Annotated in this window: 51 protein-coding genes (2 of these 51 running past the window's edge); 26 read left to right on the top strand and 25 right to left on the bottom strand. The window is 58.2% G+C overall.

Annotation, left to right across the window (positions count from 1 at the left end):
- Nucleotides 1-1,410: the 5' portion of a gamma-glutamyltransferase gene (gene ggt / locus BTN45_RS18615; RefSeq protein ID WP_207590470.1), read on the bottom strand. 348 nt of this gene lie to the left of the window's left edge; only the first 1,410 of its 1,758 coding nucleotides appear in the window; the start codon lies at nucleotides 1,408-1,410; its stop codon lies beyond the left edge, outside the window.
- A 362-nt stretch (nucleotides 1,411-1,772) separates the two neighbouring features.
- Nucleotides 1,773-2,696: a LysR family transcriptional regulator gene (locus BTN45_RS18610; protein WP_207590469.1), complete on the bottom strand. Its 924-nt coding sequence runs from the start codon at nucleotides 2,694-2,696 to the stop codon at nucleotides 1,773-1,775.
- A gap of 134 nt (nucleotides 2,697-2,830) precedes the next feature.
- Between BTN45_RS18610 and BTN45_RS18605 the strand changes: the two genes are divergently transcribed.
- From BTN45_RS18605 to BTN45_RS18590, 3 genes are all read left to right on the top strand, one after another.
- A complete protein-coding gene (locus BTN45_RS18605) occupies nucleotides 2,831-3,604 on the top strand; it encodes an SDR family oxidoreductase (protein WP_035208649.1) in 774 nt (257 codons plus the stop codon).
- Nucleotides 3,605-3,664: 60 nt separating this feature from the next.
- Nucleotides 3,665-3,934, top strand: a complete 270-nt coding sequence (locus BTN45_RS18600) for a hypothetical protein (RefSeq protein WP_137069582.1) — start codon at nucleotides 3,665-3,667, stop codon at nucleotides 3,932-3,934.
- A gap of 1,090 nt (nucleotides 3,935-5,024) precedes the next feature.
- Entirely contained in the window at nucleotides 5,025-6,854 is a 1,830-nt protein-coding gene (locus BTN45_RS18590; RefSeq protein ID WP_207590468.1) for a PAS domain S-box protein, read from the top strand.
- Nucleotides 6,855-6,932: 78 nt separating this feature from the next.
- Here the strand turns inward: BTN45_RS18590 and BTN45_RS18585 are convergent, their stop codons facing one another.
- On the bottom strand, nucleotides 6,933-8,015 hold the full coding sequence (locus BTN45_RS18585) for a hypothetical protein (RefSeq protein ID WP_112765444.1): 1,083 nt from the start codon (nucleotides 8,013-8,015) through the stop codon (nucleotides 6,933-6,935).
- 433 nt (nucleotides 8,016-8,448) lie between these two features.
- Here BTN45_RS18585 and BTN45_RS18580 point away from each other — a divergent pair, with 433 nt between their 5' ends.
- The gene (locus BTN45_RS18580; RefSeq protein WP_077985823.1) at nucleotides 8,449-8,865 is read left to right on the top strand and encodes a hypothetical protein; all 417 of its coding nucleotides are present in this window, start codon (nucleotides 8,449-8,451) and stop codon (nucleotides 8,863-8,865) included.
- 156 nt (nucleotides 8,866-9,021) lie between these two features.
- On the opposite strand, the gene BTN45_RS18575 is transcribed toward BTN45_RS18580, so the two are convergent.
- From BTN45_RS18575 to BTN45_RS18545, 7 genes are all read right to left on the bottom strand, one after another.
- A complete protein-coding gene (locus BTN45_RS18575) occupies nucleotides 9,022-9,732 on the bottom strand; it encodes an anti-sigma factor (RefSeq protein ID WP_004445932.1) in 711 nt (236 codons plus the stop codon).
- The gene (locus tag BTN45_RS18570; protein ID WP_077985927.1) at nucleotides 9,729-10,271 is read right to left on the bottom strand and encodes a sigma-70 family RNA polymerase sigma factor; all 543 of its coding nucleotides are present in this window, start codon (nucleotides 10,269-10,271) and stop codon (nucleotides 9,729-9,731) included. Before BTN45_RS18570 ends, BTN45_RS18575 begins: the two co-directional genes overlap by 4 nt.
- 125 nt (nucleotides 10,272-10,396) lie before the next feature.
- Nucleotides 10,397-10,828: a DUF2177 family protein gene (locus BTN45_RS18565; RefSeq protein WP_004445929.1), complete on the bottom strand. Its 432-nt coding sequence runs from the start codon at nucleotides 10,826-10,828 to the stop codon at nucleotides 10,397-10,399.
- 73 nt (nucleotides 10,829-10,901) lie between these two features.
- Complete coding sequence (locus tag BTN45_RS18560; protein WP_004445928.1) at nucleotides 10,902-11,279, bottom strand: DUF2147 domain-containing protein; 378 nt, start codon at nucleotides 11,277-11,279, stop codon at nucleotides 10,902-10,904.
- A 27-nt stretch (nucleotides 11,280-11,306) separates the two neighbouring features.
- On the bottom strand, nucleotides 11,307-12,539 hold the full coding sequence (locus BTN45_RS18555) for a cyclopropane-fatty-acyl-phospholipid synthase family protein (RefSeq protein WP_077985822.1): 1,233 nt from the start codon (nucleotides 12,537-12,539) through the stop codon (nucleotides 11,307-11,309).
- Complete coding sequence (locus BTN45_RS18550; protein WP_077985821.1) at nucleotides 12,526-13,344, bottom strand: DUF1365 domain-containing protein; 819 nt, start codon at nucleotides 13,342-13,344, stop codon at nucleotides 12,526-12,528. Before BTN45_RS18550 ends, BTN45_RS18555 begins: the two co-directional genes overlap by 14 nt.
- Nucleotides 13,341-14,714, bottom strand: coding sequence for an NAD(P)/FAD-dependent oxidoreductase (locus tag BTN45_RS18545; RefSeq protein ID WP_207590467.1), 1,374 nt, complete (start codon nucleotides 14,712-14,714; stop codon nucleotides 13,341-13,343). Before BTN45_RS18545 ends, BTN45_RS18550 begins: the two co-directional genes overlap by 4 nt.
- Before the next feature lie 188 nt (nucleotides 14,715-14,902).
- On the opposite strand from BTN45_RS18545, the gene BTN45_RS18540 reads away from it, so the two are divergent.
- The 5 genes from BTN45_RS18540 to BTN45_RS18520 all read left to right on the top strand — a co-directional run bounded on the left by BTN45_RS18540 (nucleotide 14,903) and on the right by BTN45_RS18520 (nucleotide 20,512).
- On the top strand, nucleotides 14,903-15,691 hold the full coding sequence (locus BTN45_RS18540) for a DUF1295 domain-containing protein (protein WP_207590466.1): 789 nt from the start codon (nucleotides 14,903-14,905) through the stop codon (nucleotides 15,689-15,691).
- A complete protein-coding gene (locus tag BTN45_RS18535; protein ID WP_207590465.1) occupies nucleotides 15,688-16,728 on the top strand; it encodes a cyclopropane-fatty-acyl-phospholipid synthase family protein in 1,041 nt (346 codons plus the stop codon). The genes BTN45_RS18540 and BTN45_RS18535 overlap by 4 nt, the downstream gene beginning before the upstream one ends.
- A gap of 119 nt (nucleotides 16,729-16,847) precedes the next feature.
- A complete protein-coding gene (locus tag BTN45_RS18530) occupies nucleotides 16,848-19,058 on the top strand; it encodes an ATP-binding protein (protein ID WP_207590463.1) in 2,211 nt (736 codons plus the stop codon).
- Entirely contained in the window at nucleotides 19,051-19,506 is a 456-nt protein-coding gene (locus BTN45_RS18525; RefSeq protein WP_207591675.1) for a response regulator, read from the top strand. The genes BTN45_RS18530 and BTN45_RS18525 overlap by 8 nt, the downstream gene beginning before the upstream one ends.
- 13 nt (nucleotides 19,507-19,519) lie before the next feature.
- The gene (locus tag BTN45_RS18520) at nucleotides 19,520-20,512 is read left to right on the top strand and encodes an HWE histidine kinase domain-containing protein (protein ID WP_207590455.1); all 993 of its coding nucleotides are present in this window, start codon (nucleotides 19,520-19,522) and stop codon (nucleotides 20,510-20,512) included.
- Between the two features lie 44 nt (nucleotides 20,513-20,556).
- On the opposite strand, the gene BTN45_RS18515 is transcribed toward BTN45_RS18520, so the two are convergent.
- Nucleotides 20,557-20,931, bottom strand: coding sequence for a response regulator (locus BTN45_RS18515; protein ID WP_006699868.1), 375 nt, complete (start codon nucleotides 20,929-20,931; stop codon nucleotides 20,557-20,559).
- 210 nt (nucleotides 20,932-21,141) lie between these two features.
- On the opposite strand from BTN45_RS18515, the gene BTN45_RS18510 reads away from it, so the two are divergent.
- From BTN45_RS18510 to BTN45_RS18485, 6 genes are all read left to right on the top strand, one after another.
- The gene (locus BTN45_RS18510; RefSeq protein ID WP_037092065.1) at nucleotides 21,142-22,596 is read left to right on the top strand and encodes a CHASE3 domain-containing protein; all 1,455 of its coding nucleotides are present in this window, start codon (nucleotides 21,142-21,144) and stop codon (nucleotides 22,594-22,596) included.
- Complete coding sequence (locus BTN45_RS18505; protein WP_004445914.1) at nucleotides 22,593-23,030, top strand: response regulator; 438 nt, start codon at nucleotides 22,593-22,595, stop codon at nucleotides 23,028-23,030. The genes BTN45_RS18510 and BTN45_RS18505 overlap by 4 nt, the downstream gene beginning before the upstream one ends.
- 4 nt (nucleotides 23,031-23,034) lie before the next feature.
- On the top strand, nucleotides 23,035-24,072 hold the full coding sequence (locus tag BTN45_RS18500; RefSeq protein ID WP_042935498.1) for a response regulator: 1,038 nt from the start codon (nucleotides 23,035-23,037) through the stop codon (nucleotides 24,070-24,072).
- A 500-nt stretch (nucleotides 24,073-24,572) separates the two neighbouring features.
- Nucleotides 24,573-26,027 (top strand): HlyD family efflux transporter periplasmic adaptor subunit, encoded by a 1,455-nt coding sequence (locus BTN45_RS18495; protein WP_207590454.1) that lies wholly within the window; start codon nucleotides 24,573-24,575, stop codon nucleotides 26,025-26,027.
- 148 nt (nucleotides 26,028-26,175) lie between these two features.
- A complete protein-coding gene (locus BTN45_RS18490; protein WP_022563103.1) occupies nucleotides 26,176-28,140 on the top strand; it encodes a cellulose synthase catalytic subunit in 1,965 nt (654 codons plus the stop codon).
- Nucleotides 28,141-28,235: 95 nt separating this feature from the next.
- The gene (locus BTN45_RS18485) at nucleotides 28,236-29,534 is read left to right on the top strand and encodes a hypothetical protein (RefSeq protein ID WP_207590453.1); all 1,299 of its coding nucleotides are present in this window, start codon (nucleotides 28,236-28,238) and stop codon (nucleotides 29,532-29,534) included.
- Nucleotides 29,535-29,618: 84 nt separating this feature from the next.
- Here BTN45_RS18485 and BTN45_RS18480 read toward each other — a convergent pair whose 3' ends face one another.
- The 5 genes from BTN45_RS18480 to BTN45_RS18460 all read right to left on the bottom strand — a co-directional run bounded on the left by BTN45_RS18480 (nucleotide 29,619) and on the right by BTN45_RS18460 (nucleotide 34,610).
- A complete protein-coding gene (locus BTN45_RS18480) occupies nucleotides 29,619-30,500 on the bottom strand; it encodes a carbohydrate ABC transporter permease (RefSeq protein WP_082055394.1) in 882 nt (293 codons plus the stop codon).
- A complete protein-coding gene (locus tag BTN45_RS18475) occupies nucleotides 30,497-31,585 on the bottom strand; it encodes a sugar ABC transporter permease (RefSeq protein WP_207590452.1) in 1,089 nt (362 codons plus the stop codon). The genes BTN45_RS18480 and BTN45_RS18475 overlap by 4 nt, the downstream gene beginning before the upstream one ends.
- 11 nt (nucleotides 31,586-31,596) lie before the next feature.
- The gene (locus BTN45_RS18470; protein WP_207590451.1) at nucleotides 31,597-32,865 is read right to left on the bottom strand and encodes an extracellular solute-binding protein; all 1,269 of its coding nucleotides are present in this window, start codon (nucleotides 32,863-32,865) and stop codon (nucleotides 31,597-31,599) included.
- A gap of 152 nt (nucleotides 32,866-33,017) precedes the next feature.
- Complete coding sequence (locus BTN45_RS18465; RefSeq protein WP_207590450.1) at nucleotides 33,018-33,983, bottom strand: MYG1 family protein; 966 nt, start codon at nucleotides 33,981-33,983, stop codon at nucleotides 33,018-33,020.
- A gap of 159 nt (nucleotides 33,984-34,142) precedes the next feature.
- Complete coding sequence (locus BTN45_RS18460) at nucleotides 34,143-34,610, bottom strand: Lrp/AsnC family transcriptional regulator (RefSeq protein ID WP_006697222.1); 468 nt, start codon at nucleotides 34,608-34,610, stop codon at nucleotides 34,143-34,145.
- 123 nt (nucleotides 34,611-34,733) lie between these two features.
- Between BTN45_RS18460 and BTN45_RS18455 the strand changes: the two genes are divergently transcribed.
- Entirely contained in the window at nucleotides 34,734-36,017 is a 1,284-nt protein-coding gene (locus BTN45_RS18455) for a cystathionine gamma-synthase family protein (RefSeq protein WP_207590448.1), read from the top strand.
- Nucleotides 36,018-36,101: 84 nt separating this feature from the next.
- Nucleotides 36,102-36,812 carry a DUF2161 domain-containing phosphodiesterase gene (locus tag BTN45_RS18450; RefSeq protein WP_207590446.1) on the top strand — a complete coding sequence of 237 codons (711 nt, stop codon included), beginning with the start codon at nucleotides 36,102-36,104 and terminating at the stop codon, nucleotides 36,810-36,812.
- Nucleotides 36,813-36,890: 78 nt separating this feature from the next.
- Here the strand turns inward: BTN45_RS18450 and BTN45_RS18445 are convergent, their stop codons facing one another.
- On the bottom strand, nucleotides 36,891-37,787 hold the full coding sequence (locus BTN45_RS18445) for a LysR family transcriptional regulator (RefSeq protein ID WP_004445891.1): 897 nt from the start codon (nucleotides 37,785-37,787) through the stop codon (nucleotides 36,891-36,893).
- 105 nt (nucleotides 37,788-37,892) lie between these two features.
- Here BTN45_RS18445 and BTN45_RS18440 point away from each other — a divergent pair, with 105 nt between their 5' ends.
- The 4 genes from BTN45_RS18440 to BTN45_RS18425 all read left to right on the top strand — a co-directional run bounded on the left by BTN45_RS18440 (nucleotide 37,893) and on the right by BTN45_RS18425 (nucleotide 41,617).
- Entirely contained in the window at nucleotides 37,893-38,975 is a 1,083-nt protein-coding gene (locus BTN45_RS18440) for a 4-oxalomesaconate tautomerase (protein WP_207590444.1), read from the top strand.
- A 46-nt stretch (nucleotides 38,976-39,021) separates the two neighbouring features.
- Nucleotides 39,022-40,023, top strand: coding sequence for an ABC transporter substrate-binding protein (locus tag BTN45_RS18435; RefSeq protein ID WP_022563095.1), 1,002 nt, complete (start codon nucleotides 39,022-39,024; stop codon nucleotides 40,021-40,023).
- Nucleotides 40,024-40,086: 63 nt separating this feature from the next.
- Complete coding sequence (locus tag BTN45_RS18430; protein ID WP_060942253.1) at nucleotides 40,087-40,854, top strand: ABC transporter ATP-binding protein; 768 nt, start codon at nucleotides 40,087-40,089, stop codon at nucleotides 40,852-40,854.
- Nucleotides 40,841-41,617 carry an ABC transporter permease gene (locus BTN45_RS18425; RefSeq protein WP_004445883.1) on the top strand — a complete coding sequence of 259 codons (777 nt, stop codon included), beginning with the start codon at nucleotides 40,841-40,843 and terminating at the stop codon, nucleotides 41,615-41,617. The genes BTN45_RS18430 and BTN45_RS18425 overlap by 14 nt, the downstream gene beginning before the upstream one ends.
- 182 nt (nucleotides 41,618-41,799) lie before the next feature.
- Here the strand turns inward: BTN45_RS18425 and BTN45_RS18420 are convergent, their stop codons facing one another.
- The 6 genes from BTN45_RS18420 to BTN45_RS18395 form a co-directional block, all read right to left on the bottom strand.
- Nucleotides 41,800-42,876, bottom strand: a complete 1,077-nt coding sequence (locus tag BTN45_RS18420) for an ABC transporter ATP-binding protein (RefSeq protein WP_207590442.1) — start codon at nucleotides 42,874-42,876, stop codon at nucleotides 41,800-41,802.
- Nucleotides 42,873-43,700, bottom strand: a complete 828-nt coding sequence (locus tag BTN45_RS18415) for a carbohydrate ABC transporter permease (protein WP_004445880.1) — start codon at nucleotides 43,698-43,700, stop codon at nucleotides 42,873-42,875. Before BTN45_RS18415 ends, BTN45_RS18420 begins: the two co-directional genes overlap by 4 nt.
- Entirely contained in the window at nucleotides 43,697-44,599 is a 903-nt protein-coding gene (locus BTN45_RS18410) for a sugar ABC transporter permease (RefSeq protein ID WP_006697215.1), read from the bottom strand. The genes BTN45_RS18415 and BTN45_RS18410 overlap by 4 nt, the downstream gene beginning before the upstream one ends.
- A gap of 108 nt (nucleotides 44,600-44,707) precedes the next feature.
- A complete protein-coding gene (locus tag BTN45_RS18405) occupies nucleotides 44,708-45,940 on the bottom strand; it encodes a sugar ABC transporter substrate-binding protein (RefSeq protein WP_113381468.1) in 1,233 nt (410 codons plus the stop codon).
- 61 nt (nucleotides 45,941-46,001) lie between these two features.
- Complete coding sequence (locus BTN45_RS18400; protein ID WP_137069565.1) at nucleotides 46,002-46,904, bottom strand: sugar phosphate isomerase/epimerase; 903 nt, start codon at nucleotides 46,902-46,904, stop codon at nucleotides 46,002-46,004.
- 12 nt (nucleotides 46,905-46,916) lie between these two features.
- The gene (locus tag BTN45_RS18395; RefSeq protein ID WP_207590440.1) at nucleotides 46,917-47,951 is read right to left on the bottom strand and encodes a Gfo/Idh/MocA family oxidoreductase; all 1,035 of its coding nucleotides are present in this window, start codon (nucleotides 47,949-47,951) and stop codon (nucleotides 46,917-46,919) included.
- Nucleotides 47,952-48,091: 140 nt separating this feature from the next.
- On the opposite strand from BTN45_RS18395, the gene BTN45_RS18390 reads away from it, so the two are divergent.
- The gene (locus BTN45_RS18390) at nucleotides 48,092-49,126 is read left to right on the top strand and encodes a LacI family DNA-binding transcriptional regulator (RefSeq protein ID WP_035208607.1); all 1,035 of its coding nucleotides are present in this window, start codon (nucleotides 48,092-48,094) and stop codon (nucleotides 49,124-49,126) included.
- Nucleotides 49,127-49,179: 53 nt separating this feature from the next.
- Here the strand turns inward: BTN45_RS18390 and BTN45_RS18385 are convergent, their stop codons facing one another.
- The gene (locus BTN45_RS18385) at nucleotides 49,180-49,794 is read right to left on the bottom strand and encodes a TetR/AcrR family transcriptional regulator (protein WP_207590438.1); all 615 of its coding nucleotides are present in this window, start codon (nucleotides 49,792-49,794) and stop codon (nucleotides 49,180-49,182) included.
- A gap of 298 nt (nucleotides 49,795-50,092) precedes the next feature.
- Here BTN45_RS18385 and BTN45_RS18380 point away from each other — a divergent pair, with 298 nt between their 5' ends.
- From BTN45_RS18380 to BTN45_RS18365, 4 genes are all read left to right on the top strand, one after another.
- Complete coding sequence (locus tag BTN45_RS18380) at nucleotides 50,093-51,169, top strand: efflux RND transporter periplasmic adaptor subunit (RefSeq protein WP_006697210.1); 1,077 nt, start codon at nucleotides 50,093-50,095, stop codon at nucleotides 51,167-51,169.
- Nucleotides 51,169-52,254 carry an efflux RND transporter periplasmic adaptor subunit gene (locus BTN45_RS18375; RefSeq protein WP_207590437.1) on the top strand — a complete coding sequence of 362 codons (1,086 nt, stop codon included), beginning with the start codon at nucleotides 51,169-51,171 and terminating at the stop codon, nucleotides 52,252-52,254. Before BTN45_RS18380 ends, BTN45_RS18375 begins: the two co-directional genes overlap by 1 nt.
- Nucleotides 52,251-55,322, top strand: a complete 3,072-nt coding sequence (locus BTN45_RS18370) for an efflux RND transporter permease subunit (RefSeq protein ID WP_207590436.1) — start codon at nucleotides 52,251-52,253, stop codon at nucleotides 55,320-55,322. Before BTN45_RS18375 ends, BTN45_RS18370 begins: the two co-directional genes overlap by 4 nt.
- Before the next feature lie 188 nt (nucleotides 55,323-55,510).
- Nucleotides 55,511-56,227 (top strand): FadR/GntR family transcriptional regulator, encoded by a 717-nt coding sequence (locus BTN45_RS18365; protein WP_022563084.1) that lies wholly within the window; start codon nucleotides 55,511-55,513, stop codon nucleotides 56,225-56,227.
- On the opposite strand, the gene BTN45_RS18360 is transcribed toward BTN45_RS18365, so the two are convergent.
- Nucleotides 56,196-56,794: the final stretch of an aspartate ammonia-lyase gene (locus tag BTN45_RS18360; RefSeq protein ID WP_246751706.1), read on the bottom strand. 829 nt of this gene lie beyond the right edge of the window; 599 of the gene's 1,428 nt are visible here — the last part of the coding sequence; its start codon lies beyond the right edge, outside the window; it ends in the stop codon at nucleotides 56,196-56,198. The two genes, BTN45_RS18365 and BTN45_RS18360, sit on opposite strands and share 32 nt — an antisense overlap.

Raw genomic sequence — 56,794 nt, 5'->3', positions numbered from 1 at the left:
CGAGCGCGGCCGTTTACCGGGCTCAACGCGGTTGGCGACCGGCAGGCCGCCGTCGTGAGTCTTGAACGAGAAGTCTGTCAACTCGTTATTGAGCAGGAAACCATTCGTCATCAGACGCGAGCCGAAGCCGTTTTCGATTGTCGTCGTCATAGAGACCACATTGCCGTCCTTGTCGGCAATGACAAAATGGCTCGTGGAGGGCAACTCGAGCGCCGCATCCCGGCCCCAAAGGAGCGCGTGGTCCCATTCAGGCTCGCCGGCCTTGACGGCATCCTTGGCCAACGCCTTGTCGCCATCGAGCAGCTTTGCCCTTTCGCTTAGGTAGCTCTTGTCCAGCAGGCCCTTGATCGGCAGGGGGACGAAATCGGCGTCAGCGACATAACGCTCGCGGTCGGCAAAGGCGAGGCGTTGCGCATCGCCGATAATGCGCCAGCTTTCGACATTCTTCGGCCCTAGGCTCTTCAGGTCGAAATTCTCCGACAGGCCGAGTATTTGACCGATGGCGACGGCACCCGAAGACGGCGGTCCCATCCCGCACACATCAAGAGCGCGATAATTGAAGCAGACCGGTGCGCGCTCGATCACACGATAGTTGGACAGGTCGGTCAGCGACAAGACGCCCGGATTGTCGGCGGCTTCGCGCACGGTCTTGACGATCGCCTCGGCGATTGTCCCCTTGTAAAAAGCGTCGGCGCCGCCTTTGGCAAGCACGGCAAGCGTTTCGGCATAGGCCGGGTTCTTCAACACGGCACCGGTTTGCAGGGCGGCCCCTGAGGCGTCGAAGAAATATGACCGGGCTTCTGTATATTTCTTCAGCCGGTCGCCCTCCGAAGCGATGAGGGAGGCAAGACGCGGTGATACTTTGAACCCCTCGGTCGCCAGCTTTTCGGCGGGCTTCAGAAGGCTCGCCCATTCCGCTTTTCCATACCGTTTATGGGCTTCCTCCAGAAGTCGCACCGTTCCCGGCGTGCCAACGGAACGGCCGCCAATGACTGCGTCCAGGAATTTAAGCGGCTGACCTTTATCATCCAGGAAGAGCTTAGGCGTAGCTTCCCGGGGCGCCGTCTCGCGGCCGTCCAACGTCGTCAACTTGCCGGTTTTTGCATGGTAATAAACCAGGAAGGCACCGCCGCCGAGACCGGAACTCTGCGGTTCGACAAGGCCCAGCACGGTCTGCACCGCCACCATCGCATCTATGGCGTTTCCGCCCGTTGCGATCACCTCGCGTCCCGCCTCAGCCGCGAGCGGATTGGCCGCGGCGACCATGAAGCTCTTTGACTCGACACGTCTGGCAGTTGCAGCTCCCGTCGCATTTTCGGGCGCGACAGTGTCAGAGGCCTGCTGAGCGGAGGCAATTGCGGTGGAGAGCACCAAAGCGAGGACAGTCCCACCGAGAAATCTCGTTTTCATTCGCCTTGTCCTCCAGCGCGGCGCACCGCGTTAACATGAGAAGAGCATCCAGCTGAGCCGGCAGGCCAGTGAATCCCATAATGGCCGAGGCAGGGATGGTTGCCCGAACTTTCTCTTCGCTCTCGGAAGAGCCGGCCTCTGCCCGTGACGCCATTCAGTGACGGACCGTAGCGTCGCTCTATTGCTGCACTATGATGACTGTTTCGGCCCGTGTCCATCATGCCGGAAGGTGACACATGCGTTGAGGGCGCGTCATGGAGCCTTCGCCGCCAGCATTATCGCGGTGGTGATTTGCCTGAGTGTCAGTTGTCTTGCGTGATCGGTCCGCTGCCGGACAATCTCATTCTGGTCTCGGCCCCAGGTCAATCCTCAAGAAGAATGGCGTCGCTCAGGAGCTCCCGCTTAAGCAGTGCCTCCAACCAGTCTATGAAGACCTGCAAACGATGGGAGAGGTGCTGCCTGTGTGGATAGAGCAGCGCCATGGGCAGGGATTGGGCCCTGTAATCCGGCATCACCTCGATCAGGGCGCCGTTTTGCAAGTGATCTCGGACGTCGTAGGCAGGTATCTGAATAAGACCCATTCCTGCCAGACAACATGCAATATAGGCCTCTGCACTGTTGACCGTCACGCGGGCACGCATAGACATCGAGCGAACGGTGTCGTTTTCCAGCCATTCCCAGCTTTCAATTCTCCCCGTGGAAGGAGATGCGTAGTTAATTGCCCAATGTTGCGACAGATCGTCCGGGGCGAAAGGTGTGCCATGCGCGGCAAAATAGGCTGGGCTGCCGACGTTGATGAGTGGCAGCCTGCCTATCTGTCGCGCGATCAAACCGGAGTCGGTCAATGCACCGACCCGCAAAACGCAATCCACACTCTCTTCAATGAGATTGACTGCGCGGTCGGTAACCCCCAGCTCGATATCGATCAAAGGGAATCGATGAAGGAAATCCGGCAAGGCGGGCGCGATTATCAACCGGCCGATCCGGCCCGGAACGTCGATCCTCAGCCTGCCCGATGGCCGTGAGATGGTTTGTCGGAAGATGTTCTCGGTGTCCTCGACATCCGAGACAATGCGCTGGCACCTCTCGTAAAAAGCCAACCCATCCTGCGTCGCTGAAACCTTGCGGGTGGTCTGGTGAAGCAGGCGGGCGCCGACCCGCGCCTCGAGTTCCAGAACGGCAGCCGAAACCGTAGACCGTGGCAGGCCGAGTGTGTCTGCCGCACGTGTAAAGCTTGAGCACTCCACAACGCGGGCGAACACACGAAAGAGGTCGATGCGATCCACAAGAGCCTCAGATTGTGCGGGGTTTCAAACAAGTGAAACCAGAATGGATGACTTTATCACGAAAATCCAGACGATACTCTGGCTGGCGACGGCGGGCGCAGATGCGGCTGCCCATCTGCAAAAGGAGGCCATCCATGACCGATCACAGCATCAAGGGTAAAACCGTCATCATCGCCGGGGGCGCCAAGAATTTGGGCGGGCTGATAGCGCGCGATCTCGCCTCACACGGCGCAAAAGCAATCGCGATCCATTATAACAGCGCTGCCACCAAAGGGGAGGCGGATGCAACAGTAGCCGCAGTCAAGGCGGCCGGTGCCGAGGCAGTGGCATTGCAAGCCGACCTGACAACGGCGGGCGCCGTCGAAAAGCTGTACGCCGAGGCTGTGGCTGCCATCGGCCGGCCTGACATTGCAATCAACACGGTGGGTAAGGTCCTCAAAAAGCCAATTCTGGAGATATCTGAAGCCGAATATGATGAAATGAGTGCCGTCAACGCGAAAACCGCATTCTTCTTCATCAAGGAAGCCGGCAGGCACCTTAATGACAACGGCAAGCTGGTAACGCTGGTGACCTCATTGCTCGGCGCGTTCACACCTTTCTATGCGAGCTACGCCGGCACCAAGGCGCCGGTCGAGCATTTCACCCGCGCAGCCTCGAAGGAGTTCGGTCAGCGCGGCATCTCGGTCACGGCGATCGGGCCCGGCCCGATGGACACCCCGTTTTTCTATCCCGCCGAGGGAGCGGATGCCGTCGCCTACCACAAGACCGCGGCGGCGCTCTCCGGTTTCTCCAAGACGGGACTTACCGACATCGAGGACATCGTCCCCTACATCCGTTTTATGGTCTCGGATGGTTGGTGGATGACGGGCCAAACCATTCTCGTCAACGGCGGCTATACGACCAAGTAACGACCGGGGGAACGGGCTTTAGCGCCCGTTCTCGCCTGCGAGGCATGAAAGGTTGGCATCATGCATATGATGTTGGTGATTCTGGGCGGCATTGCCCTGTTCGGTGTATTCTGCCTGTTCGGTTGGCTGTGGGGCGAGGATTCGGCAAGTGTGGCTGTCGCCGCGAAAGCTTTCATTCCCCTCTGGCTTGCGATGGCGCTGGTTAATATGTGGGTGGGCGTGACCAAAGCGGGTTACACGGTGATGCAGGAACTGCCCATCTTCGTGATTGTTGTCACAATACCGGCTGCAATAGCTGCGATCGCTGTATGGCAAATCGCAAGGGCCTGATACGTAGCGGCACGTGGCTGCCGGTTCGGCGCACGATTCCTTATCTTGCGTATGGTTGGCGCGGGCGACAACAACGCCATTCCATTCGGTCGGCGGAACCTGATCGATAGCTGCAAGCGGCATCCAGGCAGCAGTCCAAAGGTGAGGATCGGGAGAAACTGATACTGGATTGGGGCCGTTTGACCGTTGACTGCGCAACGTGCGCAGAAACCAGCGTGCACGTTCAACGGTCACCTGTGCGGGGTTCACGGTAAAATTTGCTGTCTCTCGAAAGCCGAAAGTCTTGCATATTCATCCGCCAGAAAGTCCAGAAGCGCGCGCACGGATGGCAGCAGCCCGCGCCGTGAAGGGAAGGCGGCATGGATGATGCCGCTTCGTAGCGCCTACAGGCGCGGCGCGATGATAAATCTGCCGAGAGTGCCGAAGCAAGATTCAACAGCAACTTCCAATGACTGCAAAGATAAATGATGCGATAATTCTTCTTGGGCGCCTTTCGATCAGCGCGCTCTTCCTGCAGGCCGGTGTCGGCAAGCTCTTCGAAATTTCCGGCTTTGCGGCTTCTTTTGCCGCAAAGGGCGTGGAAGAGCGCGCTCTGCCCAGCAGGGGCAATTCTTCAAGAATCTGGCGATCGTTGGGGCCCTGTTTTTGTATTTCGTGACGGGGCCCGGCAGGTATCGTTCGCGGTTCGGGGCGAAGTAGCCAATCCTAATACGGTTTGGCAGCACGCCGGTGCCGCACGGAGGTTTATTTAAAAGGCAGCGCGGTTATCGCTGACGTGATGCGTATCGTTCTTAAGCCGGGCCAAATAGCTTGCAAGCAGTTTCATCTCGTTCCTTTATGCGTGTATTCATGCAGGGCAGGGAGACGGTCCAGTGACACACCGAAAAGGACTCTGGATTGCAAGAGTCAGGCGGAGGTGATCGGGGGTGGGCCGCTCGGATTGAGATATATGGGGCTTTGATTGAGATACGATCGGCCATGATGACTTTCGGCTGATATCGACGGTCAGACACAGGAAACATGCCGCAACCGTGACAGACACTTTGCTCGCACCCGAAAGTTCTATAGGCTAACTTCTATAAATCCTCAGGTGGAGATCGTCGTCCTGGACAAGGTTAACACGCTCGCAGTTCCCGTATCCAGCCTCCTCGACACAGTGGACTGGGCATCAGGCCCACTTGGTCCGAAATCGGAATGGCCTGCCTGTCTGCATGCCGCCATCGGCATCATGCTTCCCTCACAGGCGCAGATCGTGATGTTCTGGGGACCGGAGTTTGTCGCATTCTACAACGACGCCTACGCGCCAACCATAGGCAATAAGCACCCACACGCATTCGGCAGACCCGCCCGAGAATACTGGAACGAACTCTGGGATGACCTCGAGCCGCTGCTGCAGCGCGTCCTCGCGAAGGGAGAAACGGTCGCCGCAAAAGACAGGCCATTTTATATCGAAAGACACGGTTACCCCGAAACGGTGTACTTCGACATTTCGTATTCTCCGGTCGCGGATCAGGATGGCACCGTGCGTGGTGTGTTCTGCATCGTCAACGAAACGACCGAGCGGGTGAAGGCGGATGCGGCCTTGCGAGAGAGCGAGGAGCGTCTAAGGGCCATCTTCGCGCAGTCAGCCGCTGGCATAGCCCTCGGCGATCTGACCGGAAAACTCCTCAGCGTGAACGATCATTTCTGTCGGATCGTCGGTCGGCCGAGGGACGAGCTGATCGGCAGCCGCATGCAGGAGATTACGTTTGCCGACGATCTTCCCGAAAACCAGCGCCTGTTCCAGCACATGGTTCAGACCGGTGAAAGCTTCGAGATAGAAAAGCGCTACGTCCGTGGTGACGGAAGTCTGGTGTGGGTCGCGAACTCGGTCTCCGCAATCCGCGATGACGGGGGAAACATGTCGCAAGCTGTCGCCATTTCGGTCGATATCGGCGAGAGACGACACGCTCAGGAGATCGAGAAACACCTCGCGTCGATGATCGCCTCTTCCAACGACGCGATTATGGGCATCGATCTCGATATGAAGATCACCAGCTGGAACGCAGCTGCGGAAAAGCTCTATGGTTATTCGCAGGATGAAGTCGTCGGCCGGTCGGTGCTGATGTTGGTGCCGGATGGGAGGCAGGAAGAGGAGCCGAGGATCCTCACGGAGGTCAGGGCAGGCCGTTTCGTTGAACCCTACGAGACGCAGCGTCGTCGAAAGGACGGGCGGCTTGTCGAGGTGCTTCTCAGCGTGTCGCCGATCCGCGACGCCAACGCACGTGTTATAGGCGCCTCCAAGACGGCGCACGACATCACCGCCCGCAAGGATGCAGAGCGGCTGAAATCCATTCTCGTCAATGAACTCCATCATCGCGTCAAGAACGTCCTTGCGACTGTGACGGCAATTGCGAGACAAACGCTTGGTCGCGACAAGGCAAACCACGAGGAGGTGGAAGCCTTCACCAGCAGATTGGCGTCGCTGAGCAGAGCGCAGGACCTGCTGGTGCACGCCGATTGGCAGCACGCAGATCTCAAGGCCGTCATGCAGCAGGCCTTGTCACCTTATCCCGTCGACGCCTTTCAGATTGGCGGGCCTAGCGTTCCCTTGCCCCCGAGAGCGGTCGTGTCACTTTCCCTTGCTCTCCACGAACTGGCGACCAACGCGGCAAAATACGGTGCACTGTCCGCGCCTGGCGGCCAGGTATCCATCTCGTGGCAATTCGAGCCTCTTGCAGACAACCGCCTGCGGATTGTGTGGGAGGAACGAGGGGGGCCGGAGGTTGCTCCGCCCCGGCGCAGGGGTTTCGGTTCGACCCTCATCGAGCGGCTTCTGTCCGCCGAATTGAAGGGCGAGACGAAATTCGTCTACGCGAAGAGCGGCGTGATCTGCGTCATTGAGGCGGAAATGTCGAAGAATGATGATGGCGCGGCGTAATGAGGCCGAAGAGCGCGGATTGGCTTATGCTCGGGGCCCCGCCCGAGACGGGCGGGACTCCTTTGCAGATATGAAGGGCTATCTCCTGTAGGCGAGGCCGCCCCAGATTCTTCCTTCATCCCTATGTCGACCACCGTGAACAGCGCCGATGTAAGCTGCTGCAGAGGACACGATTGCTGAAGCCGCCAATAAAAACGCGGTCAGAATGCCGGTGATTCGTGCTTTCTCCGCAATGTCAGCCGCCTGCCTCTTGGCATCCTCCAGCGCTTTCTCTGCCTGCGCCTTCATTTCGTCGACGCGCTTTTGGGCCTCATCGACTTTTTGCTGCGCTTCCGTCCGTACGGCCTGCACCCGCTCCACCGTCTGATTGACCCTGTTCTGGGCATCGGTCTGGCTGATGCCGGTACGCGTAGCAATCTGTGTCGTGAGCCAGTTTCTGTCAGCGTCGGAAATTTCGCCTGTCGACAGCAGATTTCCCAGGATGCCGCTTATTTGCCGCTGGTAGTCACCGACGGTTTGATCGGCCTGCGGCGACGCTGCCTGTCCATCCGTTCGCAACAGCGTATCAGTAAAATAATCGAGCGGATTGGCCCTGAGGCCCTGCGGAAGCATCTGCTCGATGCTGGGCGCTGCTGCCTGCCCGGCCCCTTGCGCGATACCGCCAGCGGCACTCCCGGCTCCTGAAACGATTCCCCCGGCGACCTGTCCGACGCCTTGCGCCGCTCCACCAACCGCCGTCCCGGTTGCCTCAATTGCTGTCTGGGCGGCGCTTCCAACAGCTCTTGCACCACCTGAAAGAACGCCCAGGGCCAGGAATGCCGAGACGACCGTTCCAATCCCCCAAACCACCAGCCCATTCAGGCCGTCACGAACGGTCAATTCGTTTCGGTCCGCCTGCCCTGCGGGTCTGCGCATCCGGCCGGTGATGTAACCGCCCAGCATGTAAGAGCCGACCATGGAAACGACCACGAAGAGGCCGGTTATGATCAGCCAGACTGAACTGATCTCACCGCCATTGTCCGCCGAGATTGAACTCAGTCCCAATCCGCTGGCAAACGCGGTGAGAACCGCCATTGCCCCGGAGGCAATAAACGCTCCGGCAAAAATGGCAGGCCAGTCGACATAGCTCCGATTGGCGTCAGTAACGATTGGATCAACCATTAGCGTAACCCCAACAGTGAGAGAATGAACAGGACGACCACGACCAGCCCGACTAGGTAAATGATAGAGTTCACGGTATCTCCTCCGAAAGGGGGCAGATTCTCCGCATGGCGGATGACTGCATGCTGTGGGAAATGCGAGCTTCATTGCTCGTGAACCAAACTCGTCGCGCTCAAAAAAGTTTCACCCCCGATCGCCATCGCTTGCAAATCCGGATTCAAGACCGATTCCCTGTCTGCGATGTGTCTTATCTCGCGTCGCCGGCCTCTAAAGAACCTTCGACAGTTAGACCCATTGACGGCGGCGTCTGACGAGGCGCCGTCCCGGTGCTGTGCGATAGCTGAGGCAAGTGTTCGCAAGACCCACCGGCCAAGGCTTTCCGCGACGCAAAGCAATCATTCTTGCTGGAACATCCGAGAGAGGCGCGGGTTAGATGCTGATCAAGGAGGCTTCGATGATCCAAAATACCTTTCAACAACATGGCAGTTCTGTTCCCGCGGCATCAGAGGGCAACGGACAGCCGAGCCCCGCGGGTGTCCAGCCGCAAATCTCCGACGCTCCCCTCGTTGACGCGGCGCTTGCAGAGGTAGCGGAGCGCAATGACAGCCTTGCAGCGCAATTGAGCGACGAGATAAACGCACTGCGCGCCGAGATCGACAGTTTGAAAGTCCGTGCTGGCGAAACCGCTTCACGGGCTTTGGTGTCTGTAAATGCGGTTGCCCGGATCAATCGCCGCGCCGCACGTAGCGCTATCGGTAGAAGTCCTTGGGCTTCACTTTGCCTGGCCGCGGGTGTGGGTTACGTGTTGGGCTGCAGCACGTTGCGAAAAGACGGATGGCGGTGGCGGTAAAATTGAGAACGACCGCAGCAGCGCGGCGTTTCGCTTCAGATCCGGCGGATCACCCTTGCCAGTCCTGGATTTTGCGCCATGCTGGACATGGAATTGCGTCGTTCTTTTCCGGCGGCAGCATGACAATACCACGGCTGCAGACGGCCCAGCGGGGCATCAACCCCACCGGGCGGTGCCGACAGCAATGACCGGACCGGTTGCCTGACCGGTCGGTGAACCACCGAATGGTTCGACACTGATCGCGAAAGTCGTACCTTCCTTTATATTGCCACGCATGTCGGCGGGAATGACGAGGTCGCCATTCGTGCCGGGCTGGAAAACGCCGAGCGAGCGTGTCTTGCCGCCGTCCATGACGAGCCACAGTTCCAGTGACTTTTCGTCCGTCTTTCCGGTCGCCACGGGAACGATACGCATTCGGCCCGATTCCGCGTCGTAGGACGCGAGGAGATTGACCTGGCTGTCGGTTGTCGCAAGCTCGGCCACAAGCGGGCTTGTGCCGTCCCGTTGTTCCGGGAACGCGGCATAAACGACGGCAGCCACGGCGGTTGCGCTGGTGGCCACAGATATCCAGCGCCAGAAAGATGCGGAGTTCCACAAGGTGCCATTCGTGTTGACCGCTCTGCTGCCGAACAGACGCTCTTGAATACGGGCAAGAATAGCGGCGCTGGGCGTCTCTTCCTGGTAATCGGCGTTAAAGTCTGAAAACTCGGTCTCCCAGCGCTGCACCAGTTGCGCGAAGACCCTGTCCTCCTGGATACGCTGTTCCACTTCGCGGCGCTTTTCAAGCGGCAGGACACCAAGCACATATTCGCCTGCGAGTATTTCATCGCGCGAGTGCATTCCGCCGCTGTGGTCGCCCGTCGTCATCGCTGCATGCACTCTCTGAGTTTGATAAGACTGCGCCGCAGCCAGGTTCTAACCGTATTCAGTGGCACCCGTAATTCGTCGGCGAGTTCGAGATAGCTCAGACCCTCGACATAGGCCCGGCGTATTGCCTGTGCGTGCACAGTCTCAAGTTCGCGCATGCAGTCGTCGATCCTGCGGCCTTCATCCGCCAGAACAACATGCTGTTCAGGATCGCGAACGCTTTCGTCGACGAGGTCATATACCTCGTCAATGTCATCGCCAGCAGGTCTGCGGGCGCGAATCGTGTCTATGGCGTGGTTGCGCGCGATGGTGGCGAGCCATGTCGCCGGTTTGCCGGCACTGGCGGCAAATGTGCGGGCGCGCTGCCACACCTTGATATAAATTTCCTGCAGCGCCTCCTCGGCGTCCGTTCTGTCCCGCAGGATTTTCAGGCAGATCGCAAAAAGCTTCGGGCTTGTTGCCTGGTAAAGCGAGACGAATGCTGAACGATCACCCATGCCGACGCGGTGGATAAGGCTTGCGATCTCTGTGCCCTGCATTCGAACCTTCCTTGCTATTCTTCCTTTATAGGATCGTCTTTCGAAGGAAGACAAGAGATGCTTGGGAAGTTCGTTCCGGACACGCCCTGTGATCATCGGGCGCAGGCTGGAGGAGGCGACGGTCATCATGGCCAGCCTGCCGAGTTTTCCAACGGGCCAATGATGCGTACCGTGACAAGAAAGCCGATGACGGCCGCTGCCGCGGAGACGAAGGTGCCCCACAGAAGATCGGCAACGGTCAGGGTCGTCGACCAGCTTTTCAGCGTCGCCTGATTGGTCAGATCATATGTGGCATAAGCCATGAAGCCCACGGCAGCGCCGTAAAGCAGCGCCGTGCTCCATTGTCCCGAAATAAGTGCCGGACGCACGGCGAGAAAAGTAAGGCCGGCGGCGTAGATGAGATAAAAGATGATCGCCGGAGCGAGACGGAAATTTTCCGCCAGAAGATCGCCGATGGCCGGTCGATAAAGTCGTGACGCCATGGTGCTCAACCAGATGAAATCGATCACCAGAAAGGCAACCAGGGTGAAGAAATAGGCGGCAAGATACGTCTTCATCGATTTTTTCCTTTGCCATTGATCAGGCGACTTTTTGGTCTGGTTGACGAGAGAGGGAGGATCTGGGACGTGGCTAGTCGATCCTGGTCCAGCTTATGCCCTTGCACAGCAGACCGGCGATGATGCAGCCTTTCGTAGTCATGTTGTTGCCTGCCACCGTCACCGTTATCTTGTAGGATTTATCCCGCTGCGGGTCGAAGGCCGTGCCGGTGTAATTGCCCGTCTCGCCCGGCCTTATGTCCATGATCAGGCGGTCGCCGGTCTTTTCTTTCTGGGTGCCGGGTTTGATCCATGTGTTTGTCGCACATATTTTCTCGCCGCAGGGAGCGATCAGCACTTTCGCCTTGCCGTCGCCCCGCGCCCAGTTGCCGTTGATATCGGCCGCGGTCGCACTGGTCCCTGCCAGCAACGGAGACAGGGCGGATGCAATTGCCAATCCAAGGATCTTCATCGTGGTTCTCCGTTTTTTAGTCCCGCCTCATCCGTGTTCTATTGTGTACAGGCCGACATCAATGGTTCCCTCGGCAAAACCTGCTTCGCAATAGCAGAGGTAATAGTCCCACATCCGCCGAAAGCGCTCGTCGAAGCCGAGTAGGGAAATAGTCTGCCACCGGGCATGGAAACGCTGGCGCCATTCCGCCAGTGTGAGCGCATAGGACTGGCCGAAAAGCTCCTTTTCCGTGAGTTTGAGGCCGGCTTGCCCCACGGCTTTTTCCAGAGCTGAATCGGAGGGCAGGAAGCCGCCAGGAAACACGTATTTCTGAATGAAATCGGCCTTGCGCCGATACGTATCGAAGCGGTTTTCTTCAATGGATATGATTTGCAGCACCGCCCGACCGCCGGGTTTCAGGCAGCGCTTCAGCGTCCCGAAATAGCTTGGCCAATAGGCTTCGCCGACGGCTTCAAACATTTCCACGGAGACGATGTTGTCGAATTGACCTTTGACGTCGCGGTAGTCCTGCAGCTTCAGTTTGATCCGGTCAGCCTTTTCTGCTTTTTCCGCAGCATTTTCCGCCCAGCGCAACTGGGAGGGCGACAGGGTGATGCCGGTCACGTTGGCATTGTGCTGCGTGGCGAGGTGAATGGCGAGCGCGCCCCAGCCGCAGCCGATTTCCAGCACATCCTTGTTGCCGGTCAACTGCAACTTTTCCGCAATACGCTCGAGTTTCCTCTGCTGCGCTGCCTCAAGGGTTGGTGTCATCAGGTCGAAAATCGCCGAGGAGTAAAGCATCGAGGGATCGAGCCATTGCCGGTAAAACTCGTTGCCGAGATCGTAATGCGCCTCGATGTTGCGTCGGCTGCCACGTCTGGTATTGGCGTTCAGCCCGTGCGCAAGCCGGTTGATGAGGCGCATGGGCAGGCTGCCGCGCATTGATTTCGTGAAAGCATCGCGATTTTGCGCGGCGAAACGGATAAGCGCGGTCAGGTCCGGTGTGGACCAGTCGTTCTCAATGAAGCCTTCCGCAAAGCCAATATCACCATTGACGAACAGACGGCGGATTGCCCGCCAGTTATGCAGAACGAGAATGGCGTCGATGCCTTCCGATGTCCCCGATTTTTCGATGGTTCCGCCGCCGGGGAGGGTGATGCGAAGCCGGCCGCGGTGAATATTGTTCAGCAGCCGGGTGATGAGCCAAGTGCCGAGGCCCATACGGCCGCTGACGCGGGTGTTCTGCACCGGTAATTCCGAGAGATTGTCAAACGGGGTCATGAATTCTGGCCTCGATTTGCGACGATGAAGGGTGAACGAAGGATATTGGCTGTGCGGGTGGCGGCGGGCGCTTTCTCAGCGCCACCCCCTTCAGCCAGATTTTCAGCGCTTCCCAGTGAATGCCGAGAACGACTTTCAGGGTCAGGAAAGGAATGGTGACAAAGGCTCTCAGCAAGGCTCGATCGGTCAGTTCGACCCTTCGGGCAAGATGCCGGGCGGTCAGGACGGCGCCATCATCGTCGAATGTTTCAATGACGATCTTCAGCCTCTCCCCAGGCGGGATGACGCGGAAAACATAGTGAAGGTTCATGTCCATGAAGGGCGAGACATAGAAAGCCTTGTCACAGCGCTGTACGATCTCCGCGCCCATGCCGGCCTCTACGGGGATCAGATAGGAATGCCGTTGGCCGAAAGTGTTGTCCACTTCCCAGAGGATGGCTTTGAGTTCCATGTCGCGGCCATGGCAGAAGAACACGCTGAGCGGATTAAAGGCCCAGCCAAGCAAACGCGGCATGGTAAGCAGGCGCACCGGCCCTCCATCCGCTGTCATGCCTGCCGCCGTCATTGCCGCATCTATCTGCTGGCGCAGCCCGAGCCCGCTGCCGTTGCCTCGGTCCTTGCGATGAAATGAAAACAGGTTGAACCGGTCCACCGAGAAAAACCGCAATTTCCGGTCCAGCGTATCCAACTCATCGAGATCGAGAAACAGCGAATAGATCCGATAGTCCAGTTTGTGGGTTTTCGGCTTGAACCGGGCGTGGGTAACATGGCCAGGGAAAAGCGCAGAGACGAGGGGAGGCTTCATGCCGTCGCCTCCATGGATCGCGTGTCCGTGGCGATCGTCTCCAAATCGAGGCGGATGATCCGGCCGCTGTCGTCCGCCACCTTCCATGGGCGGGACAGGCCACCGAGATCTTCAGCGACGGCAAGCCCAGCCTGGAGGCCGTCTTCATGAAAACCGGAACCGAAATAGGCGCCGCAGAACCAGGTGTTTCGCAAGCCCTGCAAGGCCCATAGTTCCTGGCGCATCTGTTCGGTTCCGGCGTCAAAGACGGGGTGGTGATAGGTCTCTTCGGCGATGATCTTTCCTTGATGCGGTTCCCGCGCCGGGTTCAAGGTCACGAAAATATCCTCGGCTTCGCCGAGCGGCTGGAGCCGGTTCATCCAGTATGTGATGCTGGGCTGGCCCGCTTCGGTGCGCGTGTCGGCCACATAATTCCAGCTTGACCAAGCCGCGCGGCGGCGCGGCATGAAGGTGTTGTCAGTGTGAAGCACGGCCCGGTTTCGAGTATAACCAAAGGCACCGAGAATGCGTTTTTCGACACGTGTCGCATCGGCCAGCAAGTCCAGCGCCTGATCCGCATGCGTCGCGATGACCACGTCATCGAAGCGGGCAATTTCGCCCTGCGCAGTTGTAATTTCGACACCGTGCGGGAGGCGGCGAATACGCATCACTGGCGTTGACAGGCGAATTCTGTCTGCAAACGGTGCCGTGAGGCGTTTTACATATTCGCGCGAGCCACCAACGACGGTGCGCCAGACCGGCCGGTTGCGCAGCAACAGCAAACCGTGATTGCGGCAGAACTTGATGAAATGCGCCGCCGGATAACGGCCTACTTCCATGGCCGGTGTGGACCATATGGCTGCAGCCATCGGGTAGAGATGATCGTCGCGGAACGCAGCGCCATAGCGATTACGCGTCAGATAATCGTCGAGGGACATGTCAGCCATCGAGTGCAGGTCACGCGGGGCGTTGCGATAAAATCGCAGGAGGTCCGCAAGCATCGACCAGAAGCGGGGTTTTAGAGCATTTCTCTTCTGTGCGAGCAGGCCAAATCCGTTTCCGCCGGAATATTCAAAGCCGCCATTATCAAGGGAAACAGCGAACGACATGTTCGAGGCTGCGGTCGGCACGTTCAGCTTTCGAAAAAGCGCGGTCAGATTGGGGTATGTCCAGTCGTTATAGACAATAAAACCCGTATCGACATGGATCGGGCCATTCTTCGTATCGACTGTCACCGTGTTGCTGTGGCCTCCGACGCGGTCTGCCGCCTCGAAGACCGTGACATCGTGCCTTTGCGACAAGAGCCAGGCTGCTGACAGACCGGAAATTCCCGTTCCCACTATCGCGATGCGGCGCCGGTTGTCTCGTCGCATTGTTTCGGTGTCGGTCATCGATCCTCGCTATCGCATTGTAGAAATTGTCTTTGGACATCGCAGATACGAAGCAGCCGTCTGATAAGTTTCAGCGGCAGGCGGTTTTTCGAATTTTTTTCGAACCCTGAAACTCTTTTGCTGGTTAAGCCGTATTTGCCATCACGAAACCCGGCCTCGATTGATTAAAAGTGGTGAGAGAAGTAGTGATGTTTTCCGTGATCCTGACGCTTGCCATTCTGATGTCGCTGCTGATGGCAGGAGCCTGGGCATTACAAAGATCGACCGGCTCGAGCGGCTGGATCGACACCGTCTGGTCGGCAAGCGTCGGGCTCGGCGGCATCTTGGCTGTGTTGCTGGCGGAGGGCGATGGCGGGCGGCGCAGTATCGTATTCTGTCTCGTTGTCGTATGGTCCCTGCGGCTTGCTGGACACATAGGCCTGCGCACGCGGGGTGGCGGGGAAGATCCGCGTTATGCAAAACTCATGGAGCAATGGGGCGAAACCGGTCCCCGGCGGCTTTTCTTCTTCCTGCAAATACAGGCGGTTGCCGCCTTCGTGCTTGTTTTGGCTGTTTATCTAGCCGCCAGCAACGACCGGATTTTCCCGCGTACCATAGATCTTCTCGCCACCATGGTTGCGCTTGTTGCACTGGCGGGTGAAGCGCTCTCGGACGCCCAGCTGTCGAAATTCAGGAAAACCCCCGAAGCGAAAACCGGTATATGTGAAACCGGTCTCTGGCGTTATTCACGCCATCCCAATTATTTCTTCGAATGGCTTTTCTGGTGCAGCTTGCCGCTGCTGGCCCTTCAGGCGCACGGCTTGTCCTGGGCGTCGCTTGCCGCGCCCGTCATGATGTACTGGCTGCTCGTCCATGTCTCCGGCATTCCGCCGCTTGAAGAGCACATGCTGAAATCGCGCGGAGAAAAATTCCGTGCCCTGCAACGCCGCGTCAACGCCTTCTTTCCGGGGCCGCGCAAAAACGAGGAAACGCCATGAATATGCTCGCCTTTGCCATCAATGCCGCAGAACGCGCGGCGCTCAACGACAGCGTTACACTCGCCGGAATAGATATGCTCTGCGCAAGAACGAAACGGCGGCTCGCAAAAATACCGCCGGATGCCGAGGCGGCTTTTGCGGCGGATATGGCGAAATTCCCCGTCGCCAGCCATACCGACGAGGCGAACAGGCAACACTATGAAGTCCCCGCTGAATTTTTCGCACTGGTTCTCGGAGCCCAGCGGAAATATTCCTGCTGCTATTATCCCGATAACCAGACAAGCCTTGATGAAGCGGAGACAGCTGCTCTCGCCGAGACGGTAGACCATGCCGAGTTGGAGGACGGCATGGACATTCTCGAACTCGGCTGCGGCTGGGGTTCGCTGTCGCTTTATATGGCAGCGCGTTTTCCCAATGCGCGGATCACGTCTGTCTCCAATTCCGCGTCGCAACGGGAATCCATCGTTGGCCGCGCGCGTGAGCGCGGTCTGTCCAATCTTTCCGTGGTGACCGCGGACATGAACGATTTTGCGACCGGCGATCACTTTGATCGTGTCGTATCGGTCGAAATGTTCGAACATATGTCGAATTGGCAGGTGCTCTTCGAACGCGTTCGTGCCTGGCTGAAACCAGATGGCAAGTTTTTCCTCCATGTCTTCAACCACCGCAGCCGATCCTATCGTTTCGACCACAACAACCCCGCCGACTGGATTGCCCGGCATTTTTTCACCGGCGGCATCATGCCCGCTTTTGATCTTCCCCATCGCTTCAGCAGGGTTCTCACCGTCGAAAGGGAATGGAACTGGCCGGGATCGCATTACCGCCGCACGGCTCTCGCCTGGCTTGAGAATTTCGATCGGGAAATCGGCCACATAAGGCCGATCCTGCAGCGTGTTTATGGCGCTGACGCGCGGTTATGGGAACGCCGCTGGCGTCTGTTTTTTCTCGCAACGGCCGGGCTGTTTGGTCACGAGGACGGTAACGTCTGGGGTGTGGGTCATTATCTCATGAAGCCCGCTGTTGTTGCCGAAACCTGAGAGGGACGTGGCCGACGGCGAAACAATTTCGCGTAAGCAAACGTTTACATCCGTAGAATAATGGCTAGGCTGGCCGCGTTTTGAGCAGGCCGTCGATCACAGAGCGGCTGGAGAAAGTCATGAGTTCAGTCACGCCGAAGCTGGATAGTTGCGGCGCCGAGCCCATCCACATTCCCGGCGCTATCCAGCAACATGGCGCACTTTTCGTGCTGTCCGCGCGTCAGATGGCCGTCGTGCAGGCGAGCGATAACCTGCAGGATTTTCTAGATGCGCCTCTATCGATCGGGGTGATTCCAGACCGGGGAACATTGCCTTTTATCGAGGCGTTACCGGCTTGGTATTCCGGTGACGACAGCAGCTTCAGATATGTCTGGACCGAAAAAAAACTCGATGTCTCGGCGCATCGGTCGGGAAGCGTGATCATCGTCGAGCTTGAGAGAACAGGCCCGGGCGACTCCGCCGAAGCGCTGATGAGCGAGTTAACAGGCCTCGCCCAATATCTCAACAGCACGCCGTCGCTGAGCGACGCACTGTCTCGAGTTGCACAGCTTGTTTCCTCGATCAGCGGTTATGACCGGACCCTCATTTATGACTTCGGTCCCGACTGGAGCGGTCATGTCGTGGCGGAAGCCGGCAGCGGGGCGTTGCCTTCATATATCGGGCTTCGCTTCCCGGCTGGCGACATCCCGCCGCAGGCGCGCAAGCTTTATACGGTCAACCGTCTGCGTATGATCCCGGACGTCGATTACAGGCCCGTGCCTGTCATGCCGCAGGTCAACTCGGAAACGGGCGCAGTGCTCGATATGAGCCTTTCACAGCTTCGCAGCGTTTCGCCCGTTCATCTGGAATACATGCGTAACATGGCAACGGCGGCCTCGATGTCGGTGTCAATCATCGTCAATGGCAAGTTGTGGGGCCTGATCGCATGCCATCACGCCGCCCCCCACTCCGTCTCGCTCGCCGTGCGGGAAGCCTGCGATTTCGCCGCCCAGCTCCTTTCGATGCGGATCGCAATGGAGCAAAGTTCTCAGGATGCTTCGCGCCGGCTGGAACTTGGTCATGTCCAGGCTCGCCTGCTCAAGCGGATGGCGGCGGCACAAAGATGGGTAGACGGCCTTCTGGGCGGGGAGAGCGAAAAGGACGATCTGCTGGAGCAGGTGGGGGCTGAGGGAGCGGCACTCCTTTTTGGCGATGAGTACCATCTCGTGGGCAAGACTCCCTCGCAGGAGCAGGTCGAAGGATTGATCCGCTGGCTCGGCGAACGCGAGGTTGCAGACCTGTTTGCCACAGACAATCTTGCCGGCGATTATCCCGCTGCTGCGGCATTTGCGTCCGTGGCGAGCGGGATCATCGCGATGCGGGTTTCGGAATTGCACGGAAGCTGGCTGATCTGGTTTCGGCCGGAAGTCGTAAAGACGGTGCGCTGGGGCGGGGATCCGCACAAGACAGTGCATGAGAGCGGGCGCATTCATCCGCGCAAATCGTTCGAAACCTGGAAAGAGCAGGTGCGCAACACAGCCTCACCGTGGTCAGCCCCCGAGCTTGCAGCGGCGCGGGAGTTGCGTGGCGCGATCATCGGCATCGTCCTGCGCAAGGCGGAGGAAATGGCGGATCTGACGAAAGAATTGCAGAGGACCAACAAGGAGCTGGAGGCATTTTCCTACTCGGTTTCGCATGATCTCCGCGCGCCCTTCCGTCATATTGTCGGTTTCGCCCAGCTCTTGCGCGAACGCAGCAACGCCCTGGATGAAAAATCGCTCCACTATCTGCAGATGATCTCCGAAGCGGCACTCGGCGCAGGCAGGCTCGTGGATGATCTTCTGAATTTCTCGCAACTCGGCCGCACGCAAATCACAATGGTGCCGGTAGACATGGAGAAAGTCGTGAACGAGGTTCGCCGGTCCCTCGCTCATTCCATCGCGGATCGGCAGATCGAATGGCATATCGGCAATCTGCCCGTATCGCTCGGAGATCCGACCCTGCTTCGGCAGGTGTGGTACAATCTCGTTGACAACGCGATCAAATATTCCCGCCAGAAACCCGTTTCGATTATCACCATTTCCGCGGCAGAAACCGAAGGTGGCGTGACCTACTCGGTCGAGGATAACGGTGTTGGCTTTGACATGGCCTATTACAGCAAGCTTTTTGGTGTGTTCCAGAGATTGCAGCGGGTAGAGGATTTTGAGGGAACGGGAATTGGACTTGCGCTGGTAAGACGAATTGTTGAACGCCACTACGGTTCGGTCAGCGCTAAGGGAACTGTCGGAGAGGGAGCCACGTTCTCCTTCACATTGCCGGTTACGAAAGTTGAAGAGGAAAAAATTGCCTGAACTCAGACCTATTCTTCTCGTGGAGGATAATCCACGCGATCTGGAATTGACGCTAACTGCGCTGGAAAAATGTCAACTGGCGAACGAGGTCGTCATTGCGCGTGATGGTGCCGAAGCGCTTGATTATCTCAATGCCTCGGGTAGCTTCCAAAACCGGCCTGCCGGCGATCCGACCGTGGTTCTTCTTGATCTCAAGCTGCCGAAAGTTGACGGGCTCGAGGTCCTCCAAACCGTTAAGGGCAGCGATCACCTCAAGCATATTCCGGTCGTCATGCTGACCTCCTCCCGTGAAGAACAGGATCTCGTAAAGAGCTACGAACTCGGCGTGAACGCCTTTGTGGTGAAGCCAGTGGAGTTCAATCAGTTTTTTAAGGCGATACAGGATCTTGGCGTGTTCTGGGCCCTGCTGAACGAACCGCCGCCGGGCGCGCGCCGCAATGGTGCGTGAGGCGATGCCGCAGATGGAGCAAAGCAAGCTTCTTCTTCTCGAAGACAGCTCGGTCGATGCCGAACTGATCGAGGATCAGCTCTCACGGATCTCTCCGCCCCCTGTCGTAACCAGGGCGGTGGGTAAAAATTCCTTCATCGAGGCGCTGGAAAATCAGCAGTTCGATATCATTCTCGCAGATTTTTCCCTGCCGGACTTTGACGGCATGGCTGCGCTTGATGTCGTCATGCAAACGAGACCAGACACGCCCTTCATTTTCGTTTCCGGTGTTCTCGGCGAAGACGCGGCGATCGATGCCTTCAGGCGCGGCGCAACTGATTATGTCCTGAAGCAGCGACTGGCGAGGCTGCCCTCCGCAGTGGGTCGCGCTCTCGCGGAAGCACGGGAAAAGGAGGAGCGGAGACGGGCGGAAATGCACAAGGAGCTGCTCGTCCGCGAACTCAGCCATCGTGTCAAGAACACAATGGCGATGGTCATTTCCATCATTCGTCGCACTGCAAAAGGCAGTTCATCCGTAGAGGATTATCAAGAGAGGCTCGTGGCCCGCGTGAGTGCGCTCGCCGAAAGTCATGCCCTGCTTTTCCAGAGCAACTGGGGACAAACCGATCTCAAGGATGTCGTGAAGCGGGCAATTGAACCCCATAACACTTTTGCCAGCCGCGTCGAGCTCGACGGTCCGGACGGGGTTAGCGTATCGCCTAAATCCGCATTGGCGCTTGGCATGATTTTACATGAACTGGTGACGAATGCGCAGAAGTACGGCTCGCTTTCAGAAGCGACCGGGAAGGTGCAGGTCTTCTGGAAAAGGCTTCGTAACGATGAAGGCCGGGACCTTATCGAGCTGCGCTGGCATGAAAGCGGTGGCCCGCCCATTTCTGTTCCGCTGGAGACCGGTTTCGGAACGACCCTTGTTACGCGGGGAGCCCAGTACGAGCTGCAGGGCGACAGTGAAATCCGCTATGATCGCAACGGCCTGAAATATCGGGTGATTTTCCCTCTGGACTGAAGTGTCGCATATCAGCGTTACCGGACGTTGCGGGTATTTTCCCGCTAGCCGGTGTGCGCGAATTCGGTCGCCAGAACATTCGGGAGATTATCAAAATCGCACGGCTTGGAAATGATCGTCAGCCCTGTCAATTGCGTGCGAATACCGGGTATCTCGGCATATCCGCTGCAGATGACGAAAGGTATGCTCTCGGCCCTCAGTCGTTCGATCACGGGAAAGGATAATTCGCCCTTGAGATTGAGGTCGATGACCGCTCCATCCAGATCGGTTGCGCTTATTTTCTCCAGCGCTGCGGCTATATCGGAAACCGGCCCGATGACGTCGACACCGAGGTCGGACAGAAAGTCCTCCATATCCATCGCCAGAAGGGCGTCGTCTTCCAGAACGAGGATATGCTTTCCCTGAAAATCATATTGCATAGCTTACCGCATTCACATGGTCGCAGGCGCGCCCGGACATTTTACCAACAGCGCTGAACGCCTGAAGATCGAGGTGGTTCCACCCTTGTGTAAAAAGAAATCATTCGCATCCGTCGCTTGCGTACTCTAGTTTGTGCCGCGAACTAACTGCCTACCGGGAATGTTACTGCTGTGACTGGTTTTTCACCGTTTGCCCAGCGAAGCCTTTTGATGCTTGCTGTTGGCGTTGCAATTTTGATTGGCATGGTCTCCACATCTTTGTGGCTGGTGCAGGTGAATAATCTCTATTCCCAGGAAACGGCGGAACTGCGCCGTGTCCGTGCCGCAATTCTGGATGTGCTGACGACGATGCAGGACGTCGAAACCGGCCAGCGGGGATATCTGCTTACCAACAATCGCGAATATCTGGGGCCTTACGAAGAGGCCCTTCAGGGCTTGCCCGAACGCCAGGCGCGACTTCTCGATCTTCTGAAAGGGGAAGAGCGATATAAGCAACCTCTCGCTGGCTTGAAGCAGGCGATCGACGCAAAGCTCTCCGAGACACGCGAAACCATCGATTTGCAGCGCGCGGGTCGCATTACCGAGGCGGCCGAGGTCGTTCGAAATAACGACGGCAAACGCTTCATGAATGAGATCAGGAGTGTTCTGTCGGACCTTCAGTCGGATACCGACGATCGCCTGCGCGTCATCGTTGCGGATCAACTGGGCGCCGCCAATACACTTCGTTGGGTAACGATTGGCGGTGCCGTTGCAATTCTCATCGTGGTCGGCGGGTCGATACTGCTCGTCTTTACTTATATTCGCGCGCTAAACAGGTCGCGGGAGGATGTGGACGAACTCAATCGCCATCTTGAGGAGCGTGTCGAGGAAAGAACACGCGATCTTCGCCGGGCCAACCAGGAAATTCAGCGCTTCGCTTATATCGTTACTCATGATCTGAGGGCGCCGCTTGTCAACATCATGGGCTTCCTTTCTGAATTCGATACGTCGCTGAAGCCGGTCACCAACTATGTCCTGGCAGATGGAAAAACGCTGACGCAGGACGTGATCCGAGAGGCGCGGCTGGCGGTTGAGGAAGACATACCCGAAGCCATCGGGTTTATCCGTTCGTCGACCCGCAAGATGGACCAGCTGATCAACGCCATTCTGAAGATATCCCGTGACGGCCAGCGCAAGCTTCAGCCGGAGAAAGTCGATATCGAAACTTTGCTCTCCTCGCTTTCAGAGACCGTGCGCCACCAGATCACGGCCAATGGAGGCGAGATTCATGTCGACACGCCCAAGCTGACAGTCGTGACGGACCGCATATCTCTCGACCAGATTCTAGGTAATCTTCTCGATAACGCGGTGAAATATCAGATGCCTGGGCGCCCTCTGAGATTAACGGCACGCGCCTATCCGGCCGGGCGCGGCGCGATCGCCATTGAAATTGGCGACAACGGGCGCGGTATCGGTGAGCAGGATCTTGAGCGTGTCTTCGAACTGTTTCGTCGGGCGGGCGAACAGGACCAGCCCGGTGAAGGAATAGGTCTCGCACATGTCCGTTCGCTAATCAGAAATTTAGGAGGTGACATTAGGGTGGAGTCGCGACTCGGGGAAGGCAGCACATTTATCTTGCTGCTTCCGAGTGACCTCAGAAGAGTAACGAAGGAAGGCGACAAATGAAAGCGACCGGTCAGGAAGTAACGATCGTGATGATCGAAGACGACGAGGGACATGCCCGTCTGATCGAGAAAAATGTGCGCAGAGCAGGTGTCAACAACGAGATCGTGCCGTTCACACTCGGTGCAAAGGCGCTGGATTACATCCTGGGCCAAAGCAGGGACGGGCTCGTCAGCAAGGATCGCTATCTGCTCGTTTTGCTCGACCTCAATCTCCCCGATATGTCCGGCATCAGCATTCTCGAGCAGATCAAAAGCAATGAATACACCCGCCGTCTGCCTGTCGTGGTTTTGACGACCACTGATGACGAAACCGAAATTCAGAAATGCTATGATCTCGGTGCGAATGTTTATATAACAAAGCCGGTCGACTATGAGGGCTTCGCGAATGCCATCAAAAATCTTGGCCTTTTCTTTTCCGTAATACAGATACCCTGAAGGCATGATGGCTCTGCGCGTTTTGTATGTCGATGACGACCCGGCTCTGGCGCGGCTTGCGAGCCGCGTCCTTGGTCGCCACGGAATGGAGGTGGTCCATGCCGCGTCCGTTGCTTCCGGGCTTGAGCTTTTCCAAAACGGGCAGTTCGATGTCGTCGTTCTCGATCACTATTTTCAGACGGCGACGGGAATGGAGTTTCTGGCGGCTATCGAGACGGTGCCGGCCCGGGTTCCCGTTCTTTACGTAACGGGGTCCAACGAGGCCCAGATCGCCATAGACGCGCTCAAGGCAGGTGCCGCCGATTACGTCATCAAGAATGTTGGAGACGACTTTTTTCCGCTGTTGCTGGCAGCCATCAACCAGGCGCTTGAAAACCATCGCCTGCGGCAAACAAAAGAGGAAGCTGACCGTCTGCTGATAAAGGCCAAAGAGCATGCGGAAATGATGGTGAAAGAGATGAACCATCGCATCGCGAATAGTCTCTCACTGGTTTCCGCCATGATCCGGCTGCAGATCAATACGCTGAAGTCCCAGGAAGCAGAAACGGCGTTGCTGGAAACGCAGAGCCGGATTTCTGCGATCGCCGGCGTTCATCGCAGTCTCTACAATACAGCGAATGTGGGGCTCGTATCCCTGAATTCCTATCTCACCTCGATCATAAGCGACCTGTTCCAAGCTGTTCCGGGCTCTTCCTCCATCACGGTCGAAACGTCGCTCTGTGAGGTTGATCTGAACGCCGACCATGCCGTTGCGCTCGGTGTCATCGTCACTGAGCTTCTGACAAACGCGCTCAAATATGCCTATCCGGATCAAGAAGGCACAGTGCGCATTAACCTGTCCGCCCAGGACGGCCGGTTCATTCTTGTTGTGGAGGATGACGGCGTCGGTGTGAAACCGGATTCAGCCCCTCGCGGCACCGGTCTCGGCACCAAGCTGATCATGGCGATGGCGCAGAATATTGGCGCCCGGGTCGAGCAGACGCACACGCACCCGGAACTCAAAAAAGGCACCCGTTTCTCGATGATATGGAATGAACGGTGACGGCATGGCCGCCGTGCCTTGCGATTATATCTCGATATAACGGCTGTCTAGCGGAGAGCGATTGGACCTCCTGGCCGTCCCCATAGCCTTCAGCGCGAACGAATGGTCAAAATATTTTGCCCGAAGCACGGAAGAGTGAAGCCGCTTTCGGCGCTCAGAGCAGAGCGACCTGCCGCCAAAGCGATTCTTTAAAATTTTTCTCTCTGCCATAGTGGAAACGCGGTACATTCTCAGGTTGTGCGCCCCGGTCGAGCAAAGTGCACAAGGCGGGTGCCGGCTGCCGCTATAAAGGCACAGCTAATATGGAACGACTGAAATTTGACCCAGGAAGTTTTCATGGGTGAAATTTTGCGTCCATAAAGCCGGCAGATGCATAGTATTTCGGCAATTTCGGAAAATGTCTTAATGCAATCTTAACGATGTTGCGCTGCAAAAAAACTTGATGGACTATTTTAATACTGCGGGAGGAAATGCTGTTCAACAAAACAGGAGTTCGTGCCATGCTGTTCCGCAATAGAGATAAAGAAAAACCTCAAGGCGCCTCGGTCAGGCTGGCCTCATATACTGTTCTCGGTGTTGTCGCCACAGTGTTTTCCTCCTCCGTGTTTCCACCTGTCTTCACTTCGCAGACAAACCGCGCCTTGATCAATGCTCCCGTCATTCCGCTGACGACCCCCATCAGTGGCGTGGTGAAAATATCCGGTAACGGCAGGGCGGCTGTTGAAAACGACAAGGTCGACAACACCACTCTGATCGGCCTGAAAGTGCAACTGGCGGCACTCGACAATGAACTTCGCCAGAAAAATGCGATTATCGGCGATTATGCTAGCCGGGTCGACAATCTGAACAATGATCTTCTCAGCCAGCAAGCGGCTTTACTGCAGAGAACAGAATCCGACCTTGAAGCGGCAAAGGCTGCTTTGCAGATGGTGACCTATTCGACCCGCATCGCGAAAGCAGAAGCGGTGCGCAAACAGAAGCTGGTTGCCAAGGGCGTTTATTTCGGAATTGGCGACGACATCGCCGATACGATACAACTTGAAGATACAAAACTGCAGGCCGCGAAAGTTGCCGTCGACAAGCTGAACAAGGAAATGAGCTTCGCGCGCCAGGGCATCTATATCGGTTCCGACCTGCAATCCCTGCAAAATCTTCAGCAGGAAATCCGCACGAGGTCCGCCGATCTGCTGCAAATCCAGATGCAGATGACGACCATGCAGACGCGGAAAAGCGAACTCGAAGCGCTTGCCTCCGCGGAGGCCGCGCGTATCGACAGGCTGACCCGCGCCGATCTCGCCATTCCGCCGGGCACGACGCTTTATAAGCCGGTTGCCGTGACGGGACGTGAAGTGGTGGCCGGCGACACCTTGGCGGAGGCGCTCGACTGTCGCAACGCTTTCGTCGTCGCAATTTTTTCCGAACGTCAGGCGCAGGCCCTTTCCGTGGGTTCAAGGGTAAAGGTAAATGCCGATGCCTGGGCGCAGGAAGCGGACGGGGTGGTAGAGCGCCTGGTGCCCCGAACCACCGAACGCGTCGACCTCGATTATGCCGTACCGTTTCCCCCCACGGAGCGGCGGGAGCTTTACGCTTATATCCGCATGGCCGGGACATCCGAGAGCCAGTTTGTGAAAAACGGCGTCTGTTCGGTCGGTACCTGGGTGAGTGTAAGTCTGCCGCGCGAATGGCTCGGCAAGACCCGGGAATATGTTCATGAGGCATCGGCAAGCCTTTTCCAGTTTGCGCAGGCATCCGCCAGCGAAATGCCCGACGTGAGGCAGGCCGCCTGGACGCTCATCGAGACATCACGAGAGAAAATATTCGAGCAGATGGGCATGGGCGAGCAGCCGCAACAGCCGCCGGGAATAGCGGCGCCCACTACAAAGCCGGATATCATCACGCAGCATGCGATCAGCGGTGCAGATGCCACCGCGAAAGCACCGCGCACCCAATCCTGACACCCGCATGGATTGGGCAAGCCCCTGCGGGCGCGTCCACGACGCCCGCAGGGCGACCCACCTGTTTCACACAGTCGAAGCAGCCTCATTCGCGCACGCTATCGGGCGCGGCTTTTGGGACGTATCCGGTCAACCATGAGGACAAGCGATGTATTTCACTTCAGAGGGCGATGTTCAGTCCGTCCTTTATGTCAATCTCATCATCGCCCTCTGCGCGATCCTGTTCACCATGCTTGCCGACCCGCGGCGAACGCTGGACCGGCTGGCGTTCAGCACCATCATGCTGCTTTCGCTCAGCGTCTATATTTTGTGGCGCGCCACCGATACGCTGCCTCCCTTCGAGCTTTCGCTGGAAACCGCCTGGAATTACATCTATTTCACTTTCGAACTGATCTCCGTGCTTTATGCGATGGGATCGATCCTGATCCTGACAAGACGAACGGACTGGTCTTCCATTGCAGACGAAGCCGAAGCCGGGATTACGGGCGATCCCAATGCGCCGCTGGTCGATGTGTTCATCTGCACCTACAATGAACCTTTGAACGTGCTTGAAAAATCGATTGTCGCGGCTCAGGCAATGCAATATCCGCGGTTGCGCGTTTTCGTCTGCGACGATACGCGCAGGTCCGAGGTTCGGGACTATTGCGAAACAGTCGGCGTCAATTACGTGACGCGGCCGGACAATAAGCACGCAAAGGCGGGGAACCTGAACAATGCGCTTGTCCACACCAATGCGCTGTCGGAAGTTTCAGATTTCATCATGGTTCTCGACGCTGATTTTGCGCCGCAGGCCAATTTCCTGTCACGCGTGACCGGACTTTTTGCCGATCCCAAAGTGGCCGTGGTGCAGACACCGCAATTTTATTTCAACAGCGACCCCATCCAGCATAATCTCGGTATCCGCAATTCCTTCGTGGATGATCAACGGGTATTCTTCGACGTATTCCAGCCTGCAAAGGACGCGGTCGGTTGTGCGTTCTGCGTCGGAACGAGTTTCGTTCTGCGGCGGGCAGCGGTGAACGAACTCGGAGGTTTCCCGCATGATGCACTTTCGGAAGACATGCTGCTGACCTACCGGTTGATGGAACGGGGGTATGTGACACGCTGGCTCAATGAAAAGCTCAGCGTCGGATTATCGGCAGAAGGCCTGCCGGAGTATATCACGCAGCGCACGCGCTGGTGTCTCGGCACCATCCAGATTGGACTTTTGCGCACCGGGCCGCTGTGGCGCGGCAATTTCACCCTGACGCAGCGGCTGCATTATCTGCACGGCCTGTTCTGCTGGCTTTCGAAACCCTTCATCCTTTGCCTGCTGCTCGCGCCTTCCATCTATTGGCTGACCGGCGTTTCCGCGCTCCAGGCCGATGAGTTGATGTTCATGCAACTCGGTCTGTCATCGCTGGCGCTGTTCTGGGCCTATTCCACCTGGATATCGGGAAAGCGCACACTGCCGCTTTTCACCGAGGTGACACACGCACTGACCGCCGTTCCGATCACGATCACGCTTTTTCAGGCCATGCGAAAACCTTTCGGACGCCCCTTCAAGGTCACGGAAAAGGGCGGAGACAGGTCACAGGTGCGCGTTCACGGCCCGACGGCGCTATTCTTTGCCCTTGTAACCCTCACTTCGGCCATCTCCGTGCTGATTGCCGTTTATGGATGGGACGCACCCGTGGAATTTTCGGCGCGCGATTGTCTCAACCTTATCTGGTCGGCCGTCGCCATGGTCATTGCCTTCATCAGCCTTATCTGCTGCATCGAATTGCCGCGCTTCGACAGGGAGGAGCCGATCAGCGTAAACCTCGGCGGACAATTACGGCAGGGCAATGCGGTGACAGGGGTGAAGATCGTGGCACTGTCGACTGAAACCGTGACGCTTGCGGGTTTCACTTCTTCTACAGAAGCGCAGGCCATATTCGTGCCGGAGGTGGGCTGGTTGCAGATCGATGCAACAAAAGACCAGTTAATACCCGGAAAATTCTGCCTTGCTGCAACCGCCGAGCAGCATCGGGCTATCCTGCGGCTGCTTTTCCGCACTGCACCGGAAAATGTGGCGGAACAGGGCGACCTGATAAAATCCATGCAGATGTTGCTCGCAAGGGCCTTCAGCTAATCAGGGGGCGATTGAACAGGACTTTGCTGGACACAACACGGTCCCGATGGCCGGCTGCCGCCTTGAAAGGTTTCGATCATACGGGAATTCCGCTCATGCCTCTCAGATCGATCATCCCTGCGATCCTGATGTCCTGTGTCATGACAGTGTTGGCTGGAGGTGACGGGCGCGCTGCATCCGGATCCGTCCGCGATATGCTCGCTTCGCGCTTATGCGCGGGTCTTGCCGGGAAGATGGATGGTTCTCCCGCGCCCTTCGTGTTCCGCAGTTTCGAGCCCGTGCCCGATGGCAAGGCGCTCGATCCGGCGCTTTCGAATACGGGTTTTACCTATGACAATGCGCTGGCATCCATCGCTCTTTTTGCATGTGGGAAAGACGCCGAAGCAACAAGGGTTGCCGATGCGCTGCTGCTGGCCGTGAACCGTGACCGCCGTTACAGTGATGGCCGCCTGCGCAACGCCTATCGCTCCGGCCCGGTCGTCAGCAAAACGGAGGTTATGCTCCTGCCCGGTTTCTGGAATGCCGCCAGCACTGCCTGGGTCGAAGACGGCTATCAGGTCGGCAGTGCGACAGGCAATCTCGCCTGGGCGGCCCTTGCCCTGCTTACCGCCTCTGAACGCTCCGACAATCCAGCCTATTTGCAGGCCGCGGAAAAAATCATGCGCTGGATCGATGCATATACCAAGGGTGACAGTGACATCGGGTACACGGGCGGCACGTTCGGCCATGAACCGTCTCCGATGAAACTCGATTGGAAATCGACGGAGCACAATCTTGACGTTTACGCCGTTGCCAGCTGGCTCACTGAGAGTGGGGACGATAAAACCTGGCGGGCGATGGAGGACAGGGCAGGCAAGTTCCTCGACGCCATGTGGAATGAGCAGCAGGGTCGTTTTTATGTTGGTAGCCTGCCCGGCAGCGATCAGCCCAATTTAACCCAGTCGGGAATAGATTCCGAACTCTGGCCGATCCTCGCCGTTCCGGAATTCCGCGGCCGCGCCGAGCGCGTGCTGGAATGGGTCGACCGGCACTATGCGGTCGGGGAAGGCTTCGATTTCAACGATGACCGGGACGGCATCTGGCTGGAAGGCACGGCGCAGGCAGCGCTTGCGTTTCAGCATGCAGGCCACGCCGGGCGGGCCGAAGCCCTGCTTGCCAGTATCGATGCTGAGGTATCGCCCGATGGCCTGGTCTACGCCACTGTCGGGCCGGAGTTGACGACGGGGCTGATGATCGGGCCTGCCTCGACCTCTGCCGATTTCAAATATTTCAGACTGCCGCATGTCGGCGCTACTGCCTGGGCAATCCTGGCGGCGAAAGACTGGAACCCGTTTTTGAGAGAAAGCAGTTGCACACGTCCCTGTCGGAATTATACCCGTCCCGGCAGGGGGTAAGGAGGATGTTATTGTCGTGAGATCGCAACCAGACCGGATGGCGGCGGGCCTGGTGGTTTAAGATGCCGGGCAGCCTTCAAAACGCTATCCCTTTATCCCGCTTGCTGCGATGCTGGAGATGAAAAGCCTCTGCAGACACAGGTAAAATATCAGCACGGGCAGGGTAATAATGGTGAGATAGGCCATGACTTCACCCCAGGGCGTGTTGAGCTGGAAGAAATACTGCAGCCCCACCATCACCGGCCGGTAAGCCTCGGACTGCGTGACCAGAAGCGGCCATAGATACTGCTGGCTGTACATGACGAGAAACTTCAAGATCGCAGCTGTTGCGATCACCGGCCCGCTGAGCGGCATTACCACCTGTGCGTAGATACGCAGCCAGCTGGCTCCGTCGATGCGTGCCGCCTCCAGTAATTCCTTCGGCAGATCCTTGAAATATTGGACGAAGAGAAAAATCGTCAATCCGTCCGCGATCCATGGAATGATCTGCACATGCCAGGAATTGAGCCAACCCCAGGTAAACCCGCCGCTGCCGATCCATGGCAGATTGTTAACCTCCAGCAGCAGCGGTACGGCAATCGTCTCAAACGGAATAATGAGCGTGGCGAGAATGATCGAGAAGAGAAGGTCCTTGCCGCGCCAGTTCAAAAACGTAAAAGCGAAGGCGGCAAGCGAGCCGAGCAGCAGGGCGAGAAATACGGTGACGCCAGTTACCACAACGGAATTGAATATGAAGGTCGCAATCGGCGCCCGGGCGAAAGCCGCAGTATAGTTTTCGAGCGAAAGATCTCCCACCGGCAGGAAGGCTCGTATCGAAGTCGCATCGCTCAACAGCTGGTCGTTCGGTTTTAGCGATGAGAACCCCATGAACAACAGGGGCAGGATGAAGATCGCCGCGAAGGCGAGCATGAGCGCGTAATTACCGATGAGAAAAACGGGACTTTTGCGGCGTCCGGCCTGCATCATTGCTTCTCCCTTGTCAGGTAGCGCTGGGTCAGCGAAATGCACAGGACAAGCAGGAAAAGGACGACAGAAATTGCGGAGCCCGCGGCTATGTCCTGCTGGCGGTATCCTCGCTCAACCGCCTGATAGACGATGCTCTGCGTAGAGTCGCGAGGCCCGCCTTTGGTCATCACATCGATCTGCGCAAAAAGCGCAAAAGCCTGCATGGTGATGACGATGATAACGAGCACCGCCGTGTTGCGCAGCAGCGGCCAGGTTATCATGCAGAACTTCTGCCAGCGGCTCGCGCCTTCAATGTCCGCTGCCTCGTAGAGATCGGGCGAGATAGTCTGCAGGCCGGAAAGCCAGATGACCATATGGAAACCGACGCCCTGCCAGACTGACATCACCAGAATGGCCCATAAGGCGGTATCGGTTCTGCCCAGCCAGTCGACGGGCTGGAAGAGCCCAAAACTCATATAGCTCAGAAGGCTGTTCAAGAGCCCATTATCGGCGGCATAAATAAACCGCCAGAGAAGCGCCACCACCACCACCGACAAGACCACAGGCATGAAATAGATCGCACGAAAAATCGTGACGCCGGGGATTTTCTGGTTCACCAACAGGGCAAGAAACAGCGCCAGCGCCGCCTGAACCGGCGCGACCACGACCACGAAGGAAAGGGTGTTTACGACGGCGGTCAGGAATACGACGTCGCGTGCGAGAATGACGATCCGGTTCTCGCCCCAGCTGAAGTTCTTATATTCCCGCATTCCGTCCAGATGAGGATAGTCGGGGTTGTTACGGGTGAAATTACGAATTCTCGGATAGGAGATGGAGCCATCCGCATCCCGGCTGATGCTTCCATCGGCCTGCCTTTCCGGCTTGAGCGTCAGCACACCGACGCCCAGCAGCCGGCTGTAGTTTTCAAAGCCGACGAACTCCGTCGGGTTGGGAGATGTGAGCCGCTGGTTGGTGAAGGAAAAACCCAGCCCCAGCAGAAATGGTGTGATCAGGAAGAGCCCGATCAGCACCACCGCCGGTGCGGCCATGAACCAGCCCGTGAAGCTGTCCCGGGCCGGTTTTCCCTGTGAAGAAAAGAGCGCCATCGATCACGCCCCTATTTGGGTTGGTAACCGGAATTGCGTTCCAGATTGTTGTTTATCTCGTCCGTTGCATTATCGAGGGTATCGGCCACATCCGCACCGTTGGCAATGTCGGAAAGAGCCTTGGAGAAGACCGGCGAGATGAAGGCGTAGGCCGGAGTGACAGGACGCAACGTACCCTGGCGTCTGGATAGTTCGAAGAAAACTTCGAGCGGGCCGCCCTTCTTGTAATTCTTCGTCATCTGGGCTGCCGAGGGCGTGGCCGGGATAAGACCGATCGCATCCGAGAACTGCGCGAGATATTTGTCCTGGATGGCGAATTCGATGAAGGCGGAAGCGCCTTCGGGATGCTTGCTGGTGGCCGAAACACCAAACTGCCATGACCCCGCGCCGATTTTCGGACCCTGCCCGAAATCAGGCGCAGGCAGGAAAAGCAGATCGTCTCCATATTTTTCCAGAGCCTTCACCGCAACCCAGTTGCCCATCCATTGCAAGGCGTGGCGACCTTCTAGAAATCCGGTTTCGTGGTCGGCGGGTGATTGCGATGTCCCGGGGGCAAGCTTCTTGGCGAACAGGGATTGCCACCACTCCCCGAACTTGACGGCATTGTCTCCATTGAGGAAGTCCTCGGCGGTTCGATAATTCTCCTTGTCGATCAGGCTGCCGCCGAAACTTTCCAGAAAGGGACTAAAGGCATAGCTGTACCATTCGGTTTTATCGGCCATGCCGAGGTCGATGGCATATTCGAACTTGCCGCTGGCAGCGAGCTTCTCAAGGGCTGCGTTGAATTCCTCGCCGGTCCACGGCTGTTCAAGAGTTGGAATGCGGACACCGTTTTCATCGAGCACCGATTTGCGGGCGAAAACCGCCACGGCAGCGTCCCACAGACCGACCGAATATAGCTTGTCTCCCCACCGGCCCACGGCGCCGGGCAGGAAATTCGCAAGCTTTGCCTCGTCGATCTTCAGTGGTTGCAAATATCCGGACCACGCCCAGTTGGGCATGTTCGGACCGTCGACATCCAAAATGTCTGGCAGCTTGTTGGAAAGTGCAGCAGCGGTGACGGATTCATTATATGCATTCTGGGGGAATTCCTGAAGCGAGACCCGCCAGTCCGACTGGGACGAGTTGAAGTCCTCGATGATGCCGGCCAGAATCTTGCGTTCTTCAACATTGCCTGCGCCGTGATACCACATCGTCAGGTCGGTCTGGGCCAGTGCGGCGGTGGAAAAAAGCATCGACAGGGCAGTTGCTGCCCCCGCAAAAATGGCTCTGCTGGTCATAGATGGTCCTCCTCCTCACGAAGGGTAACTTCAACATCTACAGATTGTTCCGCAGAAATTTGCGTCCAGACGCTACGCGTAGAACCGCGTTTTAAAAAATGCAGACAGGATCGCCGATTTGCCCCGCCCGAACCGCATCAGCAGCCAGGCGTTCAGATCCCGCCATTTGACGGCTCTGTCGTCGGTGCATTGTTGCTGAAGGAGAGAGCCTCTTTCACCGCCAGTTCTGCCATGGCCAACGCGGCGTCGCGGGTCTTTGCAGCTGCGACAAACCGGCCGTTATGGCAGAAGGTCGCGCCTTCCACGCCACAAACCGCTTCCAGATCCTTGTCAGTCAGGCCTGCCCAGGCCGCCGGCAGATCCGCCCGCAACGCGAAGCCCTCGTCGGCGCGCCGGATACCGGTCAGGCACCAGTCGTTGTTACGCGGATGAACGACGAAGAGCAGATGATCGGCGCCTGCCTTCACGATGGCGGGCCGGAACGGCATTCCCATCGGCAACTCGAGAATATGCCCTTCGCCAGCATCCACGATAGCCTGCTTCACAAGCGCTTCGGCGCGCAACTTTGCGGCACTGTTGGTTATTTTTGCCTCAACGAAGCTGCGGGCAATGCCCAGCGCCGCGTGGAAATTGCGATTGTCCGCTTCGGGATCGGTGTCATCAAAAACGGGTTTCAGAGTTTCGAGCAGGACGGGCAGGGTCAGCCCGGCGAGCGGTCCGGCCGTCGAGGGGCTGAGCGCCCCATTGTCAACCAGGTCAACAGGCAACACAAAACCGGCATCGAAAGCAGCGTGAATGGTTTCGATGTGGTCTTCTGGAACGCCGAAGGCAGCAAGATAATCGCGGCCGAAATGCTTCCAGATCAGCCCGAACGAACTGTAGGGCTGTCCGTCATCGCGTAACGGCGCGCCGCGCTGGTGGTGGTCGAACATTCCTCTTGCTGCGTCGTAGGCGCCGCCCACGTCGTAGATGATGCGGTCCGCACCGGCAGCGAGCCATTCCGGTGCCCTGCTGCGGATGAGGCGGGCCTGCGGGAAAAGCCGTGTCAGCACAACGCTCGACAGAAGTTCATCGGCATGGAAGCCGCCGGAATGGGTGACGAGGAAGTCCGGGTTCATGTCAGGATGTGCCTTGTTGCTTGCGGAAGAGCCGCCCGAGAATGGGGCACCTGATACCCTTTGCCGTACATCATCTCAACCCGCCACGACCCTAATTCGGATCAAAATTTCCCCCGGAAGGTGCGGACAGCATGCAGCCAGCGCGACATTGTCCGCGCGTTACGACGACCAGATGCGCCGCGTCTTGATCGTGTTCATGACGAAGCTGGTCTCGATGGTGTCCACGCATTTCAGCTTCGCGATCTTGTCCTTGATGAAACGCTCGTAATCCTCCAGTCCGCCGCACATGACCTTCAGCATGTAATCCTTCGTGCCCGTGACAAGATGACATTCGAGAACCTCGTCCCACTCAAGAACCGCCGCTTCGAACATCCGGATTTCATCATCATGCTGGCGGCTGAGGCGAATGGATGCGAGAGCTGTCATGGTCCATCCCTCGATTGCCGGGTCGATGATGGCGGAATATCCCTTGATGGCACCCATTTCTTCCAGGCGTCGAAGCCGGCGTAGACATGCGGATGCCGACAGCCCCACGCGCTCGGCGAGTTCGTTATTCGTGATCCGTGCATCGGCGGACAATTCCCGAAGTATCCGCCGGTCGATCGGGTCTGCAATTTTCTGCGACATAAATTACAATTCTCCGCAATATATTGCTTCATGGGGCATATAAACGCTCCAAAATGCAAGGCATTTCGACTTCATTGCGTGTAACCTGCAGGAAGTTCAACGCCAGCTGAGGGATCATCGGAAATGACCGCGCCGCATCCGTCCAAAACCCATATCGGCAACCATGCTCTTCATCCCGAAACCCAGATGCTCAATTACGGGTATGATCCGGAGTTGTCGGAGGGAGCCGTGAAGCCTCCGGTGTTCTTGACATCCACCTTCGTTTTCAAGTCGGCAGAAGATGGTCGCGACTTCTTCGATTATGTCTCCGCGCGCAAGGAGCCGCCGGAGGGCAGAGGCGCCGGTCTCGTTTATTCGCGTTTCAACCATCCAAACAGCGAGATCGTCGAGGATCGTCTTGCAGTTTATGAACGGACGGAGAGCTGTGCGCTCTTCTCCTCGGGCATGTCCGCGATTTCGACGACGCTTTTCGCCTTCGTGCGGCCCGGCGATACGGTGCTCCATTCCCAGCCCCTTTACGGCGGCACGGAAACGCTTCTCGCGAAGACTTTTCATAATTTCGGCGTGTCGGCAGTGGGTTTCGCCGATGGTGTCAGCGAAACCTCGGTCATGGCGGCGGCAGAGGAGGCGATGGCGAAAGGCAGGGTGTCCGTTATCCTGATCGAGACCCCCGCCAATCCGACGAACAGCATTGTCGACATCGCCATGATAGGCCGGGTCGCCGAGGTGATTAGCAAAAGGCAGGGGCACAGGCCGATCATCGCCTGCGATAACACGCTTCTTGGTCCTGTATTCCAGCGGCCCATAGAACATGGCGCCGATATTTCGCTCTATTCGCTGACAAAATATGTTGGCGGGCATTCCGATCTTATCGCCGGGGCGGCGCTGGGGCGCAAGGATGTGATGAAGCAGGTGAAGGCCCTGCGCGGGGCGATCGGCACGCAGCTTGATCCGCACTCGTGCTGGATGCTCGGACGTTCTCTGGAGACGCTGCAAATCAGGATGGAGCGGGCGGACAGCAACGCCAGGCTTGTGGCTGAATTCCTGAATGCCCATCCCAAGGTCAAAAAAATCCACTACCTGCCATTCAGCGATCCGGCATCCGCGGTTGGCAAGGTGTTTGCCGCCCAATGTTCCGGGGCGGGATCCACCTTCTCGTTCGACATTGTCGGCGGGCAGGCCGCATCTTTCAAATTTCTCAATGCGCTCAACATATTCAAACTTGCGGTAAGCCTTGGCGGCACAGAGTCCCTTGCTTCTCATCCCGCAACGATGACGCATTCGGGCGTTCCTGCCGATGTCCGTCAGCGTATCGGTGTGCTTGATTCCACGATCCGGCTGTCAATCGGCATAGAACACCCCGACGATCTTATCGCCGACCTGACCCTTTCACTGGATCAGGTCTGACGCTCCACGTGCCGACCAAGAGGTTGTCCTGTGCAGGCGGATCGATATATCTGGGGGTGTATAATCACGTGAACCTTCAGGCATATGGAAACTTCGCTTTATCTGCCCGTGAAAGATTTCCTCGAAGAGGCGGGTTATACCGTCAAGGGCGAAGTCGGCGGCTGTGATCTTGTTGGCTTGAGCGATAACGATCCGCCGGTCGTCGTCATCTGCGAGCTAAAGCTGAGCTTCAATCTGGAGCTCATTTTGCAGGCCGTCGATCGCGCGGCTATCGCAGATGAGGTGTGGATCGCCGCCCGGGTCTCTGCCAGGGGTAAGGGCCGCGAGGCTGACAGGCGTTACCGCGATCTTTGCCGCAGGCTCGGGATCGGTATGCTGGGAATCTCCGATGCCGGTGACGTCAGCATCATCGTCGGCGCCGTTTCGCCTATGCCGCGAACCAATCCGAAACGGCGGTCGCGGCTCATGCGGGAACACCAGAGGCGGCGGGGCGATCCCACGGCGGGTGGGAGCACGCGCATGCCAATAATGACAGCGTATCGCCAGCAGGCGCTTGGCTGCGCCGTGGCGCTGGCGTCGGGTCCGATGCGCGTGCGTGAGGTCAGGTCCAATATACCCGATGCCGGGAAGATACTGCTTTCGAATGTTTATGGCTGGTTCGAACGACTCGACCGGGGAGTCTACGGTCTGACAGAGGCCGGACACGAAGCCCTGCAGCGGTGGCCACAGCAGGACGTGCCGGCAAAGGCTGTCGACGGGGCTGTGCGAGGCACGGTCGGCTTCGAAGAAACCTGACAGCGAAAAGCCTTAAAGGCTTCAGAAGATCAGGATTGCGGGGTCGGGGGGCCTCTCTGAACCCGACCCATCAGGTGATTACTGTGTCTTCCAGGTCTCCAGCAGCAGCCGGACGAATTTTTCCGCGGCGGGCGAAAGGGCACTGCTTCGCCTTTGCACAATGCCAATCGTACGGGAGACGACGGGATTGACGATCGGCCTGGTGATGAGAAATGGATGTTCGTCCTGCGGCGTGGCCAGCCGCGGCAGAACGGAAATCCCCAGTCCGGCTTCGACCAGCCCGAGAGACGTATTGAGATGAGTCACCTCATAAAACCAGTTCAGCTTTAGATTGTGTCTCGCAAGCGCGCCGTCTAGAAGCGTCCGGTTGCCGCTTGAACGGTCCACGACGACGAGCGGATAGGCTTCCAGCTGATTCCATTCAATCGTTTCGAAATTCGCCAGCGGGTGATCTTTCCTCATCGCCAGCACGAACGGGTCATCGATCAGCGGTTCGAATGACAGTTCGGGATCGGAATTGCCCATCAGGTTGATGCCGAATTCCACCTCGCCTCTCGCAACCGCCTGCAGCCCCTCATTTGCCGTCAGATCCCTGATGCGCAGCCTGATGTTTGGATATTGCTGACTGAAGGTCTTGATAACCGTGGGAAGAAAGTAGAAAGCGGCGGTGGGAACGCAGGCCATCGTGATGAGGCCGCGCCGTTGCGCGCCATCTTTCATGGCGAACAGCGACCCATCGAATTCTTCCAGCATACGCCGGACAAGCGGCATCACCTCCTGGCCCATGGCGGTGGGAGCGACATGTCGGGTCGTTCTCTCCAGAAGCGGTGCGCCGATGGCCTGCTCCAGCTTCTGGATGCGGCGGGTGAGCGCCGGCTGGGAGATATGCAGCGCCTCCGCGGCCCTGTGAAAGCTCTCAAGCTCAACTACGGATTGAAATGCGCGCAAATCCAGTATTTCGCAATTGATGCTCATTTCGCAATAAACCTCCAAAACATTGCATTTAACAGATTAGACTCTTTTGCCCATATTGCAACAACGCGGCGCATTGATCCGAAAAATGCAAGATTGAGGCTAATCATGAACGATCTGATGAAGATACCCTGTGTGCTGATGCGCGGCGGAACGTCTCGCGGACCGTTCTTTCTGGCTTCCGATTTGCCCCGAGATCCGGCGGCAAGGGATGCGGCTCTGCTGTCCATCATGGGCTCAGGCCATCCGCTGCAGATCGACGGTATCGGCGGGGGCAATCCGGTTACGTCAAAGGTGGCGATCATCGGACCTTCCACGGTCGCCGGCGCCGATATTGATTATCTGTTCGCACAGGTGCGCACCGACAGGCAGCATGTCGATTATTCCCCCAATTGCGGAAATATGCTGGCCGCCGTCGGTCCCTTCGCGATTGAGGCGGGGCTCGTGCCGGCGCAGGGTAATGATACGCTTGTCAGGATTCACAACGTGAATACCGGCAAACTGATCGAGGCGAAGGTGCCGACGCGGGGCCGCGAGGTAATTTATCTTGGTGACGCATCGATCGACGGTGTTCCGGGTCTTGCGGCACCCATCGCATTGACATTCATGGATGCAGCCGGCGCGAAAACCGGCAGGCTGTTGCCGACCGGAAAACCCGTCGATGTGATCGACGGGGTGGATGTAACGGCAATAGATTGCGCCATTCCGATGGTTCTCATGCGGGCAGCTGATCTCGGCGTCACCGGCTACGAAGATCCGCAATCGCTCTCCGCCAATCGAGACCTGATTGAACGGATGACCCGCATACGCATCGAGGCTGGAAAGATGATGGGGATGGGAGACGTTCGGGATATGGTCATCCCAAAGCCGGTCCTCATAGCGCCGGCGCGGCGGGGTGGAACATTTTCGGTCAGGTATTTCATGCCGAACGAGTGCCATCCTGCCCTCGCGACAACCGGCGCTGTCGGCATCGCGACGGCGGCCGTAACGGAAGGCACCGTCGCCTATAGTGCGGCAGGAGGGCTTTCCGTGCCGACCCAGATCCGCATCGAACATCCCGCAGGTCGTCTGGATGTACAGCTGGAAATGCGAAACGGAGACATAACAGCCGGACTTGTAAGGACGGCGCGCAGGCTGTTCGAAGGCTTTGCCTTCGCCAAGCCAATGGCTGCGATTGAAGACGCAGCATAGACAAGGCCATAGTGGCTAAAATATCGCGAAACGGGAGGAGACCCTCATGCGTAAATACCTGCTTGCAACGGCCGCGCTCTGTGCGCTGGCGGCAACCGCCAATGCCGAATCTGTCAGAATGAGCGTCGGCTCATACAACCTCAACAACCTGCCTTTCCCCGTTGCGGCCAGCCTCGGCTTTTATAAGGAAGAGGGGCTTGATGTGACGACCGAGAACTTTGCCCAGGGAGGCTCGAAGGTGCTACAGGCGCTCGTCGCCGGCTCCACGGACGTCGCCGTCGGTTTTTATGACCACACCATTCAGATGCAGTCCCAGAACAAGCACGTCGTGGGCTTCGTTCAGCTCGCCCGCAACTCGGGTCTGGTTCTTGCAGGCAAGAACGATACTGACTTCGATCCTGCAAAGCCTGAGACGATCAAGGGCAAGAAGGTCGGCATCACCTCGCCGGGCTCTTCCTCGGACTTCTTCATTCGCTACTATATGAAGCAGCACAATTTAAGCGACAACGATATCTCCATCATTGGCGTCGGCTCGGGTGCTGCCGCCGTTGCGGCCCTGCAGCAGGGCAAGATCGATCTGCTCGTCAATTATGACCCGGCGGCCACGATTGTCGTCGAACGCGGGCTGGGCAAAATCCTCATCGATGCACGCAGCGATCAGGGCGCAAAAGATGTTTATGGCGGCATCTATCCGACCTCCGTGCTTTACGCGACCCAGGAGTATATCGACGCGAATCCCGAAGTGATCCAGAAGGTCACCAATGCCACGGTACGGGCGCTGCACTGGATGAAGCAGCATTCGGCGGAAGAAATCGTCGAGAAGCTTCCTGACGACTTCGTGTCCGGGGACAAGAAAACCTACATCAAGGCCGTCGAAGCCGCGAAGGCTATCTTCTCGGAAGACGGCAAATTCGAGCCCGGCGATCTCGAAACGCCGCTTGCCGTTCTCAAGACCTTCAACGAGGCAGTGGCAAAGGCGTCGATCGACCTCAACACCACCTATACCAACAAGTTCGTCGAAGCCGCGGCTTCGAAGGCTGCAAACTGAGAGGCCGCCATGTCATCCCCAGTCAGAAAGCTAGAGCCAGTGGCGGACTTCAAACCACAGCCCATGGTCGCGATCGAGAACGTCACCATGGCATTCGGTGCGTTTGTTGCAGTCCAGGACGTTAACCTCAAGGTCGGCGATGGCGAGTTTCTTTCCATTGTCGGACCGACCGGGTGCGGAAAGTCGACCATCCTCAATGCCATTGCTGGCTTGCTGAAGCCCGCGCAGGGCACGGTTTCCATCGACGGTTCAGCGGTCCAGGGCGTGCAGAACAATATCGGATATCTGTTTCAGCAGGACGCCCTCCTTCCCTGGAAGACCGCATTTCAAAACGTCGAGCTTGGTCTGATGTTCCGGGGCGTTGCCGAGGACGAGCGGCGTGCCAAGGTCACGGCATGGCTTGAAAAAGTCGGCCTCAAGGGTTTTGGCGACCGTTTTCCGCATCAGCTTTCCGGCGGGCAGCGTAAACGCGTACAGATGGCGCAGGCGCTGATTACCGAGCCGAAGGTCATCCTGATGGACGAGCCCTTCTCGGCACTCGATATCCACACCCGCCATCTCATGCAGAACGAATTGCTGCGCCTGTGGCAGGAGGATCGCCGGGCGGTGGTCATGATTACCCATGATCTGGAGGAGGCTATTGCGCTCGGAGATCGGGTCGTCGTTCTGGCTGCGGGTCCGAAGAGCCGTGTCATCGAGAGCTTTCCCGTCGATCTCGAACGACCCCGCAACGTCGCTGAAATCAAACTCGATCCGAAATTCATGACGCTCTATCGCGATATCTGGGCGTCCCTGCGCGGCGAAGTGGAGAAAAGCTATGCAAGCCGTTAATGTTCGTATCATCCAGGTCGTTCTCCTGGTCGTGCTTCTTGGCGGATGGCAACTCGGTGTGTCCTCCGGCGCCATTGATCGCTTCTTCTTTCCCGCACCCTACGATATCGTCAGGCAGGTGATCGACTGGGTAGCGGATGCCGGCTTCTACAAGCATGTCGGCATTACCCTCAGCGAAACCGTGCTCGGTTATCTCATAGGCACCGGTCTCGGGGTGGGCGCTGGCGTCTGGCTGGGCCTCAGCCCCTTCGTCGCCCGCGTGCTTGATCCGTTCATCAAGGCGGTAAACGCCATTCCCCGCGTCGTCCTGGCTCCGATATTCGTTCTCTGGCTTGGCCTCGGTCTGTGGTCGAAAGTTGCCCTTGCGGTTACGCTCGTCTTTTTCGTCACCTTCTTCAACGCCATGCAGGGTGTGCGCGAAGTAAATCCGGTCGTGCTGTCAAATACCCGCATCCTCGGGGCGCGGCGCACGGATCTGCTGCGTCATGTCTATTTTCCCGCTGCGGCGAGCTGGATTTTGTCGTCGCTGCGCACCTCCGTCGGCTTTGCGGTGGTTGGCGCGATCATCGGAGAGTATCTTGGGGCTTCTGCAGGCCTCGGCTACCTCATTGCCCGGTCGGAAGGCAATTTCGATGCGGTCGGCGTTTTCGCAGGCATCATCATCCTTGCGGTCTTCGTCCTCATCATCGACCTCATTCTCGATGTCGCAGAGAAAAGGCTGATCACGTGGAGGCCCAACGCAGGCGAAGAGCGGCCTGCATAAGGCCGAGGTAGCTGAAATCCAGCGGGGTAGCCATTTGGCTGCCCCGTTTTTTTGAACCGTCCCGGCGACATGGGCCATGGCCTTTCCGACATTACACGGCAGAGCTTCGAGTTCTGGAGCTGGACGATCGGGGATCGTCAACCGAAGACGACCGGCGTCCCGCTTCGCTGCGGTTCACCGGTTTACAAGCCAGCGCCTGTCTCTTCATCGAAGAGATGCATATCGGACGGGTCAACGTCGAGGCCGATAACCTCGCCGGCCTTGACCGGGCTGCGGCCCTGTATCGCAATCACCAGTTCCGTGGATGTGCCGAGTGTCAGGAAAGTTGCCGAGCCCGTTGTCTCCACAGCGGAGACGGGCAGTTTCAACGCCGCTCCCGTTGCAGTAGCGGGGCTGATATGTTCGGGCCTGATGCCGACGATGAGATGTTTGCCCGGCTGCAGGGGGGCGGGGCTCCTGATCGACTGCAGGGGTTCACCGTCGCCGAACCGCAGCTGGAGCGATGCGCCATCCGGACTCACGGTCGCCGGGATGAAGTTCATGGCTGGGGAGCCGATAAAGCCTGCGACGAAGCGGTTGACGGGATGGTCATAGAGCTCCAGCGGTGTCCCCTGCTGCTCGATTACCCCGTCACGCATCACGACGACATGATCGGCCATGGTCATCGCCTCGATCTGGTCATGGGTGACATAGACCGAGGTGGCATGCAGGCGGTCGTGGAGGGCGCGGATTTCCTTGCGCATGTGAACCCGCAGGGCCGCATCGAGGTTGGAGAGCGGCTCATCGAAGAGGAAGGCCTGCGGATTACGGATGATCGCCCGGCTCATGGCGACACGCTGGCGCTGCCCGCCAGAGAGTTCTCGGGGATAACGCTTCATGAGCTTGGAAAGCCCCGTCGTGGCGGCAACCTCTTCCGCGGCCTTGCGGGCTTCCGCCTTGGCGACACCACGCATGCGCAGCGAATAGGTGAGGTTTTCCTCGACCGTCATATGCGGGTAGAGCGCATAGGACTGGAATACCATCGCCACATCGCGCTTGCGCGGCGGCACACCGTTCATCAGCGTGCCGGCAATGCGCATGTCACCGGCCGAGATGCTCTCCAGCCCGGCAAGCGAGCGCAGAAGCGTGGACTTGCCGCAGCCGGATGGTCCCACAAGGGCGACAAAGGTGCCCTTCTTGATGAAAAGGTTGATGTTCTTCAGGGCATGGAAAGCGCCGTAATATTTATTGACGCCTGATAGTTCGATCTGAAGGGTCATTTTAGCGCTCCTGATGTCAGGCCGGATACGATGCGGCGCTGCAAGAGAATGAAGAGGGCGAGAATGGGCGTCACATACATGGTCGCATAGGCCATGATGTTGTTCCATTCGCTGGTGTTGGGCCCCATGAAGGAATTGAGACCGACGCTGGCGGGCTGCAGTTCCGCCGCCTGGATCATCGATTTGGAGTAAACGAACTCACCGAAGGCCTGCATGAAGATGAGAATGGCGCTGACGAGGATGCCGTTTCTGGCAAGCGGCAGCACGATATTGAAAAACGCGCCGACCCTCGAATTACCGTCTACGAGCGCTGCCTCCTCCAGTTCCTGCGGCACGGCCATGAAGGTGGCGCGCACCAGCACAACGAAGAAGGGCATGCTTTTCGCCGCAATGGCGAGGATGACCGACAGGCGTGGATAATCCAGAAGCCCGAATTGCGAGAAACCGACGAAGATCGGCGTGATCATCAATGAAGCTGGAAGGACTTGCAGCATCAGGATGAGGAACAGGCCGATATCCACCCAGACATTGCGATAACGGGCCAGCACATAGGCGCAGCCGACGCCGAGGATGGTGATCAAAAACACCGCACTCGAAGCGATCAGCACCGAATTCCACAGGTAACGGCCCATGTTGCGGCTGTTCCAGACATAGGCATAGGTCTGCCATTGTGGTTCGCCAGGCCAGAAGGAGGGCGGGTTGGCGAACATCTCCGAGCCGCTTTTGAGCGAGGTCAGATACATCCAGTAGAGCGGGAAGAGGTAGATGATGGCAAGAATGATGGCGATTGCCAGCATCAGGCGGTTACGGTTGTTGATGCTCATCCGCGTACCTCATGCCGTGTGGAGCGCACATAAACGATGGAGGCCAGCATGACGAAAACGATCATGATTACTGAAATCGTCGCGCCCTTGCCGAAGTCATATTGCCGGAAGGACAGGTCCCAGGCCCAATATTGCGCCACGTTGGAACTGTTATTGGGTCCGCCATCGGTAATGGCGGCAAATAGATCGAATTGCTGCAAGGTGAAGATCAGCCCGAGCGAGATGATCGCGCCGATGGTGGAGCGCATCATGGGCAGCGTGATGGTGTAGAAGCGCTGCCAGGCGTTGGCGCCATCAAGCTCGGCGGCTTCGTAAAGATCGCCGGGAATGGAGGCGAGGCCGACGGAAAGGAGGATCATGTTGAAGGAGGTGCCGAGCCAGATATTGGCGATCACAACCGCCCAGAGCGAAAAATTCGCATCCGAACGCCAGAAAATATTGCCTGATATCAGTCCGCTTTCGCGCAGGAAGAAGTTCAGAACCCCGAAGTCGCCGGACAAAATCCAGTTCCAGATGGCACCGACAACGAGGCCGGGCATGACCCATGAAACGAGGAACAGGCCCCGCAGCCAGGTGGCGCCGGGGAAATTGACCCAGAAAAACAGAGCCAGTCCGAAGCCGATGACAAATTGCCCCGCTATGGAAGCGACGACAAAGGTTACCGTATTCATCAGGATGGGCCAGGTTTCCGGCTGCCGGAACAGATCGACATAGTTCTTGAAACCGACGAACGGGCGCACGAAGGTGCCCAGGCTGAACATGTCGACTTCCTGAAAGCTCATGACAATGTTGTAAAGCAGGGGTAACCCCGCCATCACGAAGAGGAAAGCCAAAGGAAAGGCGACAAGGGCGATATCGAAACCGCGACCATCGCTGATGCTGGAAAGCAGCTTTTTCATAAGAAATCCTCGCAAGCTCCGCTCGGGGCCGCCGCCGCTTATCACGGCAAGCGACCCCACCGGGAGGAACCCTGCGGATGGGGCCGGACATGCCGGCCGCCTCCCTGATCAACCATCGACGAGCTTGATTTTCTGTGCAGCCTGGTCGAGTGCGTCCTTCGGAGACATCTGTCCCGTCAGCGCGGCCTGAATGGCATCCTGAATGGCCTTCGAGATTTTCGGCCATTCGGGCGAGGGGCCACGCGGCTGTGCATATTTGAGCTGCTCGACGAAGGTCTTGAGCGCTTCATCCTTCAGCGCATTGCCGGTGGGCGGTACGGGAATGTCCGAGCGCGCCGGCAATTGGCCGAAATTCTTGAACATGTCCTTGTCCTGCGAGACAAAGAACTCGATCGCCTTGAAGGCCTCTTCAGGATGTTTGGTCTTTGAGAAGATCGCCCAGTTATAGTCCCCCATGGCCGATGAGCGCGGCGCATCGGGCGCCGGAACCGGCAGCAGCGTGACGCCCCAGTCGAACTTCGCGTCCTTCAGCATGCGGTCGATTTCCCATGGGCCCGAAATGACCATGGCGGCGTTGCCGGCGTTGAAGGTCGCGGTAGAATCCCACTGGCTGCGTGTCAGCGTATCGGGCGAAGCCAGTTTTTCGTCCAGCATCAGCTTCCACGTCTCGAGCGCTTTCACGGCTCCCTCGGTGTTTATGTTCTTGTAGGTGGCGCCAGCCATCTGCGCCCAGGGCAGGAACTGGAATGTGCCCTCCTCATTCGCCTTGGCGCTGAAGCTGATGCCATAGACGTTCTTGGAAGGGTTGGTCAGTTTGCGTGCCGCGTCAACCAGCTCATCCCAGGTTTGCGGCGGCTTTGCCACATCCAGCCCGGCGGCCTTGAACAGATCCTTGTTGTAATAAAGAGCGATCGTGTTGGTCGCCTTCGGGACGCCGAAATATTTTCCATCCCACATCACCGATTTCAGCGGGCCGGGGAAATAATTCTCCGTCTTGATGACATCGGACTTGGCTATCATGTCGGTCACATCGAGGAAGGCTCCGCGTGCGGCGAACATGGCGTGGTTGGGGTTGTCGATGGCGATGATGTCGGGCGCATTGCCGGTCGAATAGGCGCGCATGGATTCGCTCACCACGTCATCGAACTGCAGTTGCCGGTATTCGATCTTGATGCCGTTATTGAGCGCGTTGAACTCCTTGATGAGATTTGGAGCCGGCTGGATATCCCGGTCCAGCGACCACAAGGTCAAAGTCACGTCCTCTGCCTGTGCCGCAATCGCGCCGGCGGACACGCCCGCCAACAGAAACGCGCCGGCCATCATGCATTTTGCGATACCCATAATCTCCTCCTCTTGGTTATCGTCTCTGCAATCTCGGGAACCTTCTCCCAAAAGGTTTCCGTTATGTCGGATCGACGACGAAATCGCCGCCTCGGCATTTTTTCAGATAGTTCAGGCCATGCACTTGTCCGGTCATTTCCAGCGCATCGCGATAGACCGGGTCATGCCAGCCTTCGATATCGATCGAGCCTGACCAGCCGGCGAGGCGCAGTTCGGAAATAATATCGGTCCAGTTGCTGTCGCCGAAACCCGGCGTGCGCATGAAGACGAACTTCTCCTTGCCGAAAATGCCGTGCTCGCGGATGACGTCCCAGCGGATGGTCGCGTCCTTGCCATGCACGTGGAAAATCTTCTTCGCCCATTTGCGGATCTGCGGTAGCGGATCGATCAGATAAACCATCTGGTGGCAGGGTTCCCACTCGATGCCGATATTCTCGTCCGGCGTTTCGTTGAAGATCAGTTCCCAGGCATCGGGATTATGCGCAATGTTCCAGTCGCCCGTCTGCCAGTTGCCGTCCATGGCGCAGTTTTCAAAAGCGATCTTTATGCCCTTGTCGGCGGCACGTTTTGCAAGCTCGCTCCAGATTTGCCTGTATCGGGGAAGGCTCTCCGGCAGCGGCCTGCCGCGCAGCCGGCCGGTGAACCCCGCAACGCAGGTCGCGCCGAAATGGTGGGCGTTGTCGATGCAATCCTTCCAGCCCTGCAATGTCTGAAGGTCGATATCGGTTTCTTCCAGCGGATTGCCGAACATGCCGAGCGTACTGATGGTGATATCGCGGTCGCCAATTGCATCAAGGCAGCGCTTGCCGAGTTCGGCAAGGTCCTGACCGTTGGTCGTCTGCCAGAAGAAGGGCTCGAAGCTTTCAAAGCCGAGATCGGCGATCTGCCCGATACGTTCGGCCGCCTGACCCTTGGTGGCGCTGATCATGGTGCCGATGCGGATGGATGTTGCCGGATTGCTCACGTCTGTCGGTCCTTATGCTGCAATGGAAACGCGCTGGCCAAGACGCGCGCTTTCGATCGCGCCCATCACCATTGCGAGGCTGTTGATATTGTCGAAGGAGGCTGTTTCCGGCATCTCGCCGGTACGCATGGATTCGAGAAATGATAAAATGACGCTGGCATGGCCGCGCGTGTCCTTATCTGACACGACATCGGAAACGTTTACGGTCTTGAAGCCACGCAGAAGACCCTGTTCGTTGCCAGCCACCGAGGCGGAAAAACCGTCTTCGCCATCCCAGAGAATCATGCCTTTGGAGCCGATCAGCCGCCAGCGTGCTTCCCAACTTGTCCGCTCGCCTTCAGCGCACCACGAGCCGCGATAGGTGAAGACGACATCGTTGGAGAACTCGAAAATCGCGTTGGCGCTGGCCCCATGCGCATACCATGAGCCCGCCGGGTTCTTCTCCACACAGAAGACGGAGAGCGGCTTTTGATTGGCGACGAAACGGGCCGCGTCGAAGGTGTGAATTGCCATATCGAGAAGCAGGACGTTTTTCATCTCCTCGCGAAACCCCCCGAAATGCGGCCCCAGGAAGAAATCGCAATGGATGGCGGTCAGATCACCGATGGCGCCTTCCTCCAATGCGCGGCGTAGACGTCTGATGCCGGCCACGAACCGACGGTTTTGCACCACGGCGTGAATTTTGCCGGCTTTTTTCGCCAGTTCCACCAGCGTCGCGGCTTCCTCCATCGAGGCTGCAAGCGGCTTTTCGCTCAGCACATGGCATCCAGCTGCGAGACCGGCTTCGACTACGGCAAAACGCGCCTGTGGGATGACGATGTCAAAAAGAATGTCGGCTCTCGTTTCGGCGAGAACCGCGCGAAGATCGGTGCCGATGACCGCGCCGGTGAGGGCGAATTCCTCGGCAAGCGCGCGGGCCGTGCCCTCGTTCAGGTCCACCAGACCCGCGATCCTGATTTCGCCGGCGATTTCCGGCGAGGACTGGATGGCGCGCAGCCAGCCTTTGGCCATAGCTCCGCACCCGCATAAAACGGCATTAAAAGTCATCTCATCTCCCCGGACTCTTTCGCAAACTCCTCTTTGCGCAGAGCGTCGTAAACGTTTACGAGACTATGCCGATGATGTTAGATATGTCAAGACCATCAAGTGGCGCGCAGATTGCGGGCCGGGATTTGGAAGGGGAGCGCATGAAAGGAATTCGCCAGCTTGCCGATTACCTCGAGATATCGATCGGCACTGTTTCCCGTGCGCTGAACGGCAAGCCCGACGTGAACGAAGAGACACGGCGCCGCGTTCTCGAGGCTGCGGAAAAACTGGGTTACGTCGCCAACCAGTCAGGCCGCAGCCTGCGGCAGGGAACGACCAATGTCATTGGTCTGATGACGGGCAGTGACGCGCAGACGGTGGAGAACGCCGACAACTTCTTTCTCGGCTTGACGGATGGCCTGCAAAGCGTGTTTTCCGGTCACAACCTCGATCTCATCGTTCTGCCTTGCCCGGGAGAAGAGGACCCCGACGAATATCTCAAGCGTATGGTGGCGCGCCGCATGGTCGATGCGATGATCATTTCCGCCACCCGGCGAATCGACAGGCGTGTCGATTTTCTCAAGCAGAATCGGCTTCCTTTCGTAGCGCTCGGGCGGACCGCCTCCAGCACGGATCATGCCTGGGTGGATCTCGATTTCGAGGGCGTCGCGAAAAGCGCGATCGATCGCCTCGTGGCCTCCGGGCATCGTTCGATCGCGGTAGCCGCGCCCGACAGCGATATCAATCTCGGGCATGTGTTCCTTGATGGGTACAGGCGTGCGCTGGACGATAATGGCATCGCTTATGATTCCTCTTTGGTCATCCGGGCGAAATCGAGCGAGCAGGGCGGTTATCACGCCGCCAGCGAATGGCTGCAGATGCGGCCTCGGCCGACGGCGATTGTGCTGATCTATGAGTTGATGGCCGTCGGTCTTTATCGTCGTCTTGCGGAAGCGGGGCTCGAACCGGGGCGGGATCTCGCCGTCATCGGATTCCGTGACGGTCCGCGCGGACAGTTTCTCGAACCGCGCCTGACAAGCTTCCGCATGTCGCTGCATGATCTCGGCGTTACGGTGGCGCAGACTCTTTTGTCGACAATGCCGGCCTATGCGCCATTTTATCCCGCCCAGGCCCCCCATTGCATATGGCCGATGGTGCTCGTGGCGGGGGAGAGCGATCCAGGTCCGGTATCGTAGGTCAGCCAGGTGGGGCTCCATCCAGCCCGCGGCGGGCAGGATGTTTTGGCTGCTCAGGGGAGCAGGCCGTTCATGAGCACGTCGAGGTGAACCTTGATGACGGCCTCCTTGTCCAGGCTGCGCCGGTCGTCGAAAATCAGCCTGAAAACCAATGTTCCGACCATTGGTGACATGACGACATGCGCAAGTTCGGGCGCGTTGGCCCTGAATCTCTTTTTCGCGACACCTTTGTCCAGGATAGCATTGATGCGGGCGAGCACCGGCGCCATCAGAATATCATGGTGGTGGTCTATCAGATCCGGAAACTTGGCTCCCTCTGCCACGACGAAACGAAAGAGTTCCCGCATACGCCGGTCATCCACCAGCGTTTCGAACAGGAATTCGAGAAGCAGGCGAAGCTCCTCGACGGGATCGTCGGAGGTGCGTTCGTAGGCTTCGAATGCCTCTTGGAACGGTCTGCCGACGTGCTCGATCATCGCGGCAAAAAGGGCTTCCTTGGTTTCGAAATAGGCATAGACCGTGCCTTTCGTCACTCCCACCCGGTCGGCAATGTCTTCGACCCGCGTTGCCGTAAATCCCCTTTTGGTGAATTCCTCAAATGCGGCGTCGAGAATTTGCAGCGGACGTTGTATCTTCTGTTCTGCACGTGAGAGTTTCGTTTTCGCCATTACCCCGGATCCTTACATATTGTCGGCGCGTGCCCTTCTACCCGTCGTGATCGGCGGAAGTAACAGGTGGTCTGCCTATCGCACCAGTGCAAAAACCGGAACCGATTTCCGCAGGTGGTTTGATGCTCGGTATGTCAACATATGCCTTTGCTTGCCAGCGAATGCGTCGGGCAGTCTGCAATGATCCTTCTCTAGGGCAGCGATACCCCGAAAAGCTCCCAGAGCGACGGCATAAGAATTTCATTGACTATACAGTCAGTCAAATATTATGGAAGAGGGCGGAGATCAAGAGGTCAGCATGAGAACCATTCTTATCGCATGGGCGGTGGGCGGCGTTTTTGCCCTGTCATCCTGCAGCAATGAAGAGCCGCCGGCCGAAAAGCCGCTGCGAACTGTCGATGTGGTGAAGGCTGAGAAGCAGCCGATCGACCGTGGCAGCATCATCACCGGCGAAGTGAGGGCGAGGGTTCAGACGGACCTGTCGTTTCGCGTCAGCGGCAAGATCACCGAAAGGTTGGTGGATGTGGGCGCGCGGGTGACGACAGGGCAACTGCTTGCCCGCATCGATCCGGAGGAGCAGAAGGCCGACATCGATGTTGCCCTTGCCAATCTGCAATCGGCAGAAGCACAACAGACGCAGGCACAATTGGCATTCGATCGCCAGCAAAGTCTTTTCCGGACGCAGGTCACCTCGCGCTCGGCCGTCGACAAGGCCCAGGAGACGCTGCTTACCACGCAGGGCGCGGTCAGATCGGCCCAGGCGCAGCTCGATACGGCGCGCGACGCGCTGTCGTATACGGAACTCAGGGCCGATGCGGATGGCGTGATCACGGCGCGAAATGTCGAAGTAGGCCAGGTGGCGCAGGCTGCCCAGCTCGTGTTCACGCTGGCGCATGACGGGCCGCGCGACGCCGTGTTTGATGTCTACGAATCTCTCTTCCTGGAGCGCGACATCGACAATCTCGTCAATGTCAGCCTCCTTTCGGATCCCGCCCGCGCCGTGGCGGCCCCCGTGCGGGAAATCTCTCCGACGATCGATCCGGACAATGGTACGATAAGGGTGAAGGTCGGTCTTAACGGCGATCTGACCATGCCGCTTGGTGCGCCGGTATCCGGCCATTTCCGCTTCAGGCAGGTGGATGCCATCGAGCTTCCATGGTCGGCAATGACGTCGCAAAAAGGCCGACCCGCCGTCTGGGTGGTGGATCCGCAATCCTCCGAAGTCTCCATGCGGCCGATCGAGGTTGCGGATTATGAGACCAGTCAATTCGTCGTCTCGGCGGGGCTGAACCCCGGCGATCTCGTGGTCACGGGCGGGACCAAATTCCTCCGGACCGGTGAAAAGGTCGCCTATGAAAAGGGGCAGGCACAATAATGTTCAGGATAAACAGAAGCTTGTTTTTGCTGCTGCCCGCGATGGCGCTCTCGTCCTGTCAGGAAAAGCAGGAGGCCGCCGCCGAGGCGCCGCGACCGGTGCTCTCGGTGGTGGTCGAGGAAAAGTCGGCGGATGCGCTGCAGCTCACCGGAACGGTGGAATCACGCATTCAGACGGATCTCGGTTTTCGCGTCCTCGGGCGGATCATAGCGCGGAACGTCGATGTCGCCGATCTTGTCAAGAAGGGGGATGTGGTGGCCTCGATCGATCCGCTCGCGCTTGAACTGTCGGTGAAGAGCGCGCAGTCGGATCTTTCCAATGCCGAAGCGCAGCTCGCCAATGCCGTGACCACCGAACAGCGCCAGCGTGTGCTGGCGGAGGCGCGCAGCGGCACCGAGGCGGCGCTGGAGGAAGCCCAACAGGCAACGCGCACCGCCAACGCCTCCGTCGCCAAGGCCCGTGCAAACCTGGACAAGGCGGAAGAACAGCTGGGTTACGCGCAGCTCCGTGCGGAATTCGACGGTGTTGTCACGGCCACGTCGGGTGAAATCGGCCAGGTTGTTTCCGCCGGCCAGACGGTCGTCACCATCGCCCGCCCGGAAGTGCGCGATGTAGTGGTGGATGTTCCGCAATTTGCGGCGCAGCGTCTGGATATCGGCTCGACCTTCGAGATCGCCCTGCAGCTCGATCCAAAAATCCGAACCACCGGCGTGGTGCGGGAAATCGCCCCGGCAGCCGAAACGGCAACGCGCACACGGCGGACAAAGATCAGTCTGCAGGATGCGCCGGCGGCATTCCGCCTCGGTTCCGTCGTCACGGCTTCCGTGCTTGCTGCTTCCGAACCGCGGATCATGCTGCCGGCATCGGCCCTGCTGAAAACGGAGGGCGGCTGGTCCGTCTGGATCGTTAATGCCGACACAGCTACCGTCACCGCGCGCCCGGTCACGATAGAGGGTGAACCTGCCGAAGGCGGCAGTGTGCGCATCACCGGCGGCGTCAAACCCGGCGAGCGCGTTGCCAGCGCCGGCGTTCACAAGCTTAAGGATGGACAGGCCATCAGGATCGATCAGGAGGTCCGTCAGTGAAGAAATTCAATCTTTCAGACTGGGCGCTCGAACACCGTTCGCTTGTCTGGTATTTCATGCTGGTTTTCGTTCTCGCCGGCGTTTTTTCCTACCTCAACCTCGGTCGCGAGGAAGACCCGAACTTCACCATCAAGACCATGGTCATCAGTGCCCAGTGGCCCGGCGCCTCGGCGGAGGAAGTGGCGCGGCAGGTGACCGACAGGATCGAGAAGAAGCTCGAAGAACTCGATAATCTCGATCATCTGCGCAGCCAGACGGTGGCGGGCCGCACGACGATCTTTGTGGAGCTGGTGCCGGAAACCAAGGCGGGCAATGTCGAGCCGACCTGGGTGCGGGTGCGCAACATGATCGGCGACATCAAGGGCGAATTTCCATCCGGCGTGGTCGGCCCCTTCTTCAATGACCGTTTCGGCGACGTTTATGGCAATATCTACGCCTTCACCAGCGACGGTCTCAGCCAGCGGCAATTGCGTGACCTGGTGGAAGATGCCCGCGCCAAGGTCTTGACCGTCGACAATATCGGCAAGGTCGATGTCATCGGCGCACAGGACGAGACGATCTATCTGGAATTTTCCACCCGACAGATCGCCGCGCTCGGCATTGATCAGCAGTCCATCATCAAGACGTTGCAATCGCAGAATGCCGTCACCCAGTCCGGCTTCGTCAATGCAGGACCTGAGCGCGTGGCGCTGCGCGTCAGCGGCCAGTTCACCTCTGAAGACAGTCTGCGGGCGATCAACCTGCGCGTCAACAACCGCTTTTTCCCGTTGACGGAGGTAGCGACGATCCGGCGCGGTTATGTCGATCCGCCGTCCTCGCTGTTCCGTTTCAACGGCCAGCCGGCCATCGGCCTTGCAATCGGCATGAAAACCGGCGCGAACCTGCTGCATTTCGGCGAGGCGCTGGATGCGCAGATGAAACGCGTGGTGGCGGATCTGCCAGTTGGCGTCGATGTGCACCGGGTGTCCGATCAGCCTGCCGTCGTCGATGAGGCCGTCTCGGGCTTCACCTCGGCGCTGTTCGAAGCCATCGCCATCGTCCTAGTCATCAGCTTCATCAGCCTTGGCCTCAGGGCCGGCATGGTGGTGGCGGTTTCCATTCCGCTCGTGCTGGCGATAACCTTCGTCTACATGGAATATACAGGCATTTCGCTGCAACGCATTTCGCTCGGTGCTCTCATCATCGCGCTCGGGCTTCTCGTGGATGATGCGATGATCGCCGTCGAAATGATGGTCGCGCGGCTTGAGGTTGGAGACGATCTCAGAAAAGCGGCGACCTATGTCTACACCTCCACCGCCTTCCCGATGCTGACCGGTACGCTGGTCACCGTTGCCGGCTTTATTCCTGTCGGCCTCAACAACAGCGCAGCGGGTGAGTTTACGTTCACACTCTTCGTGGTGATTGCGGTTTCGCTGATCGTGTCATGGATCGTCGCGGTTTTGTTCACGCCCCTGCTCGGCGTGACGATTCTGCCGAAGACAATGAAATCTCACCACGAGAAGAAGGGCCGGTTCGCCTCGGCCTTTTCCTGGCTTCTCGGCCGGGCGCTGCGCTGGCGCTGGGTGACGATCATCCTCACCATAACCCTGTTCGGCCTGTCCGTGGGTGGCATGAGCCTCGTGCAGCAGCAGTTCTTCCCGTCCTCGGACCGTGTGGAGCTCATCGTTGACTGGAGCCTGCCGCAGAACAGCTCGATTGCCGAAACCAACCGGCAGATGGCGCAGTTCGAGCAGGAAATGCTCGCCAAGAATCCGGATATCGACCACTGGACGACCTATGTCGGTGAAGGCGCGCCGCGCTTCATCCTCTCTTTCGACGTGCAGACTCCTGATGTCACCTTCGGCCAGACCGTCATCGTCACCAAAGGGCTGGACGTGCGGGACAAGGTGCGCGCCGAATTGCAGGAATATCTGGACCGGACATTCGTCGGCACTGACGCCTTCGTGAAACTGCTCGATATCGGCCCGCCGGTCGGTAAGCCGGTGCAATATCGCCTCAGCGGCCCGGATATCCAGAAGGTCCGTGAGCTCGGGCAGCAATTGTCGGGCATTGTCGGCGAACACCAGCTGTTGTCCAACATGGTCATGGACTGGAACGAACCGACACGTGTGGTGAAGGTGGATGTGCTGCAGGACAAGGCCCGCCAGCTCGGCGTCTCCTCGGAAGATATCGCCAACGCCATGAACAGCATTGTCGAGGGATCTACGGTCACCCAGGTCAGGGACGACATCTACCTCGTGAATGTGGTGGCGCGGGCGCAGTTGTCGGAGCGCGGGTCCATCGAAACCTTGCAGAATCTGCAATTGCCGGCGACCAACGGCAAGGCCGTGCCGCTTTCGGCCATTGCCAATTTCCGCTACGAGCTGGAGCAACCGACCATCTGGCGTCGTGACCGGATACCGACGGTCACCGTCAAGGCTGCCATCATCGGCGCGACGCAGCCCGCAACGATCGTGACGCAGCTGAAGCCGAAAGTAGAGGCTTTCGAGAAAACGCTTCCTGTGGGTTACAAGGTGGAGACGGGCGGTTCGGTGGAATCCAGCGCGGATTCGCAAGCGCCGATCGTCGCCGTGGTGCCGCTGATGTTGTTTGCAATGGCGACGATCCTGATGGTTCAGCTGCAAAGCTTCAGCCGGTTGTTCCTGGTCTTCGCCGTGGCGCCCACGGCCCTGATTGGCGTGGTGGTGGCACTGCTATTCTCCAATGCGCCAATGGGCTTCGTTGCCATTCTCGGCGTGCTGGCGCTGATCGGCATCCTCATCCGCAACTCGGTCATCCTCGTCGTGCAGATCGAGCATCTGCGAAGCGAAGGTGTCTCGGCCTGGCGTGCCGTCATTGAGGCGACCGAACACCGCATGCGGCCGATCATGCTGACGGCGGCGGCGGCAACGCTTGCCCTCATCCCCATATCCCGGGAAATCTTCTGGGGGCCGATGGCCTATGCGATGATGGGCGGCATTGTGGTCGGCACGGCGCTTACCCTGCTTTTTCTGCCGGCGCTCTACGTTGCCTGGTTTCGTATTCCGCGCGAGGATGAGAAGCCGGGGGGCGCAGAAATCGAGGCGTGATATCGGATGCCGGGCGAGGTGGTGGCTGCACTGCCTCCTCGCTCCAATAAAAATATCCACCGTCGTTGTTCCCGCGTGCAGGATGATGTTAGGAAGGTCGGCTTAGCCGCGAGAGCGGCAGCCGTCCTTTTGTATTTGGGCGGTTGCGTCGATATCGCGGACATATTGAGAGTGCGGAGGATTTAAAAATGGGCGGTTTGTCGGATTGGCTCGCGGATGGACAGCCGATCAATCGCAAGAATGCCGCGGAAGCGGTGTTCGATGATATCCGCTCCGCCATCACGACAGGCCAGCTTGCGGTTGGTACCCGGCTCCCCTCGGAAGCACATCTCGCAACGCGTTACGGCGTCAGCCGGCCGATTATTCGCGAGGCCCTGCGGTCTCTCCAGACGCTCGGCCTGACGCAGACGCGCACAGGCAGCGGCACGTATGTGATGACCCCGACGCCGCCATCGGAACTGAATTACGGTGCCTATTCCGCACGCGACCTAATCGAGGCCCGCCCCTTCATCGAAGTGCCGGCTGCAGGGTGGGCCGCCTTGCGTCGCACGGACGCCCAACTGCAGGTTTTGCTCGATCTCTGTAATCGCATGGAAACCGAGGAAAGGCCGCATCCCTGGGTATTGCTGGACGGCCAGTTTCATTGCGCCATCGCGGAGGCCTCCGCCAACCGCCTCTTTGCCAAGGTGGTGGCGGACGCCCGCGAGGCCGTCGCCCAGCAATCAGAGATGGTGAACCTTATGGCCGGTCGCCGCGTCGCTTCCAATTTCGAGCATCGCCGGATCGTCGAGGCGATCCGGCGCGGTTCAGCGCCTGAGGCGCGTGAGGCGATGGAGCTTCACCTCGGGCAGGTGAAGCAGGTAGTGACGACGATCATTGGCGAAGATCGGCTTCGCCAGCCGTGACCGCTGGCAGATTGGCAAGGTGCCGTGGACTAAGCGCTTGCTGCAGTTCGGCCTCTGTCATGTAACCACGTTCAAGAACCACCTGCGGCACGGTACGCCCGCTGGCAAGCGCTTCCTTGGCGACTTCCGTCGCCGCATAATAACCGATCAGCGGGTTAAGCGCCGTGGCGAGACCGATCGATTCTTCCACACGCTGCGCCATGATGGCCGGATTGGCGACGATGCCGTCCACGCATCGCTCTGCCAGTGTGCGGCAGGCGGCGCTTAGCTGGCTGATGCTCTGGGAGAGCGCACGCACGATGATCGGCTCGAAGGCGTTCAACTGCAGCTGCCCGGCTTCGGCGGCCATGGTGATGGTGATGTCGTTGCCGATCACCGCATAGGCCACCTGGTTGACCACTTCGGGAATGACCGGATTGATCTTGCCCGGCATGATGCTTGAGCCCGCCTGAACGGAGGGAAGGGTGATTTCGCCAATCCCGGCGCGCGGGCCTGACGACAGCAGGCGAAGGTCGTTGCAAGTCTTCGACAGCTTTACGGCGACGCGTTTCAGCACGCCGGAGAGGT

Source organism: Rhizobium sp. ZX09 (assembly GCF_017357485.1).
GTDB lineage: Bacteria > Pseudomonadota > Alphaproteobacteria > Rhizobiales > Rhizobiaceae > Agrobacterium > Agrobacterium pusense.
This window is presented reverse-complemented; position numbering and strand designations above follow the sequence as displayed.

Excerpts from the sequence above, each read along its gene's own strand:
- BTN45_RS18515 (WP_006699868.1), bottom strand. The coding sequence starts at position 20,931 with ATGCAATATGATTTTCAGGGAAAGCATATCCTCGTTCTGGAAGACGAC.
- BTN45_RS18585 (WP_112765444.1), bottom strand. The coding sequence starts at position 8,015 with ATGGTTGATCCAATCGTTACTGACGCCAATCGGAGCTATGTCGACTGG.
- BTN45_RS18495 (WP_207590454.1), top strand. The coding sequence starts at position 24,573 with ATGCTGTTCCGCAATAGAGATAAAGAAAAACCTCAAGGCGCCTCGGTC.
- BTN45_RS18565 (WP_004445929.1), bottom strand. The coding sequence starts at position 10,828 with ATGAAGACGTATCTTGCCGCCTATTTCTTCACCCTGGTTGCCTTTCTG.
- BTN45_RS18405 (WP_113381468.1), bottom strand. The coding sequence starts at position 45,940 with ATGGGTATCGCAAAATGCATGATGGCCGGCGCGTTTCTGTTGGCGGGC.
- BTN45_RS18440 (WP_207590444.1), top strand. The coding sequence starts at position 37,893 with ATGAACGATCTGATGAAGATACCCTGTGTGCTGATGCGCGGCGGAACG.
- BTN45_RS18455 (WP_207590448.1), top strand. The coding sequence starts at position 34,734 with ATGACCGCGCCGCATCCGTCCAAAACCCATATCGGCAACCATGCTCTT.
- BTN45_RS18480 (WP_082055394.1), bottom strand. The coding sequence starts at position 30,500 with ATGATGCAGGCCGGACGCCGCAAAAGTCCCGTTTTTCTCATCGGTAAT.
- BTN45_RS18475 (WP_207590452.1), bottom strand. The coding sequence starts at position 31,585 with ATGGCGCTCTTTTCTTCACAGGGAAAACCGGCCCGGGACAGCTTCACG.
- BTN45_RS18575 (WP_004445932.1), bottom strand. The coding sequence starts at position 9,732 with ATGACGACGGGCGACCACAGCGGCGGAATGCACTCGCGCGATGAAATA.
- BTN45_RS18500 (WP_042935498.1), top strand. The coding sequence starts at position 23,035 with ATGATGGCTCTGCGCGTTTTGTATGTCGATGACGACCCGGCTCTGGCG.
- BTN45_RS18535 (WP_207590465.1), top strand. The coding sequence starts at position 15,688 with ATGAATATGCTCGCCTTTGCCATCAATGCCGCAGAACGCGCGGCGCTC.
- BTN45_RS18445 (WP_004445891.1), bottom strand. The coding sequence starts at position 37,787 with ATGAGCATCAATTGCGAAATACTGGATTTGCGCGCATTTCAATCCGTA.
- BTN45_RS18375 (WP_207590437.1), top strand. The coding sequence starts at position 51,169 with ATGTTCAGGATAAACAGAAGCTTGTTTTTGCTGCTGCCCGCGATGGCG.
- BTN45_RS18545 (WP_207590467.1), bottom strand. The coding sequence starts at position 14,714 with ATGACCGACACCGAAACAATGCGACGAGACAACCGGCGCCGCATCGCG.
- BTN45_RS18530 (WP_207590463.1), top strand. The coding sequence starts at position 16,848 with ATGAGTTCAGTCACGCCGAAGCTGGATAGTTGCGGCGCCGAGCCCATC.
- BTN45_RS18465 (WP_207590450.1), bottom strand. The coding sequence starts at position 33,983 with ATGAACCCGGACTTCCTCGTCACCCATTCCGGCGGCTTCCATGCCGAT.
- BTN45_RS18390 (WP_035208607.1), top strand. The coding sequence starts at position 48,092 with ATGAAAGGAATTCGCCAGCTTGCCGATTACCTCGAGATATCGATCGGC.
- BTN45_RS18410 (WP_006697215.1), bottom strand. The coding sequence starts at position 44,599 with ATGAAAAAGCTGCTTTCCAGCATCAGCGATGGTCGCGGTTTCGATATC.
- BTN45_RS18555 (WP_077985822.1), bottom strand. The coding sequence starts at position 12,539 with ATGACCCCGTTTGACAATCTCTCGGAATTACCGGTGCAGAACACCCGC.
- BTN45_RS18605 (WP_035208649.1), top strand. The coding sequence starts at position 2,831 with ATGACCGATCACAGCATCAAGGGTAAAACCGTCATCATCGCCGGGGGC.
- BTN45_RS18430 (WP_060942253.1), top strand. The coding sequence starts at position 40,087 with ATGGTCGCGATCGAGAACGTCACCATGGCATTCGGTGCGTTTGTTGCA.
- BTN45_RS18415 (WP_004445880.1), bottom strand. The coding sequence starts at position 43,700 with ATGAGCATCAACAACCGTAACCGCCTGATGCTGGCAATCGCCATCATT.
- BTN45_RS18560 (WP_004445928.1), bottom strand. The coding sequence starts at position 11,279 with ATGAAGATCCTTGGATTGGCAATTGCATCCGCCCTGTCTCCGTTGCTG.
- BTN45_RS18425 (WP_004445883.1), top strand. The coding sequence starts at position 40,841 with ATGCAAGCCGTTAATGTTCGTATCATCCAGGTCGTTCTCCTGGTCGTG.
- BTN45_RS18505 (WP_004445914.1), top strand. The coding sequence starts at position 22,593 with ATGAAAGCGACCGGTCAGGAAGTAACGATCGTGATGATCGAAGACGAC.
- BTN45_RS18450 (WP_207590446.1), top strand. The coding sequence starts at position 36,102 with ATGGAAACTTCGCTTTATCTGCCCGTGAAAGATTTCCTCGAAGAGGCG.
- BTN45_RS18520 (WP_207590455.1), top strand. The coding sequence starts at position 19,520 with ATGGAGCAAAGCAAGCTTCTTCTTCTCGAAGACAGCTCGGTCGATGCC.
- BTN45_RS18600 (WP_137069582.1), top strand. The coding sequence starts at position 3,665 with ATGCATATGATGTTGGTGATTCTGGGCGGCATTGCCCTGTTCGGTGTA.
- BTN45_RS18470 (WP_207590451.1), bottom strand. The coding sequence starts at position 32,865 with ATGACCAGCAGAGCCATTTTTGCGGGGGCAGCAACTGCCCTGTCGATG.
- BTN45_RS18365 (WP_022563084.1), top strand. The coding sequence starts at position 55,511 with ATGGGCGGTTTGTCGGATTGGCTCGCGGATGGACAGCCGATCAATCGC.
- BTN45_RS18570 (WP_077985927.1), bottom strand. The coding sequence starts at position 10,271 with ATGCAGGGCACAGAGATCGCAAGCCTTATCCACCGCGTCGGCATGGGT.
- BTN45_RS18420 (WP_207590442.1), bottom strand. The coding sequence starts at position 42,876 with ATGACCCTTCAGATCGAACTATCAGGCGTCAATAAATATTACGGCGCT.
- BTN45_RS18580 (WP_077985823.1), top strand. The coding sequence starts at position 8,449 with ATGCTGATCAAGGAGGCTTCGATGATCCAAAATACCTTTCAACAACAT.
- BTN45_RS18385 (WP_207590438.1), bottom strand. The coding sequence starts at position 49,794 with ATGGCGAAAACGAAACTCTCACGTGCAGAACAGAAGATACAACGTCCG.
- BTN45_RS18550 (WP_077985821.1), bottom strand. The coding sequence starts at position 13,344 with ATGAAGCCTCCCCTCGTCTCTGCGCTTTTCCCTGGCCATGTTACCCAC.
- BTN45_RS18460 (WP_006697222.1), bottom strand. The coding sequence starts at position 34,610 with ATGTCGCAGAAAATTGCAGACCCGATCGACCGGCGGATACTTCGGGAA.
- BTN45_RS18435 (WP_022563095.1), top strand. The coding sequence starts at position 39,022 with ATGCGTAAATACCTGCTTGCAACGGCCGCGCTCTGTGCGCTGGCGGCA.
- BTN45_RS18510 (WP_037092065.1), top strand. The coding sequence starts at position 21,142 with ATGCTTGCTGTTGGCGTTGCAATTTTGATTGGCATGGTCTCCACATCT.
- BTN45_RS18485 (WP_207590453.1), top strand. The coding sequence starts at position 28,236 with ATGCCTCTCAGATCGATCATCCCTGCGATCCTGATGTCCTGTGTCATG.
- BTN45_RS18380 (WP_006697210.1), top strand. The coding sequence starts at position 50,093 with ATGAGAACCATTCTTATCGCATGGGCGGTGGGCGGCGTTTTTGCCCTG.
- BTN45_RS18490 (WP_022563103.1), top strand. The coding sequence starts at position 26,176 with ATGTATTTCACTTCAGAGGGCGATGTTCAGTCCGTCCTTTATGTCAAT.
- BTN45_RS18395 (WP_207590440.1), bottom strand. The coding sequence starts at position 47,951 with ATGACTTTTAATGCCGTTTTATGCGGGTGCGGAGCTATGGCCAAAGGC.
- BTN45_RS18540 (WP_207590466.1), top strand. The coding sequence starts at position 14,903 with ATGTTTTCCGTGATCCTGACGCTTGCCATTCTGATGTCGCTGCTGATG.